General features: G+C 68.9%; 58 protein-coding genes and 1 pseudogene (2 of these 59 cut by a window edge). 22 read left to right on the forward strand and 37 right to left on the reverse strand.

Going from position 1 to position 54,912, the window contains the following annotated elements; translation table 11 throughout:
- Positions 1-1,008 carry the 3' portion of an ABC transporter substrate-binding protein gene (locus tag J7E91_RS24270; protein ID WP_214908289.1) on the forward strand. Its footprint begins 546 nt before the window's first position, so 1,008 of the gene's 1,554 nt are visible here — the last part of the coding sequence; its start codon lies beyond the left edge, outside the window; its stop codon occupies positions 1,006-1,008.
- Here J7E91_RS24270 and J7E91_RS24275 read toward each other — a convergent pair.
- The 8 genes from J7E91_RS24275 to hemL form a co-directional block, all read right to left on the reverse strand.
- Positions 978-1,508 carry an SRPBCC domain-containing protein gene (locus J7E91_RS24275; RefSeq protein ID WP_214908291.1) on the reverse strand — a complete coding sequence of 177 codons (531 nt, stop codon included), beginning with the start codon at positions 1,506-1,508 and terminating at the stop codon, positions 978-980. The two genes, J7E91_RS24270 and J7E91_RS24275, sit on opposite strands and share 31 nt — an antisense overlap.
- Positions 1,509-1,581: 73 nt before the next feature.
- The gene (gene ccsB / locus J7E91_RS24280) at positions 1,582-2,667 is read right to left on the reverse strand and encodes a c-type cytochrome biogenesis protein CcsB (protein ID WP_214908292.1); all 1,086 of its coding nucleotides are present in this window, start codon (positions 2,665-2,667) and stop codon (positions 1,582-1,584) included.
- The gene (locus J7E91_RS24285; protein ID WP_214908293.1) at positions 2,664-4,445 is read right to left on the reverse strand and encodes a cytochrome c biogenesis protein ResB; all 1,782 of its coding nucleotides are present in this window, start codon (positions 4,443-4,445) and stop codon (positions 2,664-2,666) included. Before J7E91_RS24285 ends, ccsB begins: the two co-directional genes overlap by 4 nt.
- Positions 4,446-4,450: 5 nt before the next feature.
- A complete protein-coding gene (locus J7E91_RS24290; protein WP_214908294.1) occupies positions 4,451-5,218 on the reverse strand; it encodes a cytochrome c biogenesis protein CcdA in 768 nt (255 codons plus the stop codon).
- A gap of 4 nt (positions 5,219-5,222) precedes the next feature.
- A complete protein-coding gene (locus J7E91_RS24295) occupies positions 5,223-5,846 on the reverse strand; it encodes a TlpA disulfide reductase family protein (RefSeq protein ID WP_214908295.1) in 624 nt (207 codons plus the stop codon).
- Positions 5,847-5,913: 67 nt separating this feature from the next.
- Complete coding sequence (locus J7E91_RS24300; RefSeq protein WP_214908296.1) at positions 5,914-7,167, reverse strand: hypothetical protein; 1,254 nt, start codon at positions 7,165-7,167, stop codon at positions 5,914-5,916.
- A gap of 140 nt (positions 7,168-7,307) precedes the next feature.
- On the reverse strand, positions 7,308-7,982 hold the full coding sequence (locus J7E91_RS24305; RefSeq protein WP_214908297.1) for a histidine phosphatase family protein: 675 nt from the start codon (positions 7,980-7,982) through the stop codon (positions 7,308-7,310).
- Positions 7,979-9,295, reverse strand: a complete 1,317-nt coding sequence (gene hemL, locus J7E91_RS24310) for a glutamate-1-semialdehyde 2,1-aminomutase (protein ID WP_214908299.1) — start codon at positions 9,293-9,295, stop codon at positions 7,979-7,981. The genes J7E91_RS24305 and hemL overlap by 4 nt, the downstream gene beginning before the upstream one ends.
- A gap of 116 nt (positions 9,296-9,411) precedes the next feature.
- On the opposite strand from hemL, the gene J7E91_RS24315 reads away from it, so the two are divergent.
- Positions 9,412-10,008, forward strand: a complete 597-nt coding sequence (locus J7E91_RS24315; protein WP_214908301.1) for a hypothetical protein — start codon at positions 9,412-9,414, stop codon at positions 10,006-10,008.
- A 67-nt stretch (positions 10,009-10,075) separates the two neighbouring features.
- On the opposite strand, the pseudogene J7E91_RS36195 reads toward J7E91_RS24315, so the two are convergent.
- From J7E91_RS36195 to J7E91_RS24340, 6 genes and pseudogenes are all read right to left on the reverse strand, one after another.
- A pseudogene (locus J7E91_RS36195) lies at positions 10,076-10,255 on the reverse strand (site-specific integrase); the annotation flags it as partial.
- Positions 10,256-10,396: 141 nt separating this feature from the next.
- Positions 10,397-11,584: an ATP-grasp peptide maturase system methyltransferase gene (gene tgmC / locus J7E91_RS24320; RefSeq protein WP_214908303.1), complete on the reverse strand. Its 1,188-nt coding sequence runs from the start codon at positions 11,582-11,584 to the stop codon at positions 10,397-10,399.
- Complete coding sequence (gene tgmB, locus J7E91_RS24325) at positions 11,577-12,536, reverse strand: ATP-grasp ribosomal peptide maturase (protein WP_308377005.1); 960 nt, start codon at positions 12,534-12,536, stop codon at positions 11,577-11,579. The genes tgmC and tgmB overlap by 8 nt, the downstream gene beginning before the upstream one ends.
- 5 nt (positions 12,537-12,541) lie before the next feature.
- On the reverse strand, positions 12,542-12,844 hold the full coding sequence (gene tgmA / locus J7E91_RS24330) for a putative ATP-grasp-modified RiPP (protein ID WP_214908312.1): 303 nt from the start codon (positions 12,842-12,844) through the stop codon (positions 12,542-12,544).
- Positions 12,845-12,966: 122 nt separating this feature from the next.
- Positions 12,967-13,332: a hypothetical protein gene (locus J7E91_RS24335; RefSeq protein ID WP_214908314.1), complete on the reverse strand. Its 366-nt coding sequence runs from the start codon at positions 13,330-13,332 to the stop codon at positions 12,967-12,969.
- A complete protein-coding gene (locus J7E91_RS24340) occupies positions 13,326-13,742 on the reverse strand; it encodes an ATP-binding protein (protein ID WP_214908316.1) in 417 nt (138 codons plus the stop codon). Before J7E91_RS24340 ends, J7E91_RS24335 begins: the two co-directional genes overlap by 7 nt.
- A 252-nt stretch (positions 13,743-13,994) precedes the next feature.
- On the opposite strand from J7E91_RS24340, the gene J7E91_RS24345 reads away from it, so the two are divergent.
- Together J7E91_RS24345 and J7E91_RS24350 are read left to right on the forward strand one after the other, a co-directional pair.
- The gene (locus J7E91_RS24345; RefSeq protein WP_214908318.1) at positions 13,995-15,248 is read left to right on the forward strand and encodes a helix-turn-helix transcriptional regulator; all 1,254 of its coding nucleotides are present in this window, start codon (positions 13,995-13,997) and stop codon (positions 15,246-15,248) included.
- Positions 15,233-15,763, forward strand: a complete 531-nt coding sequence (locus tag J7E91_RS24350) for a GNAT family N-acetyltransferase (RefSeq protein WP_214908319.1) — start codon at positions 15,233-15,235, stop codon at positions 15,761-15,763. The genes J7E91_RS24345 and J7E91_RS24350 overlap by 16 nt, the downstream gene beginning before the upstream one ends.
- A gap of 161 nt (positions 15,764-15,924) precedes the next feature.
- Here the strand turns inward: J7E91_RS24350 and J7E91_RS24355 are convergent, their stop codons facing one another.
- Complete coding sequence (locus J7E91_RS24355; protein ID WP_214908320.1) at positions 15,925-16,074, reverse strand: hypothetical protein; 150 nt, start codon at positions 16,072-16,074, stop codon at positions 15,925-15,927.
- A 239-nt stretch (positions 16,075-16,313) separates the two neighbouring features.
- Here J7E91_RS24355 and J7E91_RS24360 point away from each other — a divergent pair, with 239 nt between their 5' ends.
- From J7E91_RS24360 to J7E91_RS24370, 3 genes are read left to right on the forward strand one after another with little or no spacing between them, the layout of a single operon-like run.
- Positions 16,314-17,951, forward strand: a complete 1,638-nt coding sequence (locus J7E91_RS24360; protein WP_214908321.1) for a hypothetical protein — start codon at positions 16,314-16,316, stop codon at positions 17,949-17,951.
- 5 nt (positions 17,952-17,956) lie between these two features.
- A complete protein-coding gene (locus J7E91_RS24365; protein WP_251016176.1) occupies positions 17,957-18,568 on the forward strand; it encodes an NmrA family NAD(P)-binding protein in 612 nt (203 codons plus the stop codon).
- Complete coding sequence (locus J7E91_RS24370; protein WP_214908322.1) at positions 18,565-19,314, forward strand: Mut7-C ubiquitin/RNAse domain-containing protein; 750 nt, start codon at positions 18,565-18,567, stop codon at positions 19,312-19,314. The genes J7E91_RS24365 and J7E91_RS24370 overlap by 4 nt, the downstream gene beginning before the upstream one ends.
- A gap of 12 nt (positions 19,315-19,326) precedes the next feature.
- Here J7E91_RS24370 and J7E91_RS24375 read toward each other — a convergent pair whose 3' ends face one another.
- Positions 19,327-19,953, reverse strand: coding sequence for a TetR/AcrR family transcriptional regulator (locus J7E91_RS24375; protein ID WP_214908323.1), 627 nt, complete (start codon positions 19,951-19,953; stop codon positions 19,327-19,329).
- 102 nt (positions 19,954-20,055) lie between these two features.
- Between J7E91_RS24375 and J7E91_RS24380 the strand changes: the two genes are divergently transcribed.
- The gene (locus J7E91_RS24380; protein ID WP_214908324.1) at positions 20,056-20,406 is read left to right on the forward strand and encodes a YnfA family protein; all 351 of its coding nucleotides are present in this window, start codon (positions 20,056-20,058) and stop codon (positions 20,404-20,406) included.
- 9 nt (positions 20,407-20,415) lie between these two features.
- Positions 20,416-21,171, forward strand: coding sequence for an SDR family NAD(P)-dependent oxidoreductase (locus tag J7E91_RS24385; RefSeq protein WP_214908326.1), 756 nt, complete (start codon positions 20,416-20,418; stop codon positions 21,169-21,171).
- A gap of 150 nt (positions 21,172-21,321) precedes the next feature.
- On the opposite strand, the gene J7E91_RS24390 is transcribed toward J7E91_RS24385, so the two are convergent.
- From J7E91_RS24390 to J7E91_RS24405, 4 genes are all read right to left on the reverse strand, one after another.
- Entirely contained in the window at positions 21,322-22,020 is a 699-nt protein-coding gene (locus J7E91_RS24390) for a DUF3618 domain-containing protein (RefSeq protein ID WP_214908328.1), read from the reverse strand.
- Positions 21,996-22,448, reverse strand: a complete 453-nt coding sequence (locus J7E91_RS24395) for a phage holin family protein (protein ID WP_214908331.1) — start codon at positions 22,446-22,448, stop codon at positions 21,996-21,998. The genes J7E91_RS24390 and J7E91_RS24395 overlap by 25 nt, the downstream gene beginning before the upstream one ends.
- 3 nt (positions 22,449-22,451) lie before the next feature.
- Complete coding sequence (locus J7E91_RS24400) at positions 22,452-23,117, reverse strand: hypothetical protein (RefSeq protein ID WP_214908334.1); 666 nt, start codon at positions 23,115-23,117, stop codon at positions 22,452-22,454.
- 171 nt (positions 23,118-23,288) lie between these two features.
- The gene (locus tag J7E91_RS24405; protein ID WP_214908336.1) at positions 23,289-24,503 is read right to left on the reverse strand and encodes a Cmx/CmrA family chloramphenicol efflux MFS transporter; all 1,215 of its coding nucleotides are present in this window, start codon (positions 24,501-24,503) and stop codon (positions 23,289-23,291) included.
- A gap of 514 nt (positions 24,504-25,017) precedes the next feature.
- Between J7E91_RS24405 and J7E91_RS24410 the strand changes: the two genes are divergently transcribed.
- Entirely contained in the window at positions 25,018-25,818 is an 801-nt protein-coding gene (locus J7E91_RS24410) for a hypothetical protein (RefSeq protein ID WP_214908337.1), read from the forward strand.
- A gap of 51 nt (positions 25,819-25,869) precedes the next feature.
- Here J7E91_RS24410 and J7E91_RS24415 read toward each other — a convergent pair whose 3' ends face one another.
- Positions 25,870-27,063 (reverse strand): RtcB family protein, encoded by a 1,194-nt coding sequence (locus J7E91_RS24415; protein ID WP_214908338.1) that lies wholly within the window; start codon positions 27,061-27,063, stop codon positions 25,870-25,872.
- Between the two features lie 161 nt (positions 27,064-27,224).
- Here J7E91_RS24415 and J7E91_RS24420 point away from each other — a divergent pair, with 161 nt between their 5' ends.
- From J7E91_RS24420 to J7E91_RS24430, 3 genes are all read left to right on the forward strand, one after another.
- The gene (locus tag J7E91_RS24420; protein WP_214908339.1) at positions 27,225-28,139 is read left to right on the forward strand and encodes a DUF3558 domain-containing protein; all 915 of its coding nucleotides are present in this window, start codon (positions 27,225-27,227) and stop codon (positions 28,137-28,139) included.
- Positions 28,140-28,167: 28 nt separating this feature from the next.
- Positions 28,168-28,878 carry a DUF3558 family protein gene (locus J7E91_RS24425; RefSeq protein WP_214908340.1) on the forward strand — a complete coding sequence of 237 codons (711 nt, stop codon included), beginning with the start codon at positions 28,168-28,170 and terminating at the stop codon, positions 28,876-28,878.
- A gap of 160 nt (positions 28,879-29,038) precedes the next feature.
- Complete coding sequence (locus J7E91_RS24430) at positions 29,039-30,427, forward strand: DUF2637 domain-containing protein (protein ID WP_214908341.1); 1,389 nt, start codon at positions 29,039-29,041, stop codon at positions 30,425-30,427.
- A gap of 106 nt (positions 30,428-30,533) precedes the next feature.
- On the opposite strand, the gene lysS is transcribed toward J7E91_RS24430, so the two are convergent.
- A complete protein-coding gene (gene lysS / locus J7E91_RS24435) occupies positions 30,534-32,312 on the reverse strand; it encodes a lysine--tRNA ligase (RefSeq protein WP_214908342.1) in 1,779 nt (592 codons plus the stop codon).
- Between the two features lie 210 nt (positions 32,313-32,522).
- Between lysS and argS the strand changes: the two genes are divergently transcribed.
- Positions 32,523-34,301, forward strand: a complete 1,779-nt coding sequence (argS, locus tag J7E91_RS24440; RefSeq protein ID WP_214908344.1) for an arginine--tRNA ligase — start codon at positions 32,523-32,525, stop codon at positions 34,299-34,301.
- A gap of 54 nt (positions 34,302-34,355) precedes the next feature.
- Here the strand turns inward: argS and J7E91_RS24445 are convergent, their stop codons facing one another.
- A complete protein-coding gene (locus tag J7E91_RS24445) occupies positions 34,356-34,625 on the reverse strand; it encodes a DUF1876 domain-containing protein (RefSeq protein ID WP_214908346.1) in 270 nt (89 codons plus the stop codon).
- A 174-nt stretch (positions 34,626-34,799) separates the two neighbouring features.
- Between J7E91_RS24445 and J7E91_RS24450 the strand changes: the two genes are divergently transcribed.
- The gene (locus J7E91_RS24450; protein ID WP_214908347.1) at positions 34,800-35,708 is read left to right on the forward strand and encodes an NAD(P)-dependent oxidoreductase; all 909 of its coding nucleotides are present in this window, start codon (positions 34,800-34,802) and stop codon (positions 35,706-35,708) included.
- On the opposite strand, the gene J7E91_RS24455 is transcribed toward J7E91_RS24450, so the two are convergent.
- Positions 35,698-36,111: an ATP-binding protein gene (locus J7E91_RS24455; RefSeq protein ID WP_214908348.1), complete on the reverse strand. Its 414-nt coding sequence runs from the start codon at positions 36,109-36,111 to the stop codon at positions 35,698-35,700. The two genes, J7E91_RS24450 and J7E91_RS24455, sit on opposite strands and share 11 nt — an antisense overlap.
- 112 nt (positions 36,112-36,223) lie before the next feature.
- On the opposite strand from J7E91_RS24455, the gene J7E91_RS24460 reads away from it, so the two are divergent.
- The 3 genes from J7E91_RS24460 (at position 36,224) to J7E91_RS24470 (ending at position 38,195) form a co-directional block, all read left to right on the forward strand.
- Positions 36,224-37,048, forward strand: a complete 825-nt coding sequence (locus tag J7E91_RS24460) for a helix-turn-helix transcriptional regulator (protein ID WP_214908349.1) — start codon at positions 36,224-36,226, stop codon at positions 37,046-37,048.
- Complete coding sequence (locus tag J7E91_RS24465) at positions 37,045-37,299, forward strand: DUF397 domain-containing protein (protein WP_214908350.1); 255 nt, start codon at positions 37,045-37,047, stop codon at positions 37,297-37,299. The genes J7E91_RS24460 and J7E91_RS24465 overlap by 4 nt, the downstream gene beginning before the upstream one ends.
- Positions 37,300-37,832: 533 nt before the next feature.
- On the forward strand, positions 37,833-38,195 hold the full coding sequence (locus tag J7E91_RS24470) for a DUF4180 domain-containing protein (protein WP_214908352.1): 363 nt from the start codon (positions 37,833-37,835) through the stop codon (positions 38,193-38,195).
- Between the two features lie 111 nt (positions 38,196-38,306).
- Here the strand turns inward: J7E91_RS24470 and J7E91_RS24475 are convergent, their stop codons facing one another.
- Positions 38,307-38,870, reverse strand: a complete 564-nt coding sequence (locus J7E91_RS24475; RefSeq protein WP_214908354.1) for a dihydrofolate reductase family protein — start codon at positions 38,868-38,870, stop codon at positions 38,307-38,309.
- Between the two features lie 323 nt (positions 38,871-39,193).
- On the opposite strand from J7E91_RS24475, the gene J7E91_RS24480 reads away from it, so the two are divergent.
- Positions 39,194-39,757 carry a dihydrofolate reductase family protein gene (locus J7E91_RS24480; protein WP_214908356.1) on the forward strand — a complete coding sequence of 188 codons (564 nt, stop codon included), beginning with the start codon at positions 39,194-39,196 and terminating at the stop codon, positions 39,755-39,757.
- A 67-nt stretch (positions 39,758-39,824) separates the two neighbouring features.
- Here the strand turns inward: J7E91_RS24480 and J7E91_RS24485 are convergent, their stop codons facing one another.
- The 7 genes from J7E91_RS24485 to J7E91_RS24515 all read right to left on the reverse strand — a co-directional run bounded on the left by J7E91_RS24485 (position 39,825) and on the right by J7E91_RS24515 (position 47,509).
- Positions 39,825-40,604 (reverse strand): SDR family NAD(P)-dependent oxidoreductase, encoded by a 780-nt coding sequence (locus tag J7E91_RS24485; protein WP_214908359.1) that lies wholly within the window; start codon positions 40,602-40,604, stop codon positions 39,825-39,827.
- A gap of 165 nt (positions 40,605-40,769) precedes the next feature.
- Complete coding sequence (gene hemB / locus J7E91_RS24490; protein ID WP_214908360.1) at positions 40,770-41,771, reverse strand: porphobilinogen synthase; 1,002 nt, start codon at positions 41,769-41,771, stop codon at positions 40,770-40,772.
- Positions 41,772-41,900: 129 nt separating this feature from the next.
- Positions 41,901-43,568, reverse strand: a complete 1,668-nt coding sequence (locus J7E91_RS24495) for a bifunctional uroporphyrinogen-III C-methyltransferase/uroporphyrinogen-III synthase (protein WP_214908361.1) — start codon at positions 43,566-43,568, stop codon at positions 41,901-41,903.
- On the reverse strand, positions 43,565-44,524 hold the full coding sequence (gene hemC, locus J7E91_RS24500) for a hydroxymethylbilane synthase (protein ID WP_214908362.1): 960 nt from the start codon (positions 44,522-44,524) through the stop codon (positions 43,565-43,567). The genes J7E91_RS24495 and hemC overlap by 4 nt, the downstream gene beginning before the upstream one ends.
- Positions 44,521-46,143 carry a glutamyl-tRNA reductase gene (locus J7E91_RS24505; RefSeq protein WP_214908363.1) on the reverse strand — a complete coding sequence of 541 codons (1,623 nt, stop codon included), beginning with the start codon at positions 46,141-46,143 and terminating at the stop codon, positions 44,521-44,523. Before J7E91_RS24505 ends, hemC begins: the two co-directional genes overlap by 4 nt.
- The gene (locus J7E91_RS24510; RefSeq protein ID WP_028815289.1) at positions 46,140-46,922 is read right to left on the reverse strand and encodes a redox-sensing transcriptional repressor Rex; all 783 of its coding nucleotides are present in this window, start codon (positions 46,920-46,922) and stop codon (positions 46,140-46,142) included. Before J7E91_RS24510 ends, J7E91_RS24505 begins: the two co-directional genes overlap by 4 nt.
- 305 nt (positions 46,923-47,227) lie before the next feature.
- Positions 47,228-47,509, reverse strand: a complete 282-nt coding sequence (locus J7E91_RS24515; RefSeq protein WP_214908365.1) for a glutaredoxin family protein — start codon at positions 47,507-47,509, stop codon at positions 47,228-47,230.
- Between the two features lie 139 nt (positions 47,510-47,648).
- Between J7E91_RS24515 and J7E91_RS24520 the strand changes: the two genes are divergently transcribed.
- The 3 genes from J7E91_RS24520 (at position 47,649) to J7E91_RS24530 (ending at position 51,217) form a co-directional block, all read left to right on the forward strand.
- Complete coding sequence (locus tag J7E91_RS24520) at positions 47,649-48,620, forward strand: HAD family phosphatase (RefSeq protein ID WP_214908367.1); 972 nt, start codon at positions 47,649-47,651, stop codon at positions 48,618-48,620.
- Between the two features lie 342 nt (positions 48,621-48,962).
- Positions 48,963-49,745 (forward strand): ECF subfamily RNA polymerase sigma factor, BldN family, encoded by a 783-nt coding sequence (locus tag J7E91_RS24525; protein WP_214908368.1) that lies wholly within the window; start codon positions 48,963-48,965, stop codon positions 49,743-49,745.
- 257 nt (positions 49,746-50,002) lie between these two features.
- Positions 50,003-51,217, forward strand: a complete 1,215-nt coding sequence (locus J7E91_RS24530; RefSeq protein ID WP_214908369.1) for a DUF5667 domain-containing protein — start codon at positions 50,003-50,005, stop codon at positions 51,215-51,217.
- 74 nt (positions 51,218-51,291) lie between these two features.
- Here J7E91_RS24530 and J7E91_RS24535 read toward each other — a convergent pair whose 3' ends face one another.
- The 5 genes from J7E91_RS24535 to J7E91_RS24555 all read right to left on the reverse strand — a co-directional run.
- A complete protein-coding gene (locus tag J7E91_RS24535; protein WP_214908370.1) occupies positions 51,292-52,401 on the reverse strand; it encodes a lysophospholipid acyltransferase family protein in 1,110 nt (369 codons plus the stop codon).
- 1 nt (position 52,402) lies between these two features.
- Entirely contained in the window at positions 52,403-53,446 is a 1,044-nt protein-coding gene (locus J7E91_RS24540) for an NAD-dependent epimerase/dehydratase family protein (RefSeq protein ID WP_214908372.1), read from the reverse strand.
- Between the two features lie 194 nt (positions 53,447-53,640).
- Entirely contained in the window at positions 53,641-53,739 is a 99-nt protein-coding gene (locus tag J7E91_RS24545) for a 30S ribosomal protein bS22 (protein ID WP_003948845.1), read from the reverse strand.
- Positions 53,740-53,849: 110 nt separating this feature from the next.
- Positions 53,850-54,062 carry a helix-turn-helix domain-containing protein gene (locus J7E91_RS24550; protein WP_187283169.1) on the reverse strand — a complete coding sequence of 71 codons (213 nt, stop codon included), beginning with the start codon at positions 54,060-54,062 and terminating at the stop codon, positions 53,850-53,852.
- Positions 54,063-54,189: 127 nt separating this feature from the next.
- A protein-coding gene (locus tag J7E91_RS24555; RefSeq protein WP_214908373.1) for a phosphatase crosses the window boundary here: on the reverse strand, positions 54,190-54,912 show its 3' portion. 93 nt of this gene lie beyond the right edge of the window; 723 of the gene's 816 nt are visible here — the last part of the coding sequence; its start codon lies beyond the right edge, outside the window — the gene reads right to left on this strand; the stop codon is at positions 54,190-54,192.

Below are 54,912 nucleotides of genomic sequence, written 5' to 3' on the forward strand. Positions count from 1 at the left end.
GCCGTGACGGAGCTGACCGGCTCGAAGATCCCGGTGATCGGGACCACGATCACCGCCGACGACATCGCCAACGGGCCCGGCGAGGACGACAACCCGTACCCCGGTCTCGCCCGTGTCTCGCCCACCAACAGCGACGAGGCCGACGCCATCGCACGGTTCGCCGAGGTCGACGCCGCGAACGCCGTCCTGGTCCAGGACACCCGCCCCGGCGACCACTACACCGCCACTCTCAAGCGGGCCTTCGGCAAACTGCTGACCGATGCTCCGTACGCGCCAGAGCTGTTCACCTCACCGCCCGACCCCAATGACGAGGGCACCACCGCCAACACCTTCCGCCAGATCACGCTGACGCTCTGCACCACCCGCGCCGACACGGTCTTCTTCGCCGGGCGCCACACTCAGCTGCGGCAGTTCGTGAACGCCCTGGGCCAGCGCGGCTGCCAGGAACGGAAGTTCACCGTGCTGACCGGCGACGAGGGGTCCTACCTCGGCGCGGACAAGAAGCTCGACAAGAAGGCCCTGGCCAACAAGGTCACCGTCCAATACGCCTCGCTCGCCCACCCCGACGCCTGGAAAGGGCCCGGCACTCCCAAGACCGGCGGGTCCCCCGCGGCGTACGAGACCTTCGTGGAGCGGCTCGACCGGGCCGTGACGGACCCGGACATCGGGCCCATCGGGCCCATCGGCCCGGACTCGCTGACGGACGGACAGGCGATCATCGCGTACGACGCCATGGCCACGGCAGTGCACGGCATCCGGGACGCCACGGTGAAGGGCGAGAAGCTGCCGGAGATCCGTGATGTCGGCACGTGGTGGCCGCACGTGAAGGGAGATCAGAAGGTCGAGGGCGCGAGCGGCTGGATCTGCTTGGACAACCACGGGAACCCGTACAACAAGGCGGTGCCGATCGTGGAGCTCGCCCCGGACGGCACCCAGCGGTTCGTGGAGATCGCCTGGCCCGACGGGGACCCGCCGGCTCAGGACTGTCTGCCGCCGGGCGCCTCGTAGGCGGCGTACAGCTCGCGGTAGCGGTCCAGGGTCCACGCCGACCAGTCCTGCCGGCGGCCGTCGAGGAACTCGACGAGGTACTCCAGGTGCTGGTGCCAGCCCGCCAGGCGGCTCAGCCGCTCGGCGTCGCCGGGCATCGCCACCTCGTTGGTGAAGCGCAGCACCGTGCCGTTCGTCGCCCCGGCCGGCGCCAGGTGGAAGCGGATGCGCCCGTGCACGGCGACGGTGTACTCCGCGACGTGCTCCACGTCCCAGGCGGTGACGGTGCCCTCGGCGACCGTGCGCGCGCCGCTCTCGTCGGTGCTGAGCCACCGCAGGGTGACCGCGCCGCCCAGGCGCGGCTCCAGGGGTTCGGCGTCCACGAGCCATCCGCGCAGGCCGGCGGGGGTGGCGACGGCGGGCCAGACCTCGTGCAGGGGGTGCGCCAGGTTGAGCGTGAACCGCAGCACGTCCGTGTGTTCGCGGTGCTCGCAGGTGCCGGGACCGATCACATCCGCCATGGGTCCAGCCTCACCCCGCGGGCGGGCTCGCGCACCCGCTGGGGGGGCGGGACCCATGGCGGGATGGTCCGGGTCAGACTCCGGCGTACGAGTGCTTGCCGGAGAGGAAGATGTTCACGCCGTAGTAGTTCCACAGCCAGCAGCCGAACGCGAAGAGCGCCAGGTAGGCGGCCTTGCGGCCCTTCCAGCCCGCCGTCGCGCGTGCGTGCAGGTAGCAGGCGTACGCGACCCAGGTGATGAAGGACCAGACCTCCTTGGGGTCCCAGCCCCAGTAGCGGCCCCACGCGTCGCCCGCCCAGATCGCGCCCGCGATGATCGTGAACGTCCACAGCGGGAAGACGGCGGCGTTCACGCGGTACGCGAACTTGTCGAGCGAGGCGGCCGACGGGAGGCGCTCCAGGACGGACGAGGCGAAGGCGCCCGGCTTGCCGCCGCGGGCGAGGTTCGCCTCGTACCCGTCACGGAAGAGGTAGAGGACCGTGCCGACCGCGCCGAGGTAGAACACCGCACCACAGAAGATCGCGGTGGAGACGTGGATCCACAGCCAGTACGAGTCGAGGGCCGGGACGAGCTGGTCGCTGTCGGTGTAGAGCCACGTCGTGGCGATGCCCAGGTCCAGCAGCACCGTGGTGACCAGTGGCAGGCCGGCCCAGCGGACGTTCTTCTTGGCGGCCAGGAACGCGAGGTACACGCCGACGACCACGGTGGAGAAGGTGATCGAGAACTCGTACATGTTGCCCCACGGCGCGCGCTGCACCGACAGGGCGCGGGCCACCACGCCACCCGCCTCGACGAGGAAGGCGAGGGTGGTGAGCGAGATGGCGATACGCCCGTAGAGGTCGCCCTTCTCGGTGCCGCCCGCCGCGCCGGGGCCGTCCGGGACGTCGCGGGTGCCCGCAGCCGAGCGGGTGATGATCTTGGGCTTGTCGAGGACCGCCGTGGAGCCGCCGGAGCGTACCGTCACCGCGGGGGCGGTCTTCGCGGTCGCGCCGCCTTCGGCGGTCAGCGCGGCGGCCGTGCGGCCGACCTTGCTGCGGCTGCCGAAGACCCACTCGGCGATGTGGGCGAAGAAGGCCAGCGTGTAGACGGCCATCGACGAATAGATCAGCACATTGCTGATGTTGGCGAGGTTCTCGTTGGTTGCGGCCGCGAGATTCACGCGCGGACTCCTTCGACGGGTTCAGCGGGATCAGGTGCCGTCGGCGCCTGCGAATTGAGCGTTGCGGCCAGGTCGGCCAGTTCCTCGGGGAGCTTCGAGGACTCACTGCGGCCGAGTCCGGCCATCTCGACGACGGTGACGCCGTCCTTGCCCCGTACGGCCCGGACCCAGACCCGGCGGCGCTGGATGAACAGCGATCCGGCGAGTCCCGCGATCGCGGCGATGGCGCCCACGAGTGCGGGCATGTTGCCGGGCTGCTGCGAGATCTGGAAGGTCGCCCACTCCTTCACGCCCTTCTCGAACGTGATGGAGCCCGCGCCGCCCGGCAGCTTCATGGTCTCGCCGGGGAGCAGCCGCTGCTTGAGGTCGGCGCCCTGCGCGTCCTTGAACGCCTTCATCTTGCGCTTGTCGAGCTGGTACACGTTCTGCGGCAGGCCCGCGTTGACGCCGAGGCTGCCGTGGAAGGCGTTGAGCGCGAGGACGGGGAAGTCGAGGCCCGGGTACTGCGAGAGCATCGTGCCCTTGCCCGCGCCCGCGAACGTCGGCACGAAGAACGCCTGGAAGCCGAGCTGGTCCTTCTTGCCGTCCTTGTCGCGGTAGCCGTCCATGACCTTGATCGCGCCGGACGAGGTGACGTTGGAGTCCATGGGCAGCAGCGGCACCGGCTCGGAGAAGACCTTCCGGCCCTTGCCGTCCCTGACGGTGACGACGGGGGCGTACCCGTGCCCGATGAGGTAGACCTTGGAGCCGTCGACCTCCAGCGGCCGGTTCACCTCGATCTTGGTCTTCTTCTCCGCACCGTCCGCTCCCTCGGCGTACGTCACATGGGCCTCGTACGTGCGGGGCGTGCCGCGCTGGGGGCCGCTGCGCTCGTATGTACCGACGAACTTGTCCAGCTTGAAGCTGAACGGCGCCAGGTCGTGGTCGCGGTCGAAGAGCGACCCGGACTTGAAGTCGTCGTACTGCGTGAGGGTGTTCGCGAAACCGCCGCCCTCGACGATCAGCTTGCCGCCCTCGGACTTGAAGAGCTGCCCGGTGGCGAAGGACACCAGCATCACGATGAGCGCGATGTGGAAGATCAGGTTGCCGGCCTCGCGCAGGTAGCCCTTCTCGGCCGCGACCGCGTCCCCGAAGGGGGTCCCTCCCTGCTCGAGCGAAGCCGAGAGCTTGGGGGAGTGGGACCGGAAGCGGCGCTGCTTCAGCATCGCCAGCGCGGCCTCGCGCACCTGCTCGGGGTCCGTCTCGGTACGCCAGGTCGTGTACGCCGGGAGTCGCGTCAGGCGGCCGGGGGCGCCGGGCGGGCGGCTGCGGAGCTGGCCGACGAACTGCCAGGTGCGGGGCACGATGCAGCCGATGAGGGAGATGAACAGCAGGATGTAGATCGCGGAGAACCACACCGAGCTGTAGACGTTGAAGAGCCCGAGGTCGTCGTAGATCGGCGCGAGTGTCTCGTGTGCCCGCCGGAAGTCGTCGACCTTGGTCTCGTCGACACCGGTCTGCGGGATGAGAGAGCCAGGGATGGCGCCGAGCGACAGCAGGAACAGCAGGATCAGCGCGACCCGCATCGACGTCAGCTGCCGCCAGAACCAGCGCGCCCAGCCGGTGGTCTCACGCCAGGCCCAGGCGATCCGCCCGGCCGCGCCCGGCTGCATCACGCCGCCGAAGGAGCCGGGGACCGCCCGCTCCTGGGGGGCGGTGGAGAGCTGGGCGCCGGCTTCGCCGAGCTCCTGCTCGTCGGCGGCGGTGGTCGCCTCGTCCGTCGTCTCGGTCTTGCTCATGGAACTCAGATCCCCACCGTGAAGCCTTGGGCCCAGCCCTGCATGTCCTGAACGATGCCGTTCCAGACCCCTGTGACGAGCAGCAGGCCGGTCACGATCATCATCACTCCGCCGATGCGCATCACCCAGGCGTAGTGCTTCTTGACCCAGGCGAACGCACCGAGCGCCCGCCGGAACGCCACCGCGGCGATCACGAACGGCACGCCGAGGCCGAGGCAGTACGCGACGGTCAGTATGGCCCCGCGCCCCGCGCTCGCCTCGCTCAACGCGAGGGACTGGACCGCGGTGAGTGTCGGGCCGGTGCAGGGCGCCCAGCCGATGCCGAAGAGGGCGCCCAGTACGGGCGCTCCCGCGAGGCCGGCCGACGGCCGCTTGTGGAAGCGGAATTCGCGCTGGGTGATCCAGGGCATCAGTCCCATGAACAGGACACCCATGAGGATCATCAGCCCGCCGAGCACCACGGAGAGCGTCTCCTGGTACTCCTGCAACGTCGAGCCGAAGTAGCCGAAAAGCGTCCCGGTCGAGACGAAGACGGCAGTGAAGCCGAGCACGAAGAGCGAGGCGCCCACGACCATGCGGCCGCGCTTGGCCTCCGCGAGGTCGGTGCCGCTGATCCCGGTGACGTACGACAGATATCCCGGTACAAGCGGCAGTACGCAGGGTGAGAAGAACGAGACGAGACCGGCGGCGACGGCGATCGGCAGGGCCAGAATCAGGGCACCGCCCAGAACCGTCGAGTTCGGGTCGGTGATCGCGGCGGCGAGAACGCTCACTTGATCACTTCTCCGCGATCAGCGGGTCGATCATCTGATGCAGCTTCTCCGCGTTGACGGCGCCGAGCGAGCGCGCCGCGAGCTTGCCTTCACGGTCGATCACAATCGTCGACGGAATGAGCTGCGGATTCAGACTGCCCTTCGGAAAGCGGAGAAGCAGCTTGCCGATCGGGTCGTGGAGGCTGGGATAGTCGACACCCCACTCCTCTTCGAACTTGAGCGCGGGGCCGGTGGAGTCGTCACGGGTGTTGATCCCGACGAACGCCACTCCCTTGTCCTCGGTCTCCTTGGCGACCTTCGCGAAATGCGGTGCCTCGGCCCGGCAGGGCGTGCACCACGAACCCCAGACGTTCATGACGACGACCTTGCCCTTGAAGTCGTCGACGTCGAGCTTCTTGCCTTCGAGCGTCTTGCCGTCCAGCTTCGGGGCGTCCTGGCGTTCGCCCTTGGCGACGGTGGAGATACCGCTCCTGCCGGTCACGAACTTGGCGCCGCTGGAGCCCGACGACTGAGCTCCGTCGCCTCCGCACGCCGAGAGCGCGAGTGCGCCGGCGATCACGACGGCGCCCGCCGACATGGCGCGGCGGGTGCGGTTCGAGCGGCGGCGGGGGGCGCGGCTAAGGCTCATGTGAAAAGTTTCGCATGAGCGTTCCAGGGATCTTCCGCGCCCCCCATGGTGCCCGTAAAGCCCCTTGTCAAGAGCTCTTAAGGAATGACTTCCAGCCACCGGCCGGAGACTGCCCGACTTCCAGCGAACGCAGCTTGGCGAGCACCTTCGGGTCCTGTACGTCGAGCCAGTCGCAGAACTGCCGGAAGGAGACCAGGCGTACGTCCTTCTTGCCCGCCATCCCCTTGAGCGCTTCCTCGACGGCGTCCATGTAGATTCCGCCGTTCCACTGCTCGAAGTGATTGCCTATGTAGAAGGGCGCGCGATTGCTCTCGTACGCCCGCTTGAAACCGGCGAGATAAGCCTCGGTGGCCTGCTTCTTCCAGCCGGGGTAGCGCGACGGCACGCCCTGGGTGGAATTCTTCGACTGGTTGGCGAGGATGTTGTAGTCCATCGACAGCACCTCGAAGGAATGGCCGGGGAACGGCATCGCCTGGAGCGGCAGGTCCCACAGGCCGCCCCGCTTGACGGGCCACATCTGGCGGCCGCCGGGCGAGCTGGCGTCGTAGCGCCAGCCGAGCTTCTTCGCCGTCGGGAGCAGGTTGTCCTGGCCGAGGAGGCAGGGGGTGCGGCCGCCGACGAGCTCCTTCTCGTAGTCGAAGGGCAGCGGGTCGAGGTCGGTCCAGCCGGTGTTCGTCTTCCACTGGGTGACGAACGACTTGGCCTGGGCGGTCTCGTTCTCCCACTGGGCGGGTGTCCAGTTGCCGACGGTTCCCGAGCCCGCGCAGAAGTGCCCGTTGAAGTGGGTGCCTATTTCGTGGCCTTCGAGCCAGGCCTGGCGTACGTACTTCAGCGTGTCCTTGATGTGCCCGTCGGTCAGATAACCGATGTCGGAGGCGCCGACGGGGTTGTTCGGCGGCTTGTAGAGGCTCTTCTTCGACTCGGGCAGGAGGTAGAGCCCGGAGAGGAAGAACGTCATCGCCGCGTCGTGGTCCTTGGCGAGCTTGAGGAAGCGCGGGAACAGGCCGTTGCCGACCTCGCCCGCCCCGTCCCAGGAGAAGATCACGAACTGCGGCGGCGTCTCGCCGGGCTGGAGCGGGACGGGCTTGTCCGGCTGGTTCGGCTGCTCGCCGGTGTCGGCCGTCGAGCCGTCGCCTATCAGTCGTATGTCGTCACCGGTCTTGCTGGGCGACGGTGTGGCGTCGCCTTCACCACCACCCTTGCCGGAGCCCTTGCCGGAGCCCAGCCCCGTCGACCCGGAAGGGCCGCAGCCGGCTATGCCGACCGCGGCCGCTGCTCCCAGTCCCAGTCCGAGCAGACCCCTTCGACTCATGTCCCGCATACCGTTGCCCCATCCGCGCTTGTCATCCCCGTTGGCGTCCGCCGGTCATACAAACGGACAACGGGTAAGAGGCGGTGGTGCGGAAGCGGGTTCCGGCGAACCGGCGATTTTTGCCGGGAGTGACCGGAAAGAGACGGATATTACGCGCCGAATGCCTTCGCTTTGCCCTTTACGGGCTTGGCGCCGGCCAGCAGATGCGCCGGTACGAGATCGCGGGCCGGCTCGCTGTACCCGACGGACACGATCTTGTCGCCCTCGAAGGTGAAGGAGGTGAGCGAGGCGAGCGTGCACTGCCGCTTGCGCGGGTCGTGCCACAGCCGCCGCCGCTCGACGAAGCTGCGCAGCGTCCAGATCGGCAGCTGGTGGCTGACGGCGACCGCCTCGTGCCCGCGCGCCGCGTCGCGTGCGGCGGTGAGCGCGCCCATCATCCGTACGACCTGCTCGATGTACGGCTCACCCCACGACGGCTGGAACGGATTCGTCAGGTGCCGCCAGTTCGCGGGCCTGCGCAGCGCGCCGTCGCCGACGCCGAAGGTCTTGCCCTCGAAGACGTTGGCCGCCTCGATCAGCCGCTCGTCGGTGGCCAGGTCGAGCCCGTGCGACTTGGCGATCGGCGTCGCGGTCTCCTGGGCGCGCTCCAGCGGCGAGGAGACGACGTACGCGATGTCGCGCCCGGCGAGGTGCTCGGCGACCCGGTCGGCCATCTGCCGCCCGAGCTCGGAGAGGTGGTACCCGGAGCGGCGCCCGTACAGCACTCCGTCCGGATTGTGCACTTCGCCGTGCCGCACCACGTGGACGACGGTGGTATCGCTCATGCCGTGGCCTCCGCTGCCGCGCGGGCGGCGGCGGGCAGGGCGGCGGCGATGCGCTCGACGGCCCGCGCGTCGTGGGCGGTGGAGACGAACCAGGACTCGAAGGCGGACGGCGGCAGGTAGACGCCGTCGGCGAGCATCGAGTGGAAGAAGGCGTTGAAGCGGAAAGCTTCCTGCTTCCGCGCGTCGTCGTAGTTGCGCACCTCGTCCGCCGTGAAGAACACGGAGAACATGTTGCTGGCCGTCTGGAGCCGGTGCGCGACGCCTTCCTTGGTGAGCGCCAGGGTGACCAGCTCCTGGATCTCCCTCGACACGGCGTCGAGCCTGGCGTACGCCGGGTCGTCGAGCAGCCGCAGCTGAGCGAGTCCGGCGGCGGTCGCGACCGGGTTCCCGGAGAGGGTGCCGGCCTGGTAGACGGGGCCGGCCGGCGCGAGGTGCGCCATGACGTCCTTACGGCCGCCGAAGGCCGCGGCCGGGAAGCCGCCGCCCATGACCTTGCCGAAGGTCATGAGGTCGGGGGCGACGCCGTCGACGCCGTACCAGCCGGCCTTCGACGTACGGAAGCCGGTCATGACCTCGTCGGAGATGTAGAGCGCGCCGTCGGCCTGGCACAGGGCCTTGAGCCCGGCGTTGAAGCCCTCACCCGGCGGGACGACGCCCATGTTGCCGGGCGACGCCTCGGTGATGACGCAGGCGATCTCGCCGGGGTGCGCGGCGAAGGCCGCCCGTACGGCGTCGAGGTCGTTGTACGGCAGGACGATCGTGTCGCCGGCCTGCGCGCCCGTCACGCCGGGCGTGTCGGGCAGCGCGAAGGTCGCCAGGCCCGATCCGGCGGCGGCGAGGAGCGCGTCGACGTGGCCGTGGTAGCAGCCGGCGAACTTCACCACCTTCGCGCGGCCGGTGAAGCCGCGGGCGAGGCGGATGGCCGACATGGTCGCCTCGGTGCCGCTGGAGACAAGCCGCACCTGCTCGACCGGCGCGACGCGCGCGACGATCTCCTCGGCGAGCGCGACCTCGCCCTCACCGGGCGTACCGAAGGAGGTGCCGCGCGCGACGGCCTCCTGAACGGCCGCGATGACGTCGGGGTGGGAATGGCCGAGGATCATCGGCCCCCACGAGCACACGAGGTCGACGTACTCACGGCCGTCGGCGTCGGTGAGGTACGGACCGGAACCGGACACCATGAACCGGGGCGTACCGCCCACGGCACGGAATGCGCGGACCGGAGAGTTCACGCCGCCGGGCGTCACGAGGGACGCGCGGTCGAAAAGCGTCTGCGAAACTGGGGCGTCATAGGGGAAGCTCACACAAGCCATGGTGTCAGAGGCTCCGACGGTCTTGCGGACTGGTGTTTCACCGCACGGCCGTGGGGGAGGTCACTGACACGATGATCGGGTTGCGCGGCCGTGGCCGCGAGTGGTCGGGTGGAGATATGCATCGCGGTGGCGGAGTGGGCGAGGGGACCGACGACCTGGGTCCCGAGCGGGCCCAGGGCGGCCGGCATCGGCGTGAGCGGGAACGCGGAGCGAGGGCGGACAAGCGCGAGGCGAGCCCGAGCGCGGACGCGGACACGGGAAACAGGAGTGGCCGGGTGGGGGTGACCTACAAGTACTTCGGCGCTCCGAACGGAGCCACCGCGGCCCGTGTGCCCATTTCGATGCGCCCGGAGGAGCTGGGCGGCGACGAGCTCGGCATGGGCGGCATGTTCACGAAGATCAAGCCGGAGACGGTGGCCGCGATGGTCCTGACCGGCATCGAGGGCATACCGCTACATAAGGTCCCGCCGCTCGAACTGGTCGTGCTGCACCCGGATTACGCCGTGGTCAAGCTCCCCATGACGGTCGTCGATCCACTGCGCGGCGTCGGCGAGGAGTCGGTGGGCGCGGCAGCCTTCATCTGGTCGACGGTCCCGGACCGCGGCGGACCGCGCGACGCGTACAACGTCTACCAACTGCTGCACGAGTGGCAGGACTTCAGCCACCGCCTGCACGAGGCGGGCCACCAGCCGTACTGCCTGGTCTGGCCCTGACCTGCGGTTTCGTGGGGTACGGGCGGGGCTTTCGGGCTCCGCCCTCGTCATGTGCCGAGAGGGGCCGTCAGGCGGCCAGGGCACATTGGGGGCACATGGGCTTGGACGGGGGCACTGATGCGCCCTGGGTTTCTCCGGTGTCCTGAGGCTCCGCTTCCCTGAAGGCGTCGTCGATCGCCTTACGGGTGCGGGTCTCACTGGACGGCAGCAGGTGCGTGTACGTCCGCAGAGTGAAGCCGGGGTCCGACCGAGCCCAAGCAGCCAACGCGCACTACGTCGAGGGGCACCCCGCCGCTCCGCGCCCGCAGCAGCAGGCGCGGCCGCGTTGATCACCTCTGTGCCCGGCCGCCAGTCCATCCTGGCGTTCCTCGCGTCGGTGGCTGCTGTCTCAGGAAGGTAGCGGCCAGTGCGGGCCGTTCGGGTTCCCGAGCCAGACGGCCTGCTGGTCACGGGCGACGGTCACGCCGAACGCCGCAGTGTTCGGTGAGCCGTACTCCTCCCAGGTGGCCACCGCCGACTCGATCGCGTCCCATAGGCGGCGGGGGCCGCCCTGGCGGACCTGCCAGCCGCTCTCTGTGGGAGCGAGGACGGCGAAGGAATCGGTAACGCTGTCCAACAGAAACGTGCTGACCGGGCCGCCGTCGACCGCCATCGAGAAGAAACGGGCGTCCGGCGCCGCGAGCTGCGCCATGAACGCTGGCCCGGAGCTGGTGAGAACCTCTGGCCCGCGTGCGGCTTTCCGTACCGTCCCGTCGTCGGGGCCCGGCACCATGCCGAGGTTCTCCGGTGCGTCCTGCTGGCGGGCGATCATGAAGCTTGGGTCGTCCTCGCTGAACCAGCCGCTCGCGCTGTCACCCGTGACGATGAGCTTGACCAGACCGAGGGAGCGCATCCAGCCGCGAAGGGTGGTGAGGATGACGCCGCCCGGCCGGACCTGTTCCAGCCAGGCGGGCGGGATGCTGCGGAAGCCGCACGTGGCGATCAGGCGGTCGTACGGGGCTCCGTCGGGGTGGCCGGCGCGGCCGTCCCCCACCAGCAGGTGGGGGGTATGACCGGACCCGGTGAGGGCGTGGCCGGCTCGTCGGGCCACGCCCTCGTCCGTCTCGATCGAGGTCACGCCCTCGCTACCGAGCCGGTGGCACATCAGTGCTGTCGAGTAACCGGTTCCGGTGCCGATCTCCAGCACATTCATGCCGTCCTGCACATCCAGGTCCTCGAGCATCCGGACCACGAGGCTCGGCAACGTCGACGACGAGGTCGGGGCCGCGTTGCTGATCGGCTTCGGGTCGACCCAGTCGATGTCCCGGCCGTCGAACTGAGTCATCCATGTCTCGTCGGTGTAGACGAGCCGGAGCCACTCCTCCTTGCCGACCGTCTCTGGTGTGACCGGCTCCCAGGTGGTGACGCCCGGGGCGCGGCTCTCCCGGTAGAAGCGCGGGATGAATCTGTGGCGGGGCACGGCCTCTACGGCGACCCGCCACTGCGGCGAGCGCAGCCAGCCGTCCTTCTCCAGTTGTCGGGCGAGCCGGCGCCGGAGATCGGCTGCGGCTGTCTCGATGTCCGTTTCACTAGCCACGGAGTCCTCCTTCCAGGAGATCGGCGAGTGCGGCAGTCATCGGCAGACCGGTCGGCGGCTCCATCCATGCCCACTGCCCGGAAGGATTGCACTCGATGAAGATCCACTCGCCGCGGTCGGTCAGAGCGAAGTCGAACGCCCCGAAGACGAGCCCGAAGTGCTTCAGGTAGGCACGCATCGACCGCTCCACCGCGGGTGGCGCGCCAAGCGGCGTGTATGTGTGAGTGCCGTAGTCCGTACGCCAGTCGAGGAGACCGGAGTCGATCCGCACGGCGAAGATCTGCTCGCCGATCACAGTCACCCGGATATCGGCAACCTTCTCCACCCGCTTCTGGAAGAGGTGCAAGGTGCCGGATACGGAGTCGTCGATCTCGTCGGCGGTCACCTCAGTCACGGGGACGGTCTGGGCCTTGCCGTCGACCAGGTAGAGCGGAACCGAGATCGGCTTGAAGATGACCGGGCCGTGCGCCTTGATGAAGGCCCGCGCGTCGTCGGGAACGTTGGTGATCAACGTCGGCAAGAGCGTAAAGCCAGCCGCCGCCGCTGCCGCTAGACCGGCCGGCTTGTACTCGGCGTCGCCGATGCGATTGGGGTGGTTGACGTAAAGGCAGCCAGGCAGAGAGGTCAGGATGCCGCCGAGCCCGTAGCGGGCCTGGGCCACGGCGAACCGCTCGTCCTGCTGGTCGAGGTGGGGGAAGGAAAACCCGGAGGGTCGCCGGTAGTACACGGAGCGCACCGCGCCCAGGTCGGCATGTCGGCTCGGGGTCTGCACGCTTCCCCGCCACCTGTCAGTGCCGCCGATGGTGGCCGAGCACGACAGAGTGGCGGGGAAGTCACCGGAGTCGAACCGCACGACCGGGCAACCGCGGTCGTGCAGCTCGGCGATCACGAAGTCCGCGGTCGGGTCGTCGAGGTTGGTGACGACCAGGACCGGACGATCGTCGTTCGTCACCGGAGTCACTGGTCGGTGTCGTTCCCCGTGTCACTGTCCGGGGAGTCGCTGTTGCGGTCGCCCTGGCCCGTGGTGCCGGTCGCGGGATTTGTGCCGGAGGATGTGCCGTGGCCCGGGGACATGGTGGGCGCCCCGGAAGTGTCGAAGTACCGGGAGGTCTGCGTCTCCGGGTCCAGTGTCACCGTCGCGTAGGCGGGGCCCTCGACGGGCGGGTACGGGGCGATGCGACGCAGCCCCCAGGGGGCCGCCGTCAGATGCCCCTGCGGCAGTGGGCTGCCCGTGGGGAATCGGTCCATGTGGTTGAACACGGTCTTCCTTCCTGTCGGAAGTTCTTGTTCTTCGTGTGACTTGCTCACCCGCACGGCATCGAGGAACGCGGTCCTGCTTGTGCGGGAGTCTCAGAGGCGCCGGGAAGAGAAGGCGCCCGGGCCTACTTTGTCGAAGCCGGACGGGGATTCCGCAGTCCGTCCAGGACCCGTTGAAGGAGGCTGATGTCCGGTGTGCGGGCCTCGACTGCCAGTCGGCCGTCGCCGTACCAGCGGCTGAGCTGCTGCCGCCATGCGATCTCGGCACGCTGCACCTCCGCGCGGATCTCACCGAGAGCCAGTCCCGACTCGACGCGCAGCCGCACAAGGTCGGCGGGAGTTGTCCGGACCGACTCTGGGACAACGACCGCGCCGGCCTCGTCAGACGGACGCGTCGGGCCGAAGGCCAGCTGCACGCACGCGTCCGGGAACGGGTCGCCGACAAGCTCCTCCGGGGGCAGGAGCCGTAAGGAGATACGCGAGATCAGCATGCGGCCGGCACCCGCAGCTCTGCCCAGACGAGCTTGCCCCAACGATGCAGGTCGTAGCCCCACCGCCAGCTCAGCGACTCGACCAGGAGCAGACCACGGCCGCCCTCGGAGTCACCTTCAGGACAGCTCGGTTCCGGGGCGTCTCGGCACTTGTCGGCAACACCGATCCGAATCACTTCGGCCGTCTCGCGCCGAACCACTACACGGATCACGCGGCAGGGCGTGTGGCTGACGGCATTGCTGATCAGCTCCGAAACGATCAGAGTGCCCACCTCGGCCAACTCTCCTATGCCCCAGGTGTCCACAGCCGCGGAGACAAGCAGACGTGCGCGGCGCGCGGACTCCGGCTCGCACGGCATCGTCTCGGTGTAGCCCGGAACACCGGTCGCTGTTGGTTTGGCGGCGGTCATGGTCAAGGGGTCATCCCTCCGAGGCTGGGACGCCCGCGCCGCGACGGGTGCGCCGGGGCGGGCGTTCCTCCACGCCGTCGAGAGGCAGGAGGGGAATCTCGCCCGCTCAGCGGCTGGTACCAAGTCAACGGCCCCTGCCCGGCGGCGAACAGGAAAAGTCGCGCCCCGCCGCACCTCCGCGAACCGGAAGACTTTACGCTCCGGTGACCTCGGGTCTGGTTCGGCCAGTGACCACAGGGCTACGGTCGGCTCATGGGAGCGAACGCCATCCTCAAGAGCCGGATGGAGGAACTCGGGCTCACCCAGGAAGAATTGGCTGGTCGGATGAACGCTGCGCTGGCAGAGATCACCGGCAGGCCCGGTGACGTCTCCGACCGCACAATCCGCAACCTCCTCAACGGGACCTCCCGCCGCCCCATCGGACGCACGTGTGCAGCCCTGGAGCGGGTGTTCGGCTGCCCCGTCGAGGACTTAGGGTTCAGCGCACCACGCACCATGCAACACCCGCAGGAGGACCCCGTGCGGCGTCGCACTTTCCTCATCTCAACGACCGGGAGCGCGGCCGCCGCCGTTCCCTTGGTGGCCCAACGCCGGACGGTCGGCATGTCGGACGTGGCTCGGGTCGCTGCCGGGATGAACGCCCTTGTCGAAGCCGACGACCGCCAGGGTGGACACACGGAACTGGCGAAGGCCGCCTCCCAGGGCCGCAACAGGGTGCTGGAACTACAGCAGCGCAACGCCGGCGAACGCGTCCGCCGAGCCCTGTACGCGCTGGCCGCCGAGTACACCACCATCGCCGCCTGGTCCTGCATCGACGCCCGCAACCTCGACCAGGCCCAGAGTTACCTGAACGAATCAGCGACGTACGCCGGCCTCTCCCAGGACGGCCCCACCGAAATGCGTGTGTGGGTCAACCTCTCGATGCTCGCCTACCAGCGGCAGAACTGGCCCGAAGCACTCGCGGCAGCTCAGGCCGCCCAAGCCTCCTCAGCGGCTCGCCGAGACCCGTTCTTCGACTCGCTGGGCCGAGTCCGCGTCGCTCTCGCATACGCGGCCCTCGGTGACGGCCGTGCGGGCCTGCGCTCTCTGGGATCAGCCCAGGACACCTTCACCAAGGTGGCCGACCGCGAGCGCCCACGCTGGACCGCCTTCTACGGGCAGGCCGAACTCGACCACCTCACCGCGATCGTCCAGTTCAACAGCGGACGCCACCCTCACGCCGAAGCCATGGCACACCGCGCTCTGGTCAGGATCCCGACCACCTTCCGGCGCAACAGGGCCCTCGCGACCGCCCAACTCGCCCTCGCACAGCTCCACCAGGGAGAAGCCGAACAGGCCACGGCCTCAGCCACCGACGTCTTCACGATCATGGATGGCGACCCACTGCCCGGCCGTATGCGCACGCTCATGGGCGACTTCCACCGGGGCCTGTTCGTCATGACCCCCTCCGCCTCCTACGCACGAGACTGGGCAGACCGCATGCGAACCGAATGGAGCCGAGCGTGACCGACCTGCGTCACTTCCAGCACGGAAACCTCCCCGAAGGCTTCCGGCAGATGCTCATCGACGTACACGCCGACGCCTACGCCGACCAGATGGACGACCCCTTCCACCAGCGCTTCGCCTGGTTCGTCGACCACTGGACCGGCATGGACGGCTTCTCCTGCGTGGTGGCGTACGACGAAGACGAACCGGTCGGTTTCGCCTACGGCGCCCCTCTCTCCTCGGGTCGGGAATGGTGGCGCTCCACCGCGTACGAGCCGAACAACGGCTACTCCTCCACCTACGCCGTGTCCGAGGTGATGGTGCGCCCAAGTTGGCGCAAGCAGGGCATTTCCGAACGCCTCCACGAAGCCTTGCTGAACGAGCGCACCGAAGACCTCGCAGTACTCCTGGTCGACGTGACCCACCCCAAGGTGCAAGCGCTCTACGAGTCGTGGGGATACGCCAAGGCGGGCGAACAACAACCCTTCGCCGACTCACCGGTGTACGCAGTCATGATCAAGGGCCTCCGAAGCTGACCGCTCACCGTTGGCCAACGGTGGAATAGGACCAACGTCAACGGCCTCGGTGACGAACCTGCCGGTGGTGTCACCTTGGCCGAGGATGCGGAGGACGGCGGAAGCGGATCATTGAGCGACCGGGTGACTCATAGCTGCAAGCATCTCCGCTCGTCCAAGAATCATTCACGACCCATGAGTTGGGCGAGTAGTGCTACCACCGCAGTGGCGACCGCCAAGGCCGCCCCAACTTCGGGTGCATGCAGGGTCAGGGCGACGACGAAAACCCCGACCACCAGGAGGACTACGAGGCGCACGCTGATCTGTTCCATGAGGATCTACCTTCCGTGTGGCACTGACTGGCGTGCATCCAGCGTGGGTGCCTCACGGGCGGTCCTGACGCCCCAAGACGATCGCTGACAACATCGGCCAAGAACAGCCGCTGAATGACAGGTATGACTCATCCTGACGCCTGTGAGTGCGGGCGCCAACGCGCCTGATCTACAAGACCTGACACAGAAGCACCAAGGGGGCAGAGACGGTGGTTGCTCAGCCATGGAAGAGGCCCGAGTTGGCTGACCAGCCTGACCTGAAGAAGCTGAACGATGAACTCCACGATCTGCGGCTGGACGCGGGGCTCCCGTCAGCGCGGACTATTCGCGATCACGTCGGGAAGGATGCGCAGGACTACTGGATCGTGAATCACCAGGCAGTGCTGGACGCCTTCCAGAAGCCAGATCTCCCGCCGTGGGGCCGCCTTGAGGCCATCGTCCGCGTCCTGGCCGAAGTCGGTCGGCACAACGACGTAGACGGCGAGGTCAACCGTTTCAAGGGCCTGTGGAAGCAAGTCGTCAGCGAAACGGTCGCCCAAGCATCGGTACATCCTCCAGGAGATAGCACGACGTCTGCCGCCGATGACGACGCGGACGACACGGCTGACTCTTCCAAGGACTCACCCAAGCAGGACGCCAAGGACCCAAGCGGGCGGGCAGCGGAAGAGCCATCGGCCGGCACGGAGACGCGATCCAACCCCGGCCGAGGCGCTGCGCAGTCCAACTACGCGGAGGAATCCTTGAAGGGACTGATCCTCAACGCAGCACAGGCCCTTTGGCACGACAAGGATGCGCTGAGAGTGTTTCTTGGTGTGGTGCGCCGCAGTAAGGGCTTCGCCAGGATGGCTGATGCCGCAGAGGAGCGACGTCCAGCAAACGCGACTTTCTACGGTGTCATGAGCAGAGAATTCGAGGTGCCCCCCTCACCGGCGCGATTAGAGCTGGTCACGCTGCATCGCTGCCTTGACCAACACAGGCTGAAGCGCAAGTGGTCCTTCACTTACATGGAGGAGCAGACGGGCGTCTCGTCGGATGCGTGGATCCGCTGGTACACCCACGGTGAGCTGCCCGAGCGCGAGGCGATCGTCGCGTTTTCTCACATGGCGCGGTTGACGCTAGAGGATCACGTTCTGTTGCTCGGCTTGTGGGAAGCTGCCCGCGATGCCTTGGAGATACAGAAGCGCTCTGACGTGTTGCCGTCGAGTATCAGCTTCGACGAGGCGTGGGCCATGCGGGACCCGGCTGCACCGAGGTTGTGGGCACTTGCGGGTGTCGGAGGCGACAACCTGGCTGCATACGGCCCTGATCTTGCCTCCGGTACAGCTCCCGCGTTCGTTGTGGCCGGCCCGGCAAGGTCAGGTCGCTCCACGGCGCTAGTGAGCATGGCACGCTCTCTGCTCGCATCTGGAATTCCGCTCGTGCTAGCCGCGCCCAGGCCGTCGCCTCTACGAGAGCTGACTGGCCAAGAGGGCGTGCTGGCCTACTTCGACCGGGACGACATCGGGCGGGACGAGCTTGAAAGCCGAGTGTCTGTGGCGTCTGCTGAACAGCCGATCGTCGTCGTGATGGACGACGCGGAACTCTTGGGCGAGTGCAGTGCCTGGCGAGTTCTGCGGAACCTTTTGGAGCACGGCTTTGACGAGGGTACGGCGCTGGTCCTGGCAGGCGATGAACACAAGCTCCAGACGAGCTACCGCTGGCTAAACGGGGCGAAGAGAGCCCACCGCGGCCTCCTCCTGTCTCCTCAAGAGCGGCACGCCGGTGACTGGATCGGTATCAGGACGGGAGACTCCGTCGTCGGCAACGCAATCACTCCTGGCCGAGGTTGGCTCCACCTTGGGGACGGCAAACTTCTGGCAGTGACCGTGCCGCGGTAAGGGCCGTGCTGCTCTCCTCCGGCTCCGTCCTCGCCCCCGGCGCCGCCGACAATCCGATCGCCGCGTCCGACCTGGCCGTCGAACAGGCCCTGGCGGCCACCACGGGCAGCACCACCTTCCTGCGGCCCGGCGTCTTCGCCGCCAACGCCCTCCAGTGGTCCGGGGCCGTGAAGTCCGGCAGCGCGGTAGACCTCCCGTACCCCTTCAGTCACGCCGACCCCATCCATGAGACGGACATCGCCGAGGCCGCGCTGGCGGTCCTCACGACGCCCCGGCTCCACGGTGCGGCGTACGAACTGACCGGGCCCGAGTCGCTCACCTTCGCCGAACAGATCGAGATACTGAGCCGCGCGGCGGGCCGGAAGAGCGCGGTGAACGCCGTCAGCCGCGAGGCGTGGAAGGCGACGGTGGCCCAGTACATCCCCGCCCCCTTCGCGGACTCCCTCTTCGACGACTGGGCTGTGAGCGACGGTGTGCCCGTACCCCTCACCCGGACCGTCGAGGAGCTGACCGGGCGGCCGGCCCGGCCCTTCGCCGGCTGGGCGCGGGGACACGCGCCTTCACCGGCTGAAAGCCCTGGATGCGGCGTACGCCCCGATGGCATGCTGGCGGCGTGAACGGACCGGAGATCCACCTCAGCGTCGCCCCCGAGCTGCACCTCTTCGTCGCGGCCGAGCGGCGCGGCGAGCGTACGGTTCTGGTCACCGACGGCGCCTCGACGCTCGGCCACGTCGTCGAGTCGCTCGGCATCCCGCTCACCGAGGCGGGACGCCTGCTCGTCGACGGCCGCGACGTCCCGGCGTCGCACATCCCGGCGGCGGGCGAAAGCGTCGAGGTGCGCGCGGTGCGGCGACCGCAGCAGGTCGCGGGGGCGCCGCTGCGCTTCCTCCTCGACGTACACCTGGGCACGCTGGCGCGGCGGCTGCGCCTCCTGGGCGTCGACGCGGCGTACTTCAGCGAGGACATCGGCGACCCGGCCCTCGCCGCGCACTCGGCACGCGAACAGCGCGTACTGCTGTCGCGGGACCGCGGGCTGCTGCGGCGGCGCGAGCTGTGGGCCGGTGCGTACGTCTACAGCGACCGCCCCAAGGACCAGCTCGACGACGTGCTGAGCCGGTTCGCACCCGCTCTCGCACCCTGGACGCGCTGCGTGGCCTGCAACGGCGAGCTCAAGGACACCACCAAGGACTCCGTCAGCGGTCTTCTCGAAGACGGCACGCAGCGCTCGTACGACGTCTTCGCCCAGTGCACGGCGTGCGAGCGCGTCTACTGGAGCGGCGCACACCACTCCAGCCTGCAGACGATCGTCGACGACGCCGTGCGCACCTTCGGCGACGCGCGAACGCAGCGACAGGTGTCCTGACCCACACCGTTCCTACGGCCGCTCCGCCGTCAGATACCGCTGCACGGTGGGCGCCAGCCAGTCGATCACCTCCTGCCGCGTCATCTCCACGGCGGGCGGCAGCCGCAGCACGTACCGCGCCATCGCCATGCCGAGGATCTGGGAGGCGACCAGCGCGGCCCGCATCGGCGCCTCCGCGGGGTCCGGGCTCACGCCGGCGGCGACGGGACCGAGCTGCTCCCGGAAAATGGTCTGTATCCGCTCGGCCCCGGCGGCGTTGGTGACACCGACCCGCAGCAGAGCGGTCAGCACTTCGTCCCCCTCCCAGCGGTCGAGGAAGTGCTCGACGAGGACGGCCCCCACGTGCCGGCCCGGCAGCGCGCCCAGCTCGGCCAACTCGCCCACGTCCGGCATGCGCAGGTCGAATTCCGAGGCGGCGGCGAACAGCCCCTCCTTGTTGCCGTAGTAGCGCATCACCATCGACGGGTCGATCCCGGCGTCGCGCGCGATGGCGCGGATGGTGGCGCGCTCGTACCCGTCGGCCGCGAACCGTTCGCGAGCGGCGTCCAGGATCGCCGCCTTCGTGGCGTCGGACCGACGGCGCGGCGGGGCATCAGGCGCAGGGGCAGCAGCAAGGGGAGGAGCAGGCGAGTCACTCATGTCAACAAATGTAGGCCAACATCCGTTGACACGCCATAGCCCGAAGGAGTGAGCCCCCAACCCTGCTCATCGGCATCACACGCCCCATGGCACGCTGAGCGCATGACCGTCGCCCGCTCCGCCGCCCTCTTCCTCGTCGCCGCCCTCTTCGAGATCGGCGGCGCCTGGCTCGTCTGGCAAGGCGTACGCGGCGGAGTCCACAACCAGGGCCGCGGCCTGCTCTGGACCGGCGCGGGCGTCATCGCCCTCGGCGCGTACGGCTTCGTCGCAACGCTCCAGACCGAAGGCGAATTCGGCCGCGTCCTCGCCGCGTACGGCGGAGTCTTCGTCGCCGGCTCCATCGCCTGGGGCATGATCGCCGACGGCTACCGCCCCGACCGCTGGGACATCATCGGCGCCCTCGTCTGCCTCGCCGGAATGGCCGTCATCATGTACGCACCACGGGCTCGTTAGCCTGTCCCCATGCCTACGCCTATTGCCGTCATCACCGGAGCAAGCAGCGGAATCGGCGCCGCCACCGCCCGCCAACTGGCCGCCGCCGGCTACCGCGTCGTCCTCACCGCCCGCCGCAAGGACCGCATCGAAGCGCTGGAGGCCGAGCTCACCGCAGCCGGCCACCAGGCGACGGCGTACGCGCTGGACGTCACCGACCGCGCGGCGGTCGACGAGTTCGCCACCGCCTTCCGCACCCTCGCCGTCCTCGTCAACAACGCCGGCGGCGCGCTCGGAGCCGACCCCGTCGCCACCAGTGACCCCGACGACTGGCGCCAGATGTACGAGACCAACGTCATCGGCACCCTCAACCTCACCCAGGCTCTGCTCCCCGCCCTCACCGCAAGCGGCGACGGCACGGTGGTCGTCCTCTCCTCCACCGCCGGCCACGGCACGTACGAGAACGGCGGCGGTTACGTAGCGGCCAAGCACGGCGCGCACGTCCTCGCCGAAACCCTCCGCCTGGAGATCGTCGGCACCCCGGTCCGCGTCATCGAGATCGCGCCCGGCATGGTCAAGACCGAAGAGTTCGCCACCACCCGCTTCCGCGGCGACGCCGAGAAGGCCGCCAAGGTGTACGCGGGCGTCGCGCAGCCCCTCACCGCCGACGACGTCGCCGAGACCATCACCTGGGCGGTCACCCGCCCCAGCCACGTCAACATCGACCTCCTGGTGGTCCGCCCCCGCGCCCAGGCCTCCAACACCAAGGTCCACCGCGAACTGTGACCACCACGGACGGGCCCACGGACCGGTCCACGGTTACGCCGCCAAGCACCTCGGCGTGACCGAAACAGCAGGCGGCCCGCATCAGGAGATGAACTCCCGATGCGGGCCGCCTGCGAAGGGCACGACCGGCCGTTAGTTACGGCCCAGCCGTTACGGCCTACCGGTCTGATCCGGCGGCGGACCCTGCGGATCCCGCGCCTCCCCCGCCACCGTCTGCCCCGACTGCCGGGCCTGCTCGGTGACCTGACCGGCCTGGTCACGCGCCTGCTCCCGCGTCGTACGCGCCGCATCTGCGGCGGACTCCTTGACCCCCTGAACCGCCTGCTGCGCGGCCTGCTGGGCGTCCTCCTTCAGATGCTGCGCCGACTCGGCCGCCGCCTGCTTGACCGGCTCGATGGCCCCACCGGCCCGGTCCGCCAGCTCCGCGGCCGCCTGCTGCTCGGCCTTCGTACTCGGCAGCATCGAACCGGCCAGCAGACCCGCCCCGAAGGCGACCAGACCCGCCGCCAGCGGGTTGCCCTCCGTCTGCCGCATCGCCTCCTCAGGCGCCCTCTTGACCGCCTCGCCCGCCTGCCCGGCCGTCTGGCGCACGGTGTCGGCGGCCTGCCCGGCACTCTCCTGCACCGACTGAGCAGCCTGCTGCGTACGGTCCTGAGCCCGGCCCGTGGTGTGCGAAGCGCTGCCCATGACCCGCCGCCGCACACCGGACACCGCACCACGCACACGCCGGCTGCGCCGACGCGCCATCCGGCGGGGGCTCGTACGATCGGCCAGCCGGTCGACGTCAGCGGACAGCCTTTCCCGCGTCGTCTCGATGTCGGCCCTTACTTGGTCGGGTGACGTGCCCATTGCGCGTCCTCCTTAAGTGTCTGCACGGTCCGTTCCGGCTTCGGCGACACGCTGCGCATCCGGGAGCGGCCCATCACGAACAGGACGGCGCCCACCACCGCCCACACCCCGGTGACGATCAGCGCTGCCCAGCCGGCGTCCATCACGTTCGCCAGGCCGAACACGGCCGCCAGCGAAGCGAAGAGAGCCACCATGTACCCGGCGAACCCCGCCCCGCCGAACATCCCGGCGGCCTTGCCCGCCTTCGTGGCCTCCTCGCGTATCTCCAGTTTGGCCAGCTCCATCTCCTGCCGGAAAAGCAGCTGCACATCCGAGGTGACCTCCGACAGCAGCTCACCCACCGAGCTGTCCTGCGCCCGCTTGCGGGGAGCCTCCGGCCGGTACGGAGCCTCTGGCCGGTACGGAGTCTGCGGCGAATACGTCGACATCACTCACACCTCCGGTGAACCCGGCAGCCCGGACCACCCCGGAGCCTGAGCCGCCCTGCTGTCGGTCTCGGGCGGCGGCACCTGCACCGGCGGGTCCTGCGCGTGCTGAGCGGCGTCGCCGCCCGGCCGGCTGCCACCGTCACCGCGGGCCGTGCCGCCCCCGTCACCGCCCGACTGCGCCTTGCCGGCCTTGGCCAGCCGGCCGACGGCCAGGCCCGCCAGCGCCGCACCACCGAGGAACACTCCGGGCCGCCGCCGCGCGAACCCGCGCACATCGTCCATGACCCCCTCCAAACCGTTCCTGTCCAGGTAATCGGCAGCGCGGTGACCGCCATCGGCGGCCGTCGTGGCGAGGCTGCGCACCGGGGAGTCGCTCGGGGCGTTCTGAGCCATCCCGTCGAGATCGTCCGCCCACTTCCGCAGCGTGCCCACCGCGCGCTCTGCCTGCCCCTGAACCTCGTCGTTCACCCGGCCCCGCAGGTCACGCACCGCCGTACCGGCCTGCTGGCGAGCCTCACCCGTGACGGCCTTGGCCTGCTCCGTGACCGACCCGGCGATCTCACCCGCGGCCTGCCTGGCCTGACCGGCCGTGACCGACGCCTCCTCTTTCGCTGTCTGCCCGGCCTGCTGGACACGCCCGGCACCGCCATTCGCGGACACACCACTCATGGATTCCCACCTTCTCCGGGGAGGGTGAAGCCGGCCGGTACGCCGAGGCTTCACGCCGCGCCCCGTGTCTCTTGTGCTGGCTGGAACAACCTCCGGGTAACCACCCATAGCCGCCCGAAACAGCAGAAATCCACATTCCGGGCTCGCGATTCCGAGCTCGCGATTCCGGGCTTACGCCGCAATGCCCTCGCTGCCGGCCTCAGCACCCGCGCCCCGCCACGCACCCGGCTGCCCATCCCTGCGTACGACAAGCAACGCCGCCCCGGCACCGGCCAGCGCGAGAACCATCAGCGCCGCGCTCACCCACACCGGCGACCGGAAGCCGAACCCCTGACCAATGGCGACCCCACCGGCCCACGGCCCCACCGCACCGCCCACATTGAACGCGGCCGTAGCGAACGCACCCCCAAGCGTCGGCGCCCGCGCCGCAAGCCGGAACACCCACGAGATCAACGCCGTACCCGTACCGAACGCGAGCATTCCCTGCACGCATACGAGCCCGGCCACCGCCACCGGACTCCCGGCAGCCACCGCCAGCACCACCCACCCGAACGTGAGCGCCACCAAACCCGCCATCACCAGCGCACGGGGCCGCGCACCGCCGACCCGCCCCGCGATGCTGACGCCGACGAAAGACCCCACCCCGAAGAGCGCGAGAATCACCGGCACCCACCCGGCGCCGAACCCGGTGACGCGCGTGACCAGCGGCTCCAGATACGAGAACGCACAGAACGTAGCCCCCTGTACGAGCGCCATCGTCACCAGCGTCAACACCAGCCCGGCCCCACGCAGAACCCGAACCTCGTCCCGCGCACTCACCTCACCGGCTTCACCCCGCCCGCCGCCGTCCGGAACCGCCCGCGCGACCGCGAAGAAGGCCGGCACCGACACCAGAGCCACCGCCCAGAACGCCGACCGCCACCCCCACTGCTCCCCCAGCCACGCCCCCGCGGGCACACCCGCCACACAGGCGACGGTCACTCCACCCACCACGACAGACGTGGCACGCGCCCGGACCTCGGGCGCCACCATCCCGACCGCGGTCACCAGGGCCACGGCCCAGAACCCGGCATTCGCCACCGCCCCGACCACCCGCGAGGCGAGCAGCACGCCGTAACTCGGAGTCACAGCGCCCACCACATGGACGGCGACGAAAACCCCCAGAAAGACCAACAGAGCCCGCCGCCGCGCCCACCGCCGGCTCCAGAGGGCCATCAGCGGCGCACCGACCACCATCCCGACCGCGAAGCCCGAGGTCAGCAACCCCGCAGCCGGAATGGACACGTTCAAATCACCTGCGATGTCCGACACCAGCCCGGACAGCATGAACTCCGATGTGCCCTGGGCAAAGACGGCCAGCCCGAGCACGAAAACACCGAATGGCATGAGGGAACCCCAGAGGCGCCTAGTGGATCAACCAGTGAGAAACGAAACGGACACCCACACGCACAAAAAAGGGGGGCGGTCCACGAAACCCGGGGATCCGGCGACGCCAGCCACGCGAAGCACACCCACGGCCTCTCAGGCCGGCGGCTTCAGCACGCCAAAGGGTCAGCCACCGAACAACCGGTGGCTAGCCTCTGTCAGATTCAGGGCAAGACACGCCCGCGAAGCTACCAGCACACCCGCACCCCCTCCACTGATTTCCCGACGCACAGCCCCCGAGGAACGAGCTTCCCCTTCCCGTACGAGTGAACGCGTCGAATCACCCACTCGACGGCCGAATCCCCGTCCTAGGCTCGCCGCACAATCAAAAAACATGGCGGCCCTCGGTCGGGATTGCACTCCCGACCAAGGGCCTCACCACCAAGGAAGAGACGGAGCTTCCCGTGGCTGAACCCGACCCTAGCGCGCAGCCGTTCACTCCACCCGACGCCTTGACGCCAACGCGTCGGGCTTCATGGACCTCAAGACGCCCGAGTACGCCTACATGTTCGGCTTCCTGCAAGCCGACGGACACCTACGCCAAGGAGTGGGGCGGAAAGGCAGCCTGACGGTTGAGATCAACATCCGGGACGTCGACCTCCTGTACAGGTTTAAGCAGTTGACGCCCTACAACAGCAGCGTCACCGAACGCGTCCGTTCCACGAACTTCGCGGAGTCCCACCACTCGGCGACTTGGACCTTGTGCTCACTCGAAGCCAGGACCAAGATCAACCTGCTCGGTCTGCCCTACGGGCGCAAGTCCAAGAAAATCACTCCACCGCGCGTCGACTTTTCCCGTCGCGACTACCTTCGAGGGATCATTGACGCGGACGGCTCCGTTGGCTACACAAGTCCAGGGGCCCCCTTCGTGTCACTGACGACCTCCAGCACAGCCGTCGGGGTGTACCTCTGCCGCTACGCACGCCAACTAACGGGCACTGAACGCCTCATCAAGCGCAACACGCGCGACGAGATTTACAACATCTCCTACGAGAAGGAGACAGCCCAGGCCCTCGTGGCAGACCTGTACTACCCAGGTTGCCTCTCCCTCGGGCGTAAGCAGGTCAAGGCGGACTCAATCGCCTCATGGGCTCGCCCGGTCGACATGAGAGCTGCACATCCAGGACGGCGCTGGGAACCATGGGAAGACCAGGCTCTACTCCAGCTCGGCGATGCCGTGGTCGCAGCCGAAGAACTCGGACGGTCAGAGAGAAGCTGCCATATGCGCCTGTGGCAACTCCGTAGGGGCCGGATGCTGACGCCGAACAATCGCTGAGTTGCTGAACGGTGGGGCCCGAGGCAACAACAGCCCGGGCCCCCTCATCATTCACCCCTTGACACAGATGAACTGCTTCAGCTTTGCGACGACCTCGACCAGATCCCGCTGCTGGTCCATCACCTGCTCGATCGGCTTGTACGCCGCCGGGATCTCATCCACGACACCCGAGTCCTTACGGCACTCCACACCCCGCGTCTGCTCCTCCAGGTCCTTCGTCGTGAAGCGTCGCTTCGCCGCGTTGCGGCTCATCCTGCGGCCGGCGCCGTGCGAGGCCGAGTTGAACGACTTCTCGTTCCCCAGCCCCTTCACGATGTACGAGCCCGTGCCCATCGACCCCGGGATGATCCCGAACTCGCCGGACCCGGCCCGGATCGCGCCCTTGCGCGTGACTAGCAGGTCCATGCCCTCGTAGCGCTCTTCGCTGACGTAGTTGTGGTGACAGGAAATGACCGGTTCGAAGGTCACCTTGGCCTTCTTGAACTCCCGGCGGACCACGTCCTGGAAGAGCGCCATCATGATCGCGCGGTTGTACTTCGCGTACTCCTGCGCCCAGAAGAGGTCGTTGCGGTACGCCGCCATCTGCGGGGTGTCCGCGATGAAGACGGCCAGATCCCGGTCGACCAGCCCCTGATTGTGCGAGAGCTTCTGGGCTGCACCAATGTGGTACTCAGCGAGTTCCTTTCCGATGTTCCGAGATCCCGAGTGGAGCGTGAGCCAAACAGAACCCTCACTATCGAACAAACATTCGATATAATGATTTCCCGAGCCCAGCGTCCCCATCTGCTTCGCGGCGCGATCACGACGAAACTTCACCGCGTCCGCCACCCCGTCGAACCGCCCCCAGAAGCCGTCCCATCCCGCCATCGGGAACCCGTGCAGCCGGCCCGGGTCCACCGGACTGTCGTGCATTCCCCGGCCCACCGGAATCGCCTGCTCGATCTTCGACCGGAGCCGCGAAAGGTCACCCGGAAGGTCGTTCGCCGTGAGTGATGTTTTCACCGCCGACATGCCACAGCCGATGTCCACCCCGACCGCCGCCGGGCACACCGCACCGTGCATCGCGATCACCGAACCGACGGTGGCGCCCTTGCCGTAGTGGACGTCCGGCATCACGGCGAGGCCCTTGATCCAGGGCAGCGTGGCAACATTCTGAAGCTGCTGCATCGCGCCGCCCTCGACCGTCGCCGGGTCGGCCCACATCCGGATCGGTACCTTCGCGCCCGGTACCTCTACATACGACATAACTCCTCTATTCCCCCGATTTTCCCATAACGCAAAACTGGCACCAAGCACCGCGAAAGAGACAGCGGACCGGCATGTTGGCCAGTGCGTGCGATACACATTGTGTCCACCAGCCGCTATCGCGCGGCAACCGCATTTCTGATCGAAGGGAGCCTGGGACCGTGCAGCGAAAGGTGTACGTACCGGGCGTCGCGCTCCTCGCGGCGCTCACCGCCGGCTGCACCGGCGGCTCCGGTACCGACGGCTCCACCGCCGACGACAAGGCCGGCGAGGCGAACACGTCCGTCGCCGCCCCCGGCAAGTACCGCACGCTCCGTGAGCCCTGCGGCTCCGTCGACCGCGCCCTCCTCCGCGACCTCCTCCCCGGCGCCACCACGCTCCCCGAGGAGCAGCAGGAGAAGGCGTACGACGGCACCGCGGCCGTCACGTACGACACGGACCGGCGCGTCGGCTGCCGCTGGAAGGTGGACTCGCCCGCCGCCACGCACCACCTCCTGGTCGACTTCGAGCGGGTGGTCTCGTACGACTCCGACGTCAGCGACGACGACCGCGCGAAGGAGGTCTATGCGAAGCAGGAGATCGCGGCGGACCTCCCGGCGCCCACCCGGAGCCCGGAAGAGGGCGAGGGCGAGGACACGGAAGACGGCGAGGGTGAGGGTGAGGGAAGTGCCTCCCCCGACGGCAGCGGCTCTCCCACCGCGTCCGCCTCCCAGTCCGGCGACCAGGCCGAGGACGTGGCCGGTGACGACTCCGCCACCCGGACTCCGGACCCCGCCGACGTCACCGACAGCGCGAGCGGCTCCGGTGGCAGCACCGGCACTCAGGCCCCCCAGGGCCTCGAACCCCGCATCCTGGCCGACCTCGGCGACACCGCCTTCCTGGACGACGCCCTCGTCCGCTCCGGCTCGACGACGCAGCGCCGTACCGTGAGCGTGGTGTTCCGTACCTCGAACGTCATCGTGACCGTTCAGTACAGCGAGCAGCCCGCCCTGACCACCGATGTCCCCGACAGCAAGGAACTGCAGGAGAAGACGCAGGCCCTGGCCCGCCGGCTCGCCGAGCAGTTCACTGATTAGTCGATCAGTCTCCATGAGTGAAGGAACCATGCACCGATCAGCCCCGCGACTCTCTCGCATACTCGCCTGCGCAGCCGTCCCGGTGATGCTCGTCGCCGCCGGCTGCTCCTCGGACTCCGGAGGCGACAAGGACGCGTCCCCGTCCGCCACCGCCTCTCCCTCGGTGTCGGCGAAGCCGACCGTGAAGCCGGCGGTGTTCTCGAAGCTGCCCGAGCCGTGCAAGTCGATCAAGGAGAAGACGGTCGATTCGCTGGTGCCCGAGGCGAAGGACAAGTCCGGTACGGCCGACAAGTCGAACGACGTGTCCACGCGCGGCGGCTGCTCCTGGAACGGTCTCGACAGCAAGGGTGTCGACGGGTCGCAGTACCGCTGGCTGTCCGTCTCCTTCATGCGGTACGACTCGGACCAGTCCCGCGGTGCCGGCGACAAGCTCGCCGAGGAGTACTACGCGAAGCAGGTCGCCGCCGCGAAGGCGACCGACGGTGCGAAGAAGGTCGCGGACGAGCCCTCCGCCGGCATCGGTGACCAGGCGACAACGGTCTCGTACGACCTGCGCAAGACGGATGCGGACTTCAAGTACGCAACGGTCGTGACACGTACGGAGAACGTCGTCGCCACCGTGATCTACAACGGTGCCGGATACCAGGGCGCCAAGTCCCCCGAGGGCGCCGACCTGCTGAAGGACGCTCAGAAGGCAGCCAAGGAGGCGGTGGCGTCGGTCACGGCGGCCAACAAGTAGCCCTGGGCGGGAAGTAGTACGTATCAACCGATATCAGGCACGTACCGGAGCCCGGCCTTCCCCTTGAAGGCCGGGCTCCGCCGATACCCGCGCAACGCGACCCGCACACATGTGCCAGGCTGACCCCCGCCAAGTCCGTCGTAACGGGAGGGGATCGCGGGTGGCCGCGATGCAGTTGACACGCACGCACCGCATATTGATCGGTGTCGTCGTCGCCGGAGCGGTGGTCATCGCCGCGATCGGATTCGCCGGTTCGTACGCCGCCGTGCGCGAGCTCGCGGAGGAGAAGGGCTTCGGGGACTTCTCGCTGGTCTTCCCGATCGGCATCGACGCGGGCATCTGCGTCCTGCTGGCCCTTGACCTCCTCCTGACCTGGATGCGGATCCCCTTCCCCCTGCTCCGCCAGACGGCGTGGCTGCTGACGGCCGCGACGATCGCCTTCAACGGCGCGGCGTCGTGGCCGGACCCGCTGGGCGTCGGCATGCACGCCGTCATCCCGGTCCTGTTCGTCGTCTCGGTCGAGGCGGCGCGGCACGCGGTCGGCCGGATCGCCGACATCACGGCCGACAAGCACATGGACGGCGTACGCCTGACCCGCTGGCTGCTGTCGCCGCTGCCGACGTTCAAGCTGTGGCGGCGCATGAAGCTGTGGGAACTGCGTTCGTACGAGCAGGTCATCAAGCTGGAGCAGGACCGCCTGATCTATCAGGCGCGCCTCCAGGCCCGTTTCGGGCGTGGCTGGCGCCGCAAGGCACCGGTCGAGTCGCTGATGCCGCTGCGTCTGGCGAAGTACGGCGTTCCGCTCGCGGACACGGGCCCCGCGGGCCTGGCGGCGGCCGGCATCGAGCCGGCGCTGCTGCCCCCGGCGCCGGAGACCGCGGCGCAGCCGCAGCCGCAGCCGCAGTCGCAGTCGCACCTGCAGCCTCAGCCGCAGGAACTCCGGGCGCTCCCGGCGCGGGAGCACGAGCGGGAGCGCGAGCGCGAGCAGCCGTACCCCGACGAGGAGTGGCCGCAGGAGGCTCCCGACGCGGACGACCAGTACGCCGAGGGCGCGCAGGACCCCGAGGAGGCCCCTCCGGTCCCGGAGGGCCCCGGCTCGCACACGAGCCCGTGGTTCGCCGCGCCGCAGGTGCCGCAGCCTGCCGCCCAGGAGGCGGAGTACGACAACGGGTACAACCCGGCGTACGCCGAGGGCCCCGAGCCCACCCCCGTGATGGTCCCGTCGGGCCCCGGCCGCACCCGCCCCCTGGGCGGCATCCCGGGCCCACGCCACGAGCAGGACCCGGCCGGGTATCAGGGCCCTGGCGAGTATCAGGGCCCTGCCGAGTACGTGGAGCAGTACGAGGAGCCGTACGAACCCGAGGAGTGGTACTACGGCGCGTTCCGCAAGTACGTCGGCGAGAACAACACCATGCCCACTGCTCGCCAGTTCGGCTCGTACCTCCAGGACCTCGGGGCCGAGCCCCCGACTCCCGGCGAACTGTCCGACTACGCCAAGCGCTTCGAGATCCGCTACCAGCAGGAGCTGGACGCCGAACACATCGCCTAGACCCGCTTCCTGCGCGCCGCCGGGCATGCCCCCCCGCCCTCGCCACGCGAAAGGGCCGCCACCCCCGGAAACCCAGGAGCGGCGGCCCTCACCGCAAGCAGCGGCGCTACGCCCCCAGCAGCTTCCGCACCCGCTCCGCCCCCACCGCGAGCAGCAGCGTAGGCAGTCGCGGCCCGGTGTCCCGCCCGACCAGCAGCTGGTAGAGCAGCGCGAAGAACGACCGCTGCGCGACCTTCAGCTCCGGAGTCGGCTTGGCGTCCGGCTCCAGCCCCGCCATCACCTTCGGTACGCCGTAGACGAGCGTCGTGAGCCCGTCCAGCGACCAGTGCGAGTCGAGCCCGTCGAGCAGCAGCCGCAGCGACTCCCGCCCGGCGTCGTCCAGCGAACCCAGAATCGCCGCGTCCGGCTCGCTCCGCACGACCGTGCGCTGCTCGGCCGGCACCTGCGTGGTGATCCAGTTCTCGGCGCGGTCGAACCGCGGGCGCACCTCGTCCAACGACGTAACCGGATTCGCCGGGTCCAGCTCGCTCAGGATCCGCAGCGCCTGGTCCTCGTGCCCGGCGGTGATGTCCGCCACCGAGGCGAGCGTCCGGTACGGCAGCGGGCGCGGCGTACGCGGCAGCTCACCGGCGGCCGTCCTGATCGCACGCGAGTGCGCCGCCGCGTCGGCCGACAGCACGGTCCCGTCCGCGACCTTCTTCTCCAGCGAGTCCCACTCGTCGTAGAGCCGCTGGATCTCCTGGTCGAAGGCGATCTTGAAGGACTGGTTGGGCCGCCGGCGCGCGTACAGCCACCGGAGCAGCGGCGACTCCATGATCTTCAGCGCGTCGCCCGGCGTGGGAACACCACCCTTGCTGCTGGACATCTTCGCCATCCCGCTGATGCCGACAAAGGCGTACATCGGCCCGATCGGCTGCACGCCGCCGAAGACCTCACGCACGATCTGTCCGCCCACCACGAACGACGATCCCGGCGACGAGTGGTCGACGCCGCTCGGCTCGAAGATCACGCCTTCGTACGCCCAGCGCATCGGCCAGTCGACCTTCCAGACCAGCTTGCCGCCGTTGAACTCGCTCAGCAGCACGGTCTCGGAGTGCCCGCAGACGCACGTGTACGACAGAGCGGTGCTCTCGTCGTCGTACGCCGTCACCGTGGTGAGGTCCTTGCCGCAAGCGGTGCAGTACGGCTTGTACGGGAAGTACCCCGCGCCGCCGCCACTGCCGTCGTCCTCGGAGGCCGCCCCGGACCCCTCGGCGGCTTCCAGCTCGGCCTCGTCGACCGGCTTCTGCCCCTGCTTCTTGACCTGCTGCTTGACCTGCTGCTTGGGGTCCTTCTTCGTCCGGTACCGGTCGAGTACGGCGTCGATGTCGCCCCGGTGCTTCATCGCGTGCAGGATCTGCTCGCGGTAGGCCCCGGCGGTGTACTGCTCGGTCTGGCTGATGCCGTCGTACTCGACACCGAGCTCGTCGAGCGCCTGCGTCATCGCGGCCTTGAAGTGCTCGGCCCAGTTCGGGTACGCCGACCCGGCCGGCGCGGGCACCGACGTCAGCGGCTTGCCGATGTGCTCGGCCCACGACTCGTCGACACCGGGGACACCTGCCGGCACCTTGCGGTACCGGTCGTAGTCGTCCCAGGAGATCAGGTGCCGGACCTCGTACCCGCGCCGCCGGATCTCGTCCGCGACCAGGTGCGGGGTCATGACCTCGCGCAGGTTGCCCAGGTGGATCGGCCCGGAGGGGGAGAGCCCGGAGGCGACGACGATCGCCGGTGCGGCAGCACCATCGTGTTTCGCCCCAGGGGCACGTCGCTCCGACTCGGCGATGACCTCGTCCGCGAACCGGGAGACCCAGTCGGTCTCTGTGCTGCTCTGAGCCACGATCGGCACGTCCTCTTTCCCTCAGTAGCTCTCGATGGCTGACGCCAGCCATTCTCCCAGACGAACCACAGGCGTCCGGGGCCGCTGCCTTCGCTGCAGCCTTCACCTTCGCTGCAGCCTTCACCATTGCTGCAGCCTTTATACGAGACGACGGCCCCGCACCCCCCATGAAATACTCGTCTGCACATTCAACTTTCCTCTCGACAGGAACGGCAGCTCATGGCCTCGGTCCATTCCCTCGCTTCGACCGTCAACCAGCGCGTCGCGGACGCCCTCTCGGCAGCCCTGCCGGAGGCCGGAGCCGCCGACCCGCTGCTGCGACGAAGCGACCGGGCCGACTTCCAGGCGAACGGCATCCTGGCCCTCGCGAAGAAGGCCAAGGCCAACCCGCGCGAGCTGGCCACGCAGGTCGTCGCCGGACTCCCCACCGGATCCGCCGGTGACGTGATCAAGGAGATCGAGGTCTCCGGCCCCGGCTTCCTGAACATCACGGTCGCCGACCGGGCGATCATCGAGACCCTCGCGGCCCGCGCCGCCGACGACCGCCTCGGCGTACCGCTGGCCGAGCAGCCGGGCACCACGGTCGTCGACTACGCGCAGCCGAACGTGGCCAAGGAGATGCACGTCGGCCACCTCCGCTCCGCCGTGATCGGTGCCGCAATGGTCGAGATCCTCGAATTCACGGGCGAGAAGGTCGTACGCCGCCACCACATCGGCGACTGGGGCACCCAGTTCGGCATGCTCATCCAGTACCTCACCGAGCACCCGCACGAGCTGGACCACAAGCACGGCGGCCCGGAGGAGGGCGAGGCGGCGATGTCGTCCCTCAACCGCCTCTACAAGGCCTCGCGCGTGCTCTTCGACTCCGACGAGGACTTCAAGGCGCGCTCGCGGGACCGCGTCGTAGCCCTCCAGGCGGGCGACCCGGAGACGCTCGCGCTCTGGCAGCGCTTCGTCGACGAGTCGAAGATCTACTTCTACTCGGTCTTCAACAAGCTCGACATGGAGATCAACGACCCGGACGTCGTCGGCGAGTCCGGCTACAACGCCATGCTCGAAGAGACCTGCCAGATCCTGGAGGACTCGGGCGTGGCGGTCCGTTCCGACGGCGCGCTGTGTGTCTTCTTCGACGACGTGAAGGGCCCGGACGGCAAGCCGTCCCCGCTGATCGTGAAGAAGTCGAACGGTGGCTACGGTTACGCCGCCACCGACCTCTCCGCGATCCGTGACCGCGTGAAGAACCTGGGCGCGAGCACGCTGGTGTACGTCGTGGACGCCCGCCAGTCCCTCCACTTCAAGATGGTCTTCGAGACCGCCCGCCGGGCCGGCTGGCTGAACGAGGACGTCCACGCGGTCCAGCTCGCCTTCGGCACGGTCCTCGGCAAGGACGGCAAGCCGTTCAAGACGCGTGAGGGCGAGACGGTCCGGCTGGTGGACCTGCTGGACGAGGCGGTCGACCGTGCGACGGCCGTCGTGCGCGAGAAGGCCGACAAGGTGGGCCTGACGGAGGAGGAGATCGTCGAGAACGGCCGGTACGTCGGCATCGGCGCCGTGAAGTACGCCGACCTGTCGACCTCCGCGTCCCGCGACTACAAGTTCGACCTGGACCAGATGGTGTCGCTGAACGGCGACACGTCCGTGTACCTCCAGTACGCGTACGCCCGTATCCGGTCGATCATCCGCAGGGCGGGCGAGTCGAAGCCGACCGCCCACCCCGAGCTCGAACTGGCCCCGGCCGAGCGCGCGCTGGGCCTGCACCTGGACCGGTTCGCGGAAGTCCTGTCCGAGGTCGCCGCGTCGTACGAGCCGCACAAGCTGGCCGCGTACCTGTACCAGTTGGCGTCGCACCTCACGACGTTCTACGACCAGTGCCAGGTGATCAGCGCGGACAACCCGCCGGAGGTCGTCGAGAACCGCCTCTTCCTCGTCGACCTGACGGCGCGCACGCTCCACCAGGGCATGGCCCTGCTCGGCATCCGGACGCCTGAGCGTCTCTGATCAGATACGGCGATGCCCCCACCGGGACCGGTGGGGGCATCTCCGTAAGGCGTCTCAGGTCAACGGGTAGGACGCCCGGCCCGAGGCCTCATCTATCTCGTCGTGCGCCTTGCCCAGGAGTTGCGAAGCAAGGTCCATGAGCGCACGCGCGCCCGCGATCTCTTCGCCGACCCGCAACTGTTCGGCGTCGGTCGGGTGCCTTTTGGCGAACCCGTGAGCCCGAAGCTCCGTGCCGTCACCGAGCCGCACCATCGCGGCAGCCCTGGTCCTGCCCTCGTGCTCGGTGAACTCCATCTCGATGTGCCATCCGACGAGTGTCTGCATGGCGGATCACCTCCAGCGGTTCCCTTCCAGGGTGCGCCGCCGGGCCGCTGATCACCACTCTTCGCTTACCAAACGGTGAGTACCTGACTTAATAGTCAGTACTTGTCGACAACTCACCACCTGACAAGGATCAAAGGGCAGCACCAGATACGTCCTCCAGCCAAGGAGCCCTTGATGCCCCAGCCTGCCCAGACCTACCAGCCTGCCCAGACGTCCCAGCCCCTTCCCCCCGTCTCGGTACTCGGCCTCGGAATGATGGGCACGGCCCTGGCCACCGCCCTCCTGAAGGCCGGCCACCCGCTCACCGTCTGGAACCGCTCCCCGTCCAAGACCGGCCCCCTGGTCGCGCAGGGGGCACTCCCCGCCGACACGCCGGCCGACGCCGTCGCCGCGAGCCCGCTGGTGATCGTCTGCTTCACCACGAACGACAACGTCGGCGAAACCCTCGCCACCGTCGACTTCACCGGCAAGACCCTCGTCAACCTCACCAATGGCACCCCGGCCCAGGCCCGCACCCTCGCCACCTGGGCAAAGCAGCAGGGTGCCGCGTACATCGACGGCGGGATCATGGCGGTGCCGCAGATGATCGCGACCCCGGCGGCGTACGTCCTCTACAGCGGCGACGAGCAGGCGTACGAGACCCACCGGCCCACCCTCGCGGCCCTCGGCGGCACCAAGTGGGCGGGCACCGACCCGGGCCGCGCCGCGCTCCACGACCTGGCGCTGCTGACCGGCATGTACGGAATGCTCATGGGCGTGGCGCAGGCCTTCGCCCTGATCCGTACGGAGAACATCCCGGCCACCGAGTTCGCCGACCCGCTGCACAACTGGCTCACCGCGATGCTGAGCGGAGTCGTGCCCGGCGTGGCCGAGGCGGTCGACTCCGGGCAGCACCTGACGGACGTCTCCAGCATCGCCATCAACCAGGCGGCCTTCCCCAACTTCATGGACACCTTCCGCGACCAGGGGATCAGCTCCGACCTCTTCGTCCCCATGCAGGAGCTGCTCGACCGCGCCGTGGAGGAGGGCCACGGAGCGGACGGCCTCTCGCGCCTGGTGGAGTTGCTCAAGCTCAAGAAGTAACGCCCGCCACGCCGAACTCGCACCACACGATCTTCCCGGGATCGCGCTCCCCGACCCCCCACCTGTCGGCAAGCGCCGCGACCAGCAACAGCCCCCGCCCGGACTCCCCGTCGCGGGCAGGCTTGCGGAGGTGGGGCAGGCCGTCGCCGCTGTCGTGGACCTCGATGCGCAGAGTCTGCCCGTACAGCAGCAGCCGCAGTTGATAGCCACGCCCCGGCGGCACCCCGTGCAGCAGCGCGTTGGTGGCCAGCTCACTCACGCAGAGCAATACGTCCTCCACGCGGCCCCCGACGCCCCACGCGACGGCCACGTCGCGCGTGAACTCTCTGGCCCTGGCGACGGACCTGCGCTCGCGCGGGTAGAACCGCTCGTGGAGGAGGGGGAGTTGTTTCACGTCGTTCATGAGACGAGGGTCACGGTCTGTGACTAGCGTGGAGCAGTACGCGCACCCGTACAAGAAATCCGTACGGGTCCTCTGCGCGTGATGTGCGGGCAAGGGTGGGGAGTTGGACCGCATGCACCCCAGAAAGCGGCAGCGGAAGAACGCGTCGGCGATGAAGCTCGTGGGAGCGCTGGTGGCCCGTTTCCGTACGGACGCGGGCCTTACCCAGCGGGAGCTGGCGGACCGGATCTGCGCGGGCGAGGAGACGGTCGCCTCGATCGAGCAGGGCAGACGACCGCTGAAGCCGGATCTGGCGAGACTGCTGGACGGTTTACTGGACACGAAGCACGCGCTGGAGACGGCGGTGGCGCACATGCCGGAGATCGACCTGATCCCGGCGTGGGCGGAGCAGTACATGGACCTGGAGCGCGAGGCAATCGCGCTGTCGTGGTTCGAGAACCAGGTGCTGCCGGGCCTGCTCCAGACGGAGCGTTACGCCCGTGCGGTCTTCCTCAGCAAGGTCCCCATCCTCGGCGAGGAGGAGACCAACGCCCAGGTGACGGCCCGTATCGAACGCCAGGAAATCCTGCACCGGAAGGTGCCTCCGACAGCGAGCTTCATCATCTCCGAGGCGATCGTGCGGGACCGCCTCGGAGGCGACGAGGTGTACGCCGAGACGCTACGGCACCTGCGAGCCTGCGCGGACCTGCCGGGCGTCACCCTCCAGCTCATGCCGCTCGGCCGTCACACCCATGCTGCACTCGACGGTCCGTTCATCCTGCTGGAAACACCGGACCACCAGCATCTCGCCTACACCGAAACCCAGCGCGGCAGCCAGCTCATCACCGACCCCAATGAGGTCAGCATCCTGGCGCAGAAATATGCGATGCTGCGAACGCAGGCCCTCAACCCCGAGGAAACGAAGGGCCTGTTGGACCGGCTGCTAGGAGAGCAATGAGCACCGCACTTGAGTGGTTCAAGTCCAGCTACAGCGGCAGCGAGGGCGGCGCATGCCTGGAAGTCGCCTACACCTGGCGCAAGTCGAGCTACAGCGGCGACGAGGGCGGCGCCTGCGTCGAAATCGCCGCCTGCCCCACCGCGGTCCACGTCCGGGATTCAAAGATCCCCGACGGCCCCACCCTCACCCTTACCCCCGCCACCTGGTCGCACTTCGCGACGTACGCAGCCGCGGCACAGGTGCCCGCGTAGCGGCGTCGGGCTGCCCCCGGAGCGTCGATCGCATCTGCCGACGGGGCCGCCTTGCCAAGGTTGGCGTCGGAGGCCCGCCCCTCAAGGGCGCTCCTACGTCGCGTCGCCTACGGCGATTCCGCTCCGCTCCACCCTTGACCGCCGGACCTCCGCCGCAATGCTTCTGGGGGGCGGCCCCCGGGGGGAGCCCACAGGGAACGCCCGGCGACTGGCGACTCGCCGCTGCCGGGCGGCGGGCGAGTGGGTGGGGCGCACCAGCTCTAGGGGCGGCTCGGCCCCAGCCTCAGCGACAGCAGCAACGGCCGCTGGTGCAACACCCCAATTGTGGGTGGTGGAACGAAACGCACCCGTGATGGCCGGAAGCGAAACGGCTGTGACTACTGCGACCGAAGAGCCGCTGGGGCTGCATCAAGTGCGGGGTTTGTTGCACCAAGCCTCCTGCCAGCACCTGCGGCAGAACTTCACGGAACCGGGCGACTCCGCCCAGGTAATTACGTCGACTACGTCCGCGTCCGAAGCTAGCCTCGACGTCCATGGTCACCCTGCAGACGATCCACGACGTGCCAGTCCTGATGTGCGCCGCCGAAGGTGCGGCAATCAGCCGGGAAAGCGACGCCTTGGATCTCATAGGCGACGCCACCTATCAGGGGGCGCAGTGGGTCGTCATCCCGGCCGAGCGGTTCGACGAGGCGTTCTTCCAGCTGCGCACCCGCGTCGCCGGTGACATCATCCAGAAGTTCGCCAACTATCGGGTGGGGATCGTCATCCTCGGCGACATCTCCCGTCACACGGCGGCCAGTTCGGCGCTGCGGGACTTCGTCCGTGAATGCAACCGTGGACGGCAGACTTGGTTCCTCGCCGATGTCGAGGAACTGCGAGAGCGGCTGAAGGGCTAAGAGCTGTCCCGTGGCCGTGTTGCGCTCGACGCGGGCGGGTCGCTGCTTGGCCAGTACCTCGTCTCGCGAGCGAGCACCCGGCAACTCGAAGTGGAGCGACTGAACACCCGTTCAGGAACGCTTCGGTTCGAAGTGCAGCGCGGTGATGCCGCAGTCGAAGGGTCGAGCAGTGACGAGGCGAAGCTGCTGGTAGGCGCCGGTGTTGGCGAACACGGGCATTCCGGCGCCGATCGCGATCGGGTTGACGAACAGGTGGAGCTCATCGAGCAGACCCTCGGCGATCAGGCTCGATACGAGCGTGCCGCCTCCGTAGGCGATCATGTCTCCGCCCGGATGCGCCTTGAGCTTGTTCACGGTCTCGGCGAGATCACCGCCGGCGACGACGGCGTTCTCCCAGGGCGACTCGGTGAGGGTGTTGGAGATGACGACCTTGGGCGTGTTGTTCATCTTGTCGATGGACGCCTGGTCCTCACCCTCGGGACCGGCCGCCCAGGCCGGGATGAACCCCTCGGCGAGCTTGCGACCCAGCACCATGCAGTCGACCGGTTCGGTGAGCGCGTCGATGTAGGCGTTGATGTCGTCCGTCCACGGGAACGTCAGCCAATCCATCTCGCCGTTCGGACCGGCCATGTAGCCATCGACGGTGGTCTGAACCTGAAGCTTGAACTTGCGCATGACGTGCTTCCTCTCGGGGTTCCCGCTGTGCCGACTACGTGATGTGAAGACTTGGCAGCCCGCCAAAACTCATCGCTCCGCCCCCACCCGGAGGAATCTAACCGCGAAGATCACCAAACGAAGCCCGTTCCACCACGATCGTCGGCAGACGGTCTACGGACTGTTCCGCCGCTGGCAGCGCCTGGGAGTGTCGGCAGGGCTGCTCACCAAGCTCCAAGCGCGAGCCAACGCGCGCGGTCGCATCGGGTGGATCCCGCGAGCCGCGATGGTCCTGCGGCGTTCGGCGGTCGTACTGTCGAACTCGTTAACGAGGAGGACTTCTGATGCGCAGCGTGACCTATTCGATGAGCGTCTCACTTGACGGCTACATCGACGGGCCGGACGGCGACTTCGACTGGACCGCCCCCGACGAGGAGGTCTTTCGCTTCTGGATCGACGAGATTCGACAGGTCGACGTCCACCTGTTGGGGCGACGGCTGTACGAGACGATGCTGTACTGGGAGACCGCCGACCAGGATCCAACGCTCGACGACTCCATGCTCGAGTGGACCGCGCTGTGGAAGCCGCTCCCAAAGGTGGTGTTCTCCACCACCCTGTCGGCGGTGCAGGGCCATGCCCGCCTGGCCTCCGGCGGCCTGGCGGAGGAGATCGAGCGGTTGCGAGCCGAGCCGGGGGAGGGCGACATCGCGATCGGCGGCGCGACCCTCGCCGCCGAGGCGGCCGCATTGGGCCTGATCGACGAGTACCGGGCCATGGTCTACCCGGTGCTGGTTGGCGGTGGCATTCCGTTCTTTCCCCAGCACGAGCGCCGGGTGGACCTCGAACTCGTCGAGACCCGCACCTTCAGCTCGAAAGTCGTCTACCTCCGCTACCGCGTGGCCCGCTAGGCCGTGTCTTCACACGCTGATGCCGATCCCGATCCCCAGTTGGTTCGGTTTTCCTTCGGTGCTGGGCTCAGTGAACGGAGAACCCGCCGTCGACGAAGATCGCCTGCCCGGTGACGTAGCCGGAGGCGCGGCCGGCCAGGAACACTGCCGCCCCGGCGAAGTCCTCGGCCACGCCGTTGCGCCCGACCATCGTGCGCGCGGCCAGCGCCGCCACCTTCCCCGGGTCGGAGGACAACCGCGCATTGAGCGGGGTCATGACGAAGCCCGGCACCAGCGTGTTGCAGGTGACGCCGTGGGGCGACCACGCCTCAGCCTGAGAGCGGGCCAGCGACTCCAGCGCCCCCTTGGAGACGCCGTAGGCGCCGCTCTGGACGAATGCCCGGTGCGCCTGCTGGGAGGTGATGTGGATGATCCGCCCGAAGCCCCGCTCGGCCATGCCGGGCCCGAAACGCTGGCCCAACAAGTAGGGCGCCTCCAGGTTCACCGCCATCGTGGCGTCCCACACCTCCTCGCCCAGCTCACCCATCGGTGGCCGCAGGTTGATCCCAGCGCTGTTGACGAGAATGTCGGGCTCGCCGAATACCTCGGCCGCCTGCTCCGCCGCCGCGCGCACCCCGTCACGCGTGCTCAGGTCGGCGCTCACCCAGGCCGCCCGGCAGCCGTCCACCGCCAGCTCGTTGACCGTGGCGGTCAGTTCTGACTCCTTGCGCGCCACGATGACCACGCTCGCCCCCGCTCGCGCGAGAGCCCCGGCGATCGCTCGGCCGATGCCGGAACTGCCGCCCGTCACCACGGCGACCCGGCCGTCCAGCGAGAACAGTTCGGAGAGGTAGCTATGCGAGATCATGCCCGCACCCTAGACGGCACGTCCACGGCGCCAGTGCCCGGAGCGGAACGCGTTGGGCGGGGAAGATCAACTGGGCAGGTGTGGCCATCTCATGAGCACCGGTGCCAAGCCACCGAGCCACCAAGAAGCAACGAGTGGTACGTCCGCCCCCGACCCCGCCCCGCCCTACCGCTCCCGGCGGACCCGACGCGCGACCTCGGTCGCCCAGTACGTCAGGATCATGTTCGCGCCGGCGCGCTTGATCCCCACCAGCGACTCCATGATCGCCTTTTCCCGGTCGATCCAGCCCCGCTCCGCCGCCGCCTCGATCATCGCGTACTCGCCACTGATCTGGTACGCCGCGACCGGTACGTCCACAGCTTCCGCGACCTTCGCCAGCACATCCAGGTATGGCCCGGCCGGCTTCACCATCACCATGTCGGCGCCCTCGTCCAGATCCAGCGCCAGCTCGCGCATGGACTCCCTCAGATTCGCCGGATCCTGCTGGTACGTCTTGCGGTCACCCCGCAGCGAAGACCCCACCGCCTCACGGAACGGACCGTAAAAGGCGGACGAGTACTTCACCGTGTACGCCAGAATCGACACGTCCTCCTTGCCGATGGTGTCCAGCGCATCGCGAACGACCCCGACCTGGCCGTCCATCATTCCGCTGGTACCCACCACATGCGCGCCCGCGTCCGCCTGGACCTGCGCCATCTCGGCGTACCGCTCCAGCGTCGCGTCGTTGTCAATACGTCCGTCCGCGTCCAGGACGCCGCAGTGCCCATGGTCGGTGTACTCGTCCAGGCACAGGTCGGACATGATCACGAGATCATCCCCCACCTCACTGCGCACCTCCCGCAGCGCGACCTGCAGGATCCCGTCCGGGTCGGTACCGGCCGTCCCGGCGGCGTCCTTCTTCTCATCAACCGGTACGCCGAACAGCATGATTCCCGCGACACCCGCCTCCACGGCCTCGACGGCCGCCTTGCGCAGCGTCTCCAGCGTGTGCTGCTGGACGCCCGGCATGGCCGAGATGGCCACGGGCTCGCTGATGCCTTCCCGTACGAACGCCGGAAGGATCAGATCGGCCGGGTGCAGTCGATTCTCGGCGACCATGCGCCGCATGGCGGGGGTGGTACGCAGCCGACGGGGCCGGGCCCCGGGAAAGGATCCATACACAGTCATGCCAAACACGCTACGCCGCCGGAACGACTCCTTTTACCGTCACCCCGTCGGCACCCTTCCCCAGCCGACGCGTGAGGGCCGGGACCTGGGGCGAAGCCCAGGTCCCGGCCCTCACGCCGCGCCCAACGCCTAAGTGGTCCGCCGCCGCCGTGACCCCGGCCGCCGCTCGCTCGGCCGCGTCACATGCTCGCCGGCCTCGATCGCCGCCTCGCGCCGCTGCGTTCCGAACGCCGCGAGCGCCTCGGCCAGCTTGTGCACCGACGGCTCCGGCGACAGAACGTCGACCCGCAGCCCGTGCTCCTCCGCCGTCTTGGCGGTAGCAGGACCAATGCACGCGATCACGGTTACGTTGTGCGGCTTACCCGCGATGCCGACCAAATTCCGCACCGTGCTCGACGACGTGAACAGAACGGCATCAAACCCGCCGCCCTTGATCGCCTCACGCGTGTCCGCCGGCGGCGGCGAAGCCCGCACCGTCCGGTACGCCGTGACGTCGTCGACCTCCCACCCGAGCTCGATCAGCCCGGCGACCAGCGTCTCCGTCGCGATGTCGGCCCGCGGCAGGAAAACGCGGTCGATCGGATCGAAGACCGGGTCGTACGGCGGCCAGTCCTCAAGCAACCCCGCCGCCGACTGCTCCCCGCTCGGCACGAGATCCGGCTTGACGCCGAACTCGACCAGCGAGGCAGCCGTCTGCTCACCCACCGCAGCGACCTTGATCCCCGCGAAAGCACGGGCATCGAGCCCGTACTCCTCGAACTTCTCCCGGACAGCCTTCACCGCGTTCACGCTGGTGAAAGCGATCCACTCGTACCGCCCCGTGACGAGCCCCTTGACCGCCCGCTCCATCTGCTGCGGGGTACGCGGCGGCTCGACGGCGATCGTCGGCACCTCGTGCGGCACGGCTCCGTAGGACCGAAGCTGGTCGGAGAGCGACGCCGCCTGCTCCTTGGTGCGCGGAACCAGCACCCGCCACCCGAACAGCGGCTTCGACTCGAACCACGACAACTGCTCGCGCTGAGCAGCGGCGCTGCGCTCGCCGACCACGGCTATGACGGGCTGGTGGCCCTCGGGCGAAGGCAGCACCTTCGCCTGCTTCAGGACCTGGGCGACCGTACCGAGCGTCGCGTTCCATGTCCGCTGCCGCGTCGTCGTACCGGCCACCGTGACACTCATCGGCGTATCGGGCTTGCGCCCGGCCGAGACGAGCTCACCCGCGGCGGCCGCGACAGAGTCCAGCGTCGTAGAGACAACAGCCGTGGCGTCGCTGGCCCCGACCTCGGACCAGCATCTGTCATCAGCCGTCCGGGCGTCGACGAAGCGCACGTCGGCGCCCCGCCCGTCGCGCAGCGGCACACCGGCGTACGCCGGCACGCCGACCGCCGACGCGACGCCGGGAACGACCTCGAAGGGAATGCCCTCGGCGGCGCAGGCGAGCATCTCCTCGCCCGCGTTGCCGTCGAGGCCGGGGTCGCCGGAGATCGCACGGACGACCCGCCTGCCGCCCCGTGCGGCCTCCATGACAAGATTGACCGCATCCCTGATCGCGGGGATACCGGCGGCAGTTGACGCATCGTCAACCACCGTCAGCTGTGGCGTGCTTACGCCCGCCCTGACATGAGTACGTACGACATCGAGCACATGTGGCTCGGCGATCAGCACGTCCGCGCTCGCGAGCGCCTCGACGGCGCGCAGCGTCAGCAGACCGGGGTCACCGGGTCCGGCGCCGAGGAATGTGACGTGCCCGGATACGGGGAACGCCGAAGGTACTGGCGTAGAGGTGGTGGTGGGGCTCATTGTGCTCGCTCCCCCATAAGACCGGCCGCACCCTTCGCGAGCATCTCGTCCGCGAGTTCGCGTCCGAGAGTGATCGCGTCGTTGTGCGACGTGGGTACGGGACCGGTAGTGGACAGCTGCACCAGCTCGGCACCGTCGGGGGTACCGACGACACCGCGCAGGCGCATTTGGTTGACAACCTGTCCGTCGGCCAGCAGGTCGGCCAGGGCACCCACAGGTGCGCTGCAACCGGCCTCCAGGGCGGCGAGCAGGGATCGCTCGGCGGTCACGGCGACCCGCGTGTGCGGGTCGTCGAGCTCGGCGAGCGCGGCAGCGAGTTCGACGCGCGTGGCGGCGCACTCGATTGCCAGGGCCCCCTGGCCGGGGGCGGGCAGGACGACATCGACCGAAAGGAACTCGGTCACTTCATCGATCCTGCCGATGCGGTTGAGGCCGGCGGCGGCCAGAACCACCGCATCCAGTTCCCCGCTCCGTACATATCCGACACGAGTGTCGATGTTCCCGCGGATCGGCACGGTCTCGATGTCGAGACCGTGGACGCGCGCGTACGCATTGAGCTGCGCCATGCGGCGCGGCGATCCGGTGCCCACCCGGGACCCTGCGGGCAGCTGGGCCAAAGTCAGCCCGTCCCTCGCGACCAACACGTCGCGCGGGTCCTCACGCTCCGGCACGGCGGCCAGCGTCAGATCGTCCGGCTGGGTGGTCGGCAGGTCTTTCAGGGAGTGAACCGCGAAGTCCACCTCACCGCTCAGCAGCGCGTCGCGCAGGGCGGTCACGAAGACGCCCGTACCGCCGATCTGCGCGAGCGCCTCTCGCGAGACGTCTCCGTACGTGGTGATCTCCACCAGCTCGACGGGTCGCCCCGTGATCCGGCGCACCGCCTCGGCGACGTGTCCGGACTGGGCCATGGCGAGCTTGCTGCGCCTGGTCCCCAGCTTCAAGGCATCCGTAGTCATGCCCGCCCTCTATTCCCACCGTCAGGGGTGTCGTTCAGGTCGGCCCTGCTGACGGCGGCGACCGTCTGCGGGTCGAGGTCGAAGAGTTCGCGCAGTGCGTCCGCGTACCCGGCGCCGCCGGGCTCGCTGGCGAGCTGCTTGACCCGCACGGTGGGCGCGTGCAGGAGCTTGTCGACGACACGGCGCACGGTCTGCGTGATCTCCGCGCGCTGCTTGCCGTCCAGTCCGGGAAGCCGCCCTTCGAGCCGGGCGACCTCGTTGCTCACCACGTCGGCCGCCATGCTGCGCAGGGCGACGACGGTGGGCGTGATCTGCGCGGCCCGCTGGGCGGCGCCGAAGGCCGCGACCTCGTCGGACACGATGGTCCGCACCTGGTCCACATCGGCGGCCATGGGCGCGTCGGCCGAAGCGTCGGCCAGCGACTCGATGTCCACCAGCCGTACGCCGTCGAGCCGGTGTACTCCGGCGTCGATGTCGCGGGGCATGGCGAGGTCGAGCAGCGCGAGCCGTACCGGCGCACCGGTGCGCACACCGGCCTGCTCGCGCTTGCGCACCTGAGCGGCGGCGGTGCCGTTGTCGGCCCAGGCTCCGTGCTGCTCCATGGAACCGGCGTCGGCGCCCTGCCGCGCGGCAGGCACGGCAGCCGCACCAGCACCAGCACCAGCCACACCAGCACCCGCACTCGCACCAGCGGCATCAGCCGGCACGGGGCAGCCCTCAGGCCCACCCGCCGCACCACGGCCCACCGCAGAAGCAGCGGCCGTGGCCGTGGCATGGTCCACCGTCACCCCGAGCGCGCTCGCGACGTTCTCCGCCGTAAGCACAAGACCCGTAGCGCCCGTGCAGGACACGACCACGTCGACTCGTGTCAGTTCCCGCGCCACATCGGCCATCGGCACGGCTCGCGCCACGCCACCCGACTCGCCCAGGATCTCCGCCAGCCGCTCCGCCCGCGCCTGAGTCCGGTTCGCGACGACGACTTCGGCCACTCCGGTGCGTACGAGCGTCGCAGCGGCCAGCGAGGACATCGAGCCCGCGCCGATCACCAGCGCCCGCTTCCCCGCCGCCCACTCGCCGACCGGCATGCCACTGCCCGCGGCGAGCTGTTCGAGGCCGAAGGTGACGAGCGACTGCCCGGCCCGGTCGATGCCGGTCTCGGAGTGCGCCCGCTTGCCGACGCGCAGCGCCTGCTGGAAGAGGTCGTTGAGGAGCCGGCCCGCGGTGTGGAGCTCCTGCCCCCGCGCGAGCGCGTCCTTGATCTGGCCGAGGATCTGCCCCTCGCCGACGACCATCGAATCGAGCCCGCACGCCACCGACAGCAGGTGGTGGACGGCCCGGTCCTCGTAGTGCACGTACAGATAAGGAGTGAGCTCTTCGAGCCCCACGCCGCTGTGCTGGGCGAGCAGCGTGGACAGCTCGGCGACACCGGCGTGGAACTTGTCCACGTCGGCGTACAGCTCGATGCGGTTGCACGTCGCGAGCACGGCGGCCTCGACCGCCGGCTCCGAGGCCAGCGTGTCCTGGAGCAGCTTGCCCTGCGCTTCGGCGGTCAGCGACGCCCGCTCCAGGACGCTGACCGGAGCGCTGCGGTGACTCAGCCCGACTACCAGAAGGCTCATGCCGGCATCACGGCGGGTACGTCCCCGTCGGGTCCCTTCCGGCTCGCGGCCGCGCTGCCGCGCAGCGGGGGCGGCGCCACGACGTCGCCCGTCGCGGCGGCCACGGCGGCGGCTTCTTCGCCGGCCTTGCGCTGCTCGTGGAAGGCGAGGATCTGGAGCTCGATGGAGAGGTCGACCTTGCGTACGTCGACCCCGTCCGGCACCGACAGCACGGTCGGCGCGAAGTTGAGGATCGAGGTCACACCGGCGGCGATGAGGCGCTCGCTGACCTGCTGGGCGGCGCCCGCCGGCGTGGCGATCACACCGATGTGGACGCCGTTGTCACTGATGATCTTCTCGAGATCGTCGGTGTGCTGTACGGGAATCCCGGCGACCGGCTTGCCCGCCATGGCGGGGTCGGCGTCTATGAGCGCGGCGACGCGGAAGCCGCGGGAGGCGAACCCGCCGTAGTTGGCGAGGGCGGCGCCGAGGTTACCGATGCCGACGATGACGACCGGCCAGTCCTGGGTGAGGCCCAGCTCGCGGGAGATCTGGTAGACGAGGTACTCGACGTCGTATCCGACCCCACGCGTCCCATAGGACCCGAGGTACGAGAAGTCCTTGCGCAGCTTCGCGGAGTTGACCCCGGCCGCGGCGGCGAGTTCCTCGGAGGAGACCGTGGGGACCGAGCGCTCGGAGAGCGCTGTCAGGGCGCGCAGATACAGCGGAAGGCGGGCGACGGTGGCCTCGGGAATGCCTCGGCTACGGGTCGCCGGTCGGTGAGTTCGGCCAGTTGCCACGGTGCTCCTGCGGGATGAGCGGGGCTGCAGGCGGCCGTATGTACCAGGACCGCCCCGTCGCATGCAGGCTATGCCTTTGTGAACGCGTGCACAAAGATGGTGTCCGTTTTGTCCGCCCAAAGTGACCGGGGTCACGCGCATCGCCCGGCCGATTCCGGAACCACGGACCGTCCGGGCTCGTTGAAGATCCGAAGGGGGCAAAACCGTACACACTCCTCACGACTACGCCCCCGAGACCGCTCAAATCGCCCATGATGCTAGCCGTCTTTCAGGCAGCTCATCAGCCATCCCGGCCCCTCAGACGCTCAGCCCTCCAGCACCTTGCGCAGCCTCCCGGCGTCCACGCGCCAGAAGGTGTGCTGCTCGCCGTCGACCAGGACGACCGGGATCTGCTCCCAGTACGCCCGGTTCAACTCCTCGTCCTGCGTGATGTCCTTCTCCTCCCAGGGCACTCCGAGCGCCCCGCAGACCTCCCTGACCACATCCCTCGCGTCGTCACAGAGATGGCACCCCGGCTTCCCGACCAACGTGACCAATCGCTCGTCGGGCTTCCTCTTGGCATTCGCGCGTCGCAACAAGGGACTCATAACGCCATTCTCGCCCCGACCGGCCTCGCCCTGACCGGTCACGCCCGGCCCACCCGCGTAACACCGGCGTCCCGGAGAGTTCACGCCGCCGCATCCCGGCAGGTCCTGAAGTACCGAACAGACTGGCTATGCTCACGACATGGCCGCACTGGGATGGCTCACCCCCCGCAGGCGCTCGGCGACAGCCCGGAGCGTGCTGGCGGGCGAGGCAGCAGCCGAGGCAGCACGCAAAACATCGCAGGAGCAGCAGGAGCAGCAGGAGCTCGAAGAGCTCCACGGACTCCTCGCGGCGCCGTCCGGCAAGCCCGCAGAGCCGGAGCCCGCGTTCCCCGTGGTCGGCGACGACCGGGCCGCCGCGTTCTTCGATCTCGACAACACCGTCATGCAGGGCGCCGCGATCTTCCACTTCGGCCGCGGCCTCTACAAGCGGAAGTTCTTCCAGCGCCAGGAGCTGGCCCGCTTCGCCTGGCAGCAGGCCTGGTTCCGGCTCGCCGGGGTCGAGGACCCCGAGCACATGCAGGACGCTCGCGAGAGCGCGCTGTCCATCGTGAAGGGCCACCGCGTCTCCGAGCTGATGTCGATCGGCGAGGAGATCTACGACGAGTACATGGCCGAGCGCATCTGGCCCGGCACCCGCGCCCTCGCCCAGGCCCACCTCGACGCGGGCCAGAAGGTCTGGCTGGTCACCGCCGCCCCCGTCGAGACGGCCACGATCATCGCCCGCCGCCTCGGCCTGACCGGCGCGCTGGGCACGGTCGCCGAGTCCGTCGACGGCGTTTATACGGGCAAGCTCGTCGGCGAGCCCCTGCACGGCCCCGCGAAGGCCGAGGCGGTCCGCGCCCTGGCCGCCGCCGAGGGCCTCGACCTGGACCGCTGCGCGGCGTACAGCGACTCCCACAACGACATCCCGATGCTGTCGCTCGTCGGGCATCCGTACGCGATCAATCCCGACGCGAAACTGCGCAGGTACGCCCGCGAACGTGAGTGGCGGCTGCGCGACTACCGGACCGGCCGCAAGGCCGCCAAGGTCGGCATCCCGGCCGCCGCCGGCGTCGGCGCCATCGCCGGCGGCACCGCGGCCGCCATGGCCCTGCACCGCCGCCGCCGCTAGCGGCGGCCCCCGCGCCGCACGACAGGCCCGGCGGGCGACACGCAATCCCAGGTCCCTACCCTCCCTCGGCTCCCGCCAGTCCTGTTACTCCCACTCGGGCACAACGCACCCAGCAATCACGCAGATTACGAAGTGATCCGGTCAATAACTGATCACGAACTGCTCCTCGAACCGCCGCGTAGACGCAAGAGAAGCGACGGAATCGATGATTTTAGCAACTGGGTGTAGCGCTGCCTGTACGAAGCGTTATTCTCCTCAGACGCATACCGGACCCCACCCGTCAGCACGACGAGTGACCGGTCTAGCACTGAACGTGTTGGAAGCTCTGCCTCTGGGAGTCCCGTGTACCCACACGTCGGGGTTGACGCCTCGGGCCTGGCTACGCTGCGCGCAACGGTCGTGGACCGCTTGCGCGGCTTCGTCCCCACCGCGTACGCCGTCCCCGCCCTTGCCACCCCTGCACTTGTCGGCCCCTGCTATGCCCTGGCCGACGGCGGTGCGGCGGTCGCCAGACGCAGCCGCGGCGCCGGCTCGGGCACCGGCACGTCCACCGCCCGTCGGCCCAGCGCCGACAGCGACAGCGCACGCATGATGGACCTCGTCGAACGCGCTCAGGCCGGCGAGGCCGATGCGTTCGGCCGCCTCTACGACCAGTACAGCGACACGGTCTACCGCTACATCTATTACCGCGTCGGCGGAAAGGCGACCGCGGAAGACCTGACGAGCGAGACGTTCCTGCGCGCCCTGCGCCGCATCTCCACCTTCACCTGGCAGGGCCGTGACTTCGGCGCCTGGCTGGTCACCATCGCCCGCAACCTGGTCGCCGACCACTTCAAATCGAGCCGGTTCCGTCTCGAAGTGACCACCGGCGAAATGCTCGACGCCAACGAGGTCGAGCGCAGCCCGGAGGACTCCGTCCTCGAATCCCTCTCGAACGCGGCCCTCCTGGAAGCGGTCCGCAAGCTCAACCCGCAGCAGCAGGAGTGCGTGACCCTGCGCTTCCTGCAGGGCCTCTCGGTCGCCGAGACGGCTCGCGTCATGGGGAAGAACGAGGGCGCGATCAAGACCCTCCAGTACCGGGCCGTCCGTACCCTGGCCCGGCTCCTGCCCGACGACGCCCGCTGACACGCGCCCGCGCACGCCCGCCGATCGGCCGACCGTTACTCACGGTCGGTAATGTCTCCATGACCCTCCATGACGTTGTGGTCGGATCATCCTTCGCGCGTAACCCAAGTGCCGCGACGCTCGTTGTGCGGGATGCAGGCTCCCTGCGGTCACGCCATGCCCGCAGCCACTCACTCGATCGTGTGGATGTGCTCATGGCGTGCAACCTTCCGGACCCCCAGGGGAGTCGATCGTCATGACGAGAGGAGGTGCCGCCAGTGATCGCGAACGTATCGGCGCACCGGCGGGCGAACGCCTTCGCCCAGGCGCTGGAGGCACAGACGCCCCAGGGCACGGCGGCAGATCAGCCCGAAGAAACGGCCGAAGGCCCAGAGGCCGCACGGCTTCTGGCCCTGGCGAACGGTCTCGGCGAGCTGCCGTCACCGGAGCTGGACCCCGAGGTCAAAGTCGTCCAGCGGGCACAGCTCATCGCCGCCATGGAAGCGATGGTCGCCGAGAGCGGCGCACCGACGGGCCCTACGGTGCCCGAGCAGCGGACCGGACGGGGAACCCACCGGGCTTCCCCGCTCCGGAAGCTGCGCCCGCGCTCCCGCTGGTCGAAGGGCATTGCCGCGGGCGGGCTCACCGTCGGTGTGGCCGCAGGAGCCTTCAGCGGAGTGGCCGCTGCGAGTTCCGACGCCCTGCCGGGTGATTCGCTGTACGGGCTGAAGCGAGGCATGGAAGACGTCAAGCTCGGCATGGCCGGCGACGACGCCGACCGTGGCGAGATCTATCTCGACAAGGCGGCGACCCGACTCATGGAGGCTCGCCGCCTCATGGAGCGCGGCCGGGCCGCCGAGCTGGACCACGAACAGCTGGGCGAGGTCAGGCGCACGCTGAGCGGGATGACGCACGACGCCGGCGAGGGTCACCGCCTTCTCACCAGGGCCTACGAGCGTGACGGCTCGATCGGCTCCATCCAGGCCCTGTCGTCGTTCGCCAAGTCGCACCGCGAAGCATGGAGCAGCCTGCGCGAGAGGCTGCCGGTGCAGCTGGCCGATGTGGGTGAGCAGGTGAGCTCGGTCTTCGACGCCATAGACGAAGAGGTGGCCCCGCTCCAGTCACTCCTTCCGCGCGCCCCGAAGTCACCCGAGAATCCCGGCCGCCCCGGCGGCTCCACCCAGGACCGTACGGGCACACCGGGCACCGACCGCCCCGCTGCTCCTTCCAGCACCACATCCTCCGGCGGCCGAACGGGCGGCGACAGCAAGCCCCACCCGTCGGCTCCCCGGAGCAGCGCCGAGGACGACGGCCTCATCGGCGGCGCCCCCGGCGACCTCCTGGACCCCCCGTCGGCCGACACGACGACCCCGTCGTCACCGTCCTCCAAGGACAAGGACCGCAACAACCCGCCGGTCCCGGACGTCACGGTCCCCCCGCTGCTCCCCGGAATCCTGCCGGGCCTGGGCATCGAGGAGGAGAACGCGCCGTAACACCAGGCACCCAGCTACACCCGTGGGCCCGCTCTCTCCGGAGACCGGGCCCACACCCTTCCCCTCAGGTCCCCTCAGAAGAAAACAGACCGCCGCTGCACCAGCAGCTTGTACAGCGTGTGCTGGATCTGCTCCCGCACCTGATCCGTCAGGTTGAACATCAGCATCGGGTCCTCCGCCGCCTCCGCCGGATAACCATCCGTAGGAATGGGCTCCCCGAACTGAATCGTCCACTTCGTGGGCAGCGGCACGGCCCCCAGCGGCCCCAGCCAGGGGAACGTTGGCGTGAGAGGGAAGTACGGAATCCCCAGCACGCGCGCCAGCGTCCGCGCGTTCCCGATCATCGGGTAGATCTCCTCAGCCCCCACGATCGAGCAGGGCACAATCGGCGCCCCCGCCCGCAGCGCGGTGGAGACGAACCCGCCCCGCCCGAACCGCTGCAGCTTGTACCGCTCGCTGAACGGCTTCCCGATCCCCTTGAAGCCCTCCGGCATCACCCCGACGACCTCACCCCGCCGCAGCAGCTCCTCCGCGTCCTCCGCGCAGGCCAGCGTGTGCCCGGCCTTGCGCGCCAGCTCGTTCACGACCGGCAGCATGAAAACCAAGTCCGCCGCGAGCAGCCGCACGTGCCGCCCGTCCGGGTGCTTGTCGTGCACCGCGGCCTGGAGCATCAGCCCGTCCAGCGGCAGCGTCCCCGAGTGGTTGGCGACGATGAGCGCCCCGCCCTCCGCCGGGATGTTCTCGATGCCCTTGACCTCAACCCGGAAGTACTTCTCGTACAAGGGCCTGATCATCGACATCAGGACCTTGTCGGTGAGCTCCTCGTCGTACCCGAACTCGTCGACCTCGTAGTCCCCGGTGAGCCGCCGCCGCAAGAACGCGAGCCCACCCGCGATCCGCCGGTCCCAGCCACCCCCGCCACCCGGATCCGCAGCCGGCTCCTCCGGCGCCACCAGTGCGGCCTTGGCGACCGCCTCGACCGCCGCGTCGTCCGGCGCCGCGTGCTGCTCCGGTACGGGCGCGAGCGGCCCTCCCTTGCGCCCGGGAGGCCGCTTCCCCTTGGCCTCCTTGCCGGCGGCGCCGCCACCGGCACCGGCACCACCCGCACCGGCGTCCTTGGACTTGGGCCGGACCCGCCTGGTCCGCGGATCGTCACCGAAGGGGATGACCTTGGCATCGGCCATGTCAGATGCGCTCCTTGCTGACGACGAGAGTGGAGAGCCGGTCGACGGTACGGCCAATCGCCTCGGGCGGCAGCAGGCCGGCGCCCCGGCTGCGTACGAAGTCGGAGAAGGCCTCCGCGGTCGTGTACTTGGGCTCAAAACCCAGTGTCTCGCGCATCTGGGTGGTTCTGACGACCCGTCCATGCGTCAGCAGCCGGATCTGCTCGGGCGAGAAGTCGGTCACCCCGACGGTCCGCAGCGCGGACCCGACCCAGGTGACGGCGGGCAGCAGCACCGGCACAGTCGGCCGCCCGAGCCGCCGCGAGCACTGAGAGAGCGTCAGCACACCGTCGCCGGCGATATTGAAGGTGCCGCTGTTCATCGTGGAGCGCCGCGGGTCGTGCGAGGCGATGCGCAGCACATCGATGACGTCGTCCTCATGGACGAACTGCAGCCGCGGGTCGTACCCGAACACCGTGGGAAGCACCGGCAGCGAAAAGTAGTCAGCCAGCGGAGAGTCGGCGCAGGGCCCGAGAATGTTGGCGAATCGGAGCACACACACGGCCACATCGGGCCGCCGGCGCGCGAAGCCCCGTACGTACCCCTCGACCTCGACCGCGTCCTTGGCGAAGCCTCCGCTGGGCAACGACTTCGGCGACGTGGTCTCGGTGAAGACGGCGGGATCGCGCGGCGCCGACCCGTACACGCTCGTACTGGACTTCACGACGAGCCGCTGCACGGTCGGCGACTTCTGGCAGGCACCGAGCAGCTGCATGGTGCCGATGACGTTGGTTTCCTTCACCGACGTACGGCTGCCGCCGGAGCCCAGCGGCGTACCGGTGACGTCCATGTGGACGACGGTGTCGACGCCGTGCTCGGCGAGCACGCGCGCGATGGCGGGCTGGCGGATGTCCGCCTGCACGAAGTCCGCGCCACCCAGGTGGTGCTCAGGCGGGATCGCGTCGACTCCGACCACCCGGTCCACGTCGGGATCGCGCTGGATGCGCCGTACGAAACGGCCGCCCAGCTGCCGGGCCACCCCTGTGACGAGCACGACCTTGCCCAAGATCAGCGCCTTCCCTCGGTCTCCCCTAGCGCCACCGTAGCGGCTGGACGTTGCGCTGTGATGACCGCACGGCACCTGAAGTGACAGCAGACACACATGGGCTACATGAGCCGCATGAGCCGCAAGGTCCACAACGCACCACAGCCCTCCCACCATGACGGTGGAAGGGCTGCGAAGACACGTACAGCGGCCGCTTACTTCTTGTTGCGACGCTGAACGCGGGTGCGCTTGAGCAGCTTGCGGTGCTTCTTCTTGGCCATCCGCTTACGCCGCTTCTTGATAACAGAGCCCACGACTACCCTCGCTCACTTCTCTTCACTCGGTGCGGGGCGTCTGGGCCCACACGACCTACGAGGGCCTAGCCTACCCGCCACCGAGAGAGGGACGTAATCCGAGGCCGCCGTCAGGCCGATTCCACCCCCACAAAGGACTCGCGGAGGTACTCGTGAACTGCTTGCTCCGGAACCCGGAAGGACCTGCCCACCCGGATCGCCGGCAGATGACCGCTGTGCACCAAGCGGTACACGGTCATCTTCGACACTCGCATCACCGAGGCGACTTCCGCCACGGTCAGAAACTTGACCTCGTTGAGAGGCCTCTCGTTGCCAGCAGCCATGACCCACCTGTACCTTCCGCACCCGACGCGCACCGGCTTCCCCTCCGGTGACTCTTCGTCGTTGTGCGCTCACTCCCAGAGTAGGGGCGGGTGATGCGAGTGGGGAAGAGGAGCAGCCATCGGTCCGCTACCGTGACAGACACGCCCGATTGAGTACATAGCGAGTAAGCGGTCGGTAGTAATCAGACCGCACAGCATCATCAAGCGGAACGGCGACGGACACCCGCCCCTCGGCCTCTCCGACGAACAGCGCGGGATCATCGGTATCGGCGAGCCCAATGGCCTCAAACCCCAACTGACCTGCACCGCAGACCCACCCGTGGTCCCCGACGACAAGCCCGGGCAAGGGCCCTCCCGCCTCCCCCGCGGCGGCCAGCGCGACCCTAACCGGGAGGGGTGAATGGCTGTGTGCGCCGGTATCACTCACGGGGCCCCGCGCGCCGGGTTCGCGCACCAGCGCTACTCCTCGTACGTAGTCAAGGTTGTACGTGCGTACCCCGAACCGGGTCGTTATGTCGACACATCGCCCCTGCGCGGGTGTGAGGACAAGACACCCCGCCGCCGACAAGGCGTCTGCGAGTTCGGCGTAGAAACCGAGCAGCCGATGCGGATGTCCGGTCCCGAACAGCACCGGCACCCCCTGCGCGGCGGCTTCCCCGAGCCGCCCCGCGAACGCCTCCAGCCCGGCCAGCGTCCGCTCCGGATCGATCACATCAGCCCCGCTGACCCACCCCGGGTCACCGGACACTCCACACCTGTCCGCCATCAGCGCCATCACCTCGAGCTCGCCCCACGCCCCTTCGGGATCGAGTCCGAGCATCACCCGGGGGTCCCGCGCGGCGAACAGCCG

The sequence above is a fragment of the Streptomyces sp. ISL-99 genome, assembly GCF_018614005.1.
Lineage (GTDB): Bacteria > Actinomycetota > Actinomycetes > Streptomycetales > Streptomycetaceae > Streptomyces > Streptomyces flavidovirens.

What these genes read in the sequence shown, in the direction of transcription:
- hemL (WP_214908299.1), bottom strand. Translation starts at nt 9,295, where the DNA reads ATGGCTTGTGTGAGCTTCCCCTATGACGCCCCAGTTTCGCAGACGCTT.
- J7E91_RS24495 (WP_214908361.1), bottom strand. Translation starts at nt 43,568, where the DNA reads ATGAGCCCCACCACCACCTCTACGCCAGTACCTTCGGCGTTCCCCGTA.
- J7E91_RS24335 (WP_214908314.1), bottom strand. Translation starts at nt 13,332, where the DNA reads ATGCTGATCTCGCGTATCTCCTTACGGCTCCTGCCCCCGGAGGAGCTT.
- J7E91_RS24285 (WP_214908293.1), bottom strand. Translation starts at nt 4,445, where the DNA reads ATGAGCAAGACCGAGACGACGGACGAGGCGACCACCGCCGCCGACGAG.
- J7E91_RS24415 (WP_214908338.1), bottom strand. Translation starts at nt 27,063, where the DNA reads ATGTCGTATGTAGAGGTACCGGGCGCGAAGGTACCGATCCGGATGTGG.
- J7E91_RS24385 (WP_214908326.1), top strand. Translation starts at nt 20,416, where the DNA reads ATGCCTACGCCTATTGCCGTCATCACCGGAGCAAGCAGCGGAATCGGC.
- J7E91_RS24400 (WP_214908334.1), bottom strand. Translation starts at nt 23,117, where the DNA reads ATGAGTGGTGTGTCCGCGAATGGCGGTGCCGGGCGTGTCCAGCAGGCC.
- J7E91_RS24480 (WP_214908356.1), top strand. Translation starts at nt 39,194, where the DNA reads ATGCGCAGCGTGACCTATTCGATGAGCGTCTCACTTGACGGCTACATC.
- J7E91_RS24505 (WP_214908363.1), bottom strand. Translation starts at nt 46,143, where the DNA reads ATGAGCCTTCTGGTAGTCGGGCTGAGTCACCGCAGCGCTCCGGTCAGC.
- J7E91_RS24340 (WP_214908316.1), bottom strand. Translation starts at nt 13,742, where the DNA reads ATGACCGCCGCCAAACCAACAGCGACCGGTGTTCCGGGCTACACCGAG.
- J7E91_RS24305 (WP_214908297.1), bottom strand. Translation starts at nt 7,982, where the DNA reads ATGAGCGATACCACCGTCGTCCACGTGGTGCGGCACGGCGAAGTGCAC.
- J7E91_RS24350 (WP_214908319.1), top strand. Translation starts at nt 15,233, where the DNA reads ATGGAGCCGAGCGTGACCGACCTGCGTCACTTCCAGCACGGAAACCTC.
- hemB (WP_214908360.1), bottom strand. Translation starts at nt 41,771, where the DNA reads ATGACTGTGTATGGATCCTTTCCCGGGGCCCGGCCCCGTCGGCTGCGT.
- J7E91_RS24395 (WP_214908331.1), bottom strand. Translation starts at nt 22,448, where the DNA reads ATGTCGACGTATTCGCCGCAGACTCCGTACCGGCCAGAGGCTCCGTAC.
- J7E91_RS24515 (WP_214908365.1), bottom strand. Translation starts at nt 47,509, where the DNA reads ATGAGTCCCTTGTTGCGACGCGCGAATGCCAAGAGGAAGCCCGACGAG.
- J7E91_RS24460 (WP_214908349.1), top strand. Translation starts at nt 36,224, where the DNA reads ATGCACCCCAGAAAGCGGCAGCGGAAGAACGCGTCGGCGATGAAGCTC.
- J7E91_RS24315 (WP_214908301.1), top strand. Translation starts at nt 9,412, where the DNA reads ATGCATCGCGGTGGCGGAGTGGGCGAGGGGACCGACGACCTGGGTCCC.
- J7E91_RS24405 (WP_214908336.1), bottom strand. Translation starts at nt 24,503, where the DNA reads ATGCCATTCGGTGTTTTCGTGCTCGGGCTGGCCGTCTTTGCCCAGGGC.
- J7E91_RS24465 (WP_214908350.1), top strand. Translation starts at nt 37,045, where the DNA reads ATGAGCACCGCACTTGAGTGGTTCAAGTCCAGCTACAGCGGCAGCGAG.
- J7E91_RS24455 (WP_214908348.1), bottom strand. Translation starts at nt 36,111, where the DNA reads ATGAACGACGTGAAACAACTCCCCCTCCTCCACGAGCGGTTCTACCCG.
- J7E91_RS24425 (WP_214908340.1), top strand. Translation starts at nt 28,168, where the DNA reads ATGCACCGATCAGCCCCGCGACTCTCTCGCATACTCGCCTGCGCAGCC.
- J7E91_RS24485 (WP_214908359.1), bottom strand. Translation starts at nt 40,604, where the DNA reads ATGATCTCGCATAGCTACCTCTCCGAACTGTTCTCGCTGGACGGCCGG.
- J7E91_RS24475 (WP_214908354.1), bottom strand. Translation starts at nt 38,870, where the DNA reads ATGCGCAAGTTCAAGCTTCAGGTTCAGACCACCGTCGATGGCTACATG.
- J7E91_RS24535 (WP_214908370.1), bottom strand. Translation starts at nt 52,401, where the DNA reads ATGGCCGATGCCAAGGTCATCCCCTTCGGTGACGATCCGCGGACCAGG.
- J7E91_RS24520 (WP_214908367.1), top strand. Translation starts at nt 47,649, where the DNA reads ATGGCCGCACTGGGATGGCTCACCCCCCGCAGGCGCTCGGCGACAGCC.
- J7E91_RS24295 (WP_214908295.1), bottom strand. Translation starts at nt 5,846, where the DNA reads ATGAGCCTTAGCCGCGCCCCCCGCCGCCGCTCGAACCGCACCCGCCGC.
- J7E91_RS24355 (WP_214908320.1), bottom strand. Translation starts at nt 16,074, where the DNA reads ATGGAACAGATCAGCGTGCGCCTCGTAGTCCTCCTGGTGGTCGGGGTT.
- J7E91_RS24470 (WP_214908352.1), top strand. Translation starts at nt 37,833, where the DNA reads ATGGTCACCCTGCAGACGATCCACGACGTGCCAGTCCTGATGTGCGCC.
- J7E91_RS24550 (WP_187283169.1), bottom strand. Translation starts at nt 54,062, where the DNA reads ATGGCTGCTGGCAACGAGAGGCCTCTCAACGAGGTCAAGTTTCTGACC.
- J7E91_RS24345 (WP_214908318.1), top strand. Translation starts at nt 13,995, where the DNA reads ATGGGAGCGAACGCCATCCTCAAGAGCCGGATGGAGGAACTCGGGCTC.
- J7E91_RS24390 (WP_214908328.1), bottom strand. Translation starts at nt 22,020, where the DNA reads ATGGGCACGTCACCCGACCAAGTAAGGGCCGACATCGAGACGACGCGG.
- J7E91_RS24410 (WP_214908337.1), top strand. Translation starts at nt 25,018, where the DNA reads ATGGACCTCAAGACGCCCGAGTACGCCTACATGTTCGGCTTCCTGCAA.
- J7E91_RS24445 (WP_214908346.1), bottom strand. Translation starts at nt 34,625, where the DNA reads ATGCAGACACTCGTCGGATGGCACATCGAGATGGAGTTCACCGAGCAC.
- J7E91_RS24300 (WP_214908296.1), bottom strand. Translation starts at nt 7,167, where the DNA reads ATGCGGGACATGAGTCGAAGGGGTCTGCTCGGACTGGGACTGGGAGCA.
- J7E91_RS24275 (WP_214908291.1), bottom strand. Translation starts at nt 1,508, where the DNA reads ATGGCGGATGTGATCGGTCCCGGCACCTGCGAGCACCGCGAACACACG.
- J7E91_RS24450 (WP_214908347.1), top strand. Translation starts at nt 34,800, where the DNA reads ATGCCCCAGCCTGCCCAGACCTACCAGCCTGCCCAGACGTCCCAGCCC.
- J7E91_RS24375 (WP_214908323.1), bottom strand. Translation starts at nt 19,953, where the DNA reads ATGAGTGACTCGCCTGCTCCTCCCCTTGCTGCTGCCCCTGCGCCTGAT.
- argS (WP_214908344.1), top strand. Translation starts at nt 32,523, where the DNA reads ATGGCCTCGGTCCATTCCCTCGCTTCGACCGTCAACCAGCGCGTCGCG.
- J7E91_RS24380 (WP_214908324.1), top strand. Translation starts at nt 20,056, where the DNA reads ATGACCGTCGCCCGCTCCGCCGCCCTCTTCCTCGTCGCCGCCCTCTTC.
- hemC (WP_214908362.1), bottom strand. Translation starts at nt 44,524, where the DNA reads ATGACTACGGATGCCTTGAAGCTGGGGACCAGGCGCAGCAAGCTCGCC.